Here is a 53,988-nt window from a genome sequence, read left to right as displayed (position 1 = left end):
AGGCCCTGCCGCCAGCAGGGCCACCAGCGAAAGCGCCTTACGCATCCGCAGCAACCTTGACGGAGATCATCCGGTCCGGGTTCGCAGGCGGCTCGCCGCGGGTGATCGCGTCCACATGCTCCATGCCTTCGATGACACGGCCGTAAACGGTGTACTGGCCGTTCAGGAAGTGGTTGTCCTTGAAGTTTATGAAGAACTGCGAGTTGGCGCTGTCCGGGTTCGCAGACCGCGCAGCACCCAGGGTGCCGCGGTCGTGCGGCAGCTTGGAAAACTCGGCCGGCAGGTTCGGCAGGTCAGAGCCGCCGGTGCCCGCCATGCGGATGTTGAACCCGTCTTCCATGTCGCCATTGGCCACGTCGCCGGTCTGCGCCATGAAACCGTCGATCACCCGGTGGAAGCAGACGTTGTCATACTCACCTGCGCGGGCCAGTTCCTTCATGCGCTCGGAATGCTTTGGCGCCACGTCGGGCAGCAGCTCGATAACAACATTGCCGTCTTTCAGTTCGATGATGACGGTGTTTTCGGGATCTTTAATCTCGGCCATGTGGCCCTCCTGTCGTCGAAATTTGCAACGATAGTTAAGGGCAGCGCCCGGAAATGCCAAGGGAGCATTGACTGATGCGCAAAAACCCCCGAAACAGCCCGCGGATTTACCTGCACTTTCACCATAGGGAGCTCGGCAGATGGGCTGGAAAACACTCGACGACATGGATCTGAACGGCAAGCGCGTGCTGGTGCGCGTGGATATCAACGTGCCGATCGTCGACGGCGTGGTGACCGACTCCACCCGCATCCGCCGCATCGCCCCCACCGTGCGCGACATTCTGGCCGCCGGCGGCAAGCCGATCCTGCTCGCCCACTTCGGCCGCCCCGGCGGCGAGCGCCGCGAGAACCTGTCGCTGAACCAGCTGGTGCCGACACTGGAGCGTGCCTTTGAAACCAAGGTCCTGTTCGCCGCTGATTGCGTCGGCGCCGGGGCCGAAGCCGCCGCGGACGCCCTGCAGCCCGGCGAAGTCCTCCTCTTGGAAAACACCCGCTTCCACGCGGCTGAGACCAAAAACGATCCCGACCTAGCCGCCGGCATGGCCCGCCTGGGCGAGGTCTACTGCAACGATGCCTTCTCTGCCGCCCACCGCGCGCACTCCTCGACTGAGGCCATCGCCCGCCTGCTGCCCGCCTGTGCCGGCCGTCTGATGCAGGCAGAGCTGGAAGCGCTGGAAAGCGCCCTGGGCCAGCCCAAGCGCCCGGTCACTGCCGTGGTCGGCGGCGCCAAGGTCTCCACCAAGCTGGAACTGCTGGGCAACCTGATCGAGAAGGTCGACCACCTGGTGATCGGCGGCGGCATGGCCAACACCTTCCTGGTCGCCAAGGGCCTGCCGGTCGGCATTTCCCTGGCTGAACGCATCATGAAGGACACCGCCGCCGAAATCCTCGCCAAGGCCGAGGCCGCGGGCTGCGAGATCATCCTGCCCTCCGACATCGTGGTCGCCAAGAAGTTCGAATCCAACGCCCCGCATGACGTGCTGCCCGCCGACCAGTGCCCCGAGGACGGCATGATCCTGGACGCAGGCCCCGAAAGCGTCGCCCGCATCATCGAAGTCTTTGCCAACAGCAAGACCCTGATCTGGAACGGCCCGCTGGGCGCGTTTGAGCTGGAACCGTTCGACGCCGCCACCAACGCCGCAGCGCTGAAGGCCGCCGCGATGACCCGCTCCGGCCAGCTGATCTCGGTTGCGGGCGGAGGCGACACCGTGGCGGCGCTGAACGCCTCCGGCGCAGCCGGCGACTTCACCTACATCTCCACCGCCGGCGGCGCCTTCCTGGAGTGGATGGAAGGCAAGACCCTGCCCGGCGTCGCGGCGCTGGATCAGTAAGCCCAGAACCCTGTCTGCCACAGTGTCATGCCCCGGCCGCCGCGCCGGGGCATTGCGTTTCACCGATAAAAAACACCCCTGTGGACAGTTTTGGGATTCCCAAGACGATTCGCCTGTGGCATAGTCCTCTCAGACGCCGGCAAACGGCGCAAAATACAACATAAGCAGTAACATACAGGCACCTCCAAAGTGACCCGAAGCACACGGCCGTCCCTCGGCGCCATTGCCTTTTTTGCCATCGCATTCGCGCTCAGCGCGTATTTCACCTTTGCGGCGGTGCAGGGCGACTTCGGGTTGTTCAGACGGGTTGAGATCCAGGCCGAAGCAGAAGAACTTCAGCAGGATCTCAGCCGCCTCCAAGCACGGATCGGGGAAATGGAAAACCTGACCCGCCGCCTGTCCGACGACTACCTCGACCTTGACCTCCTCGACGAACAGGCACGCACGGTTCTCGGTCTCGTCCGCGCGGACGAGATCGTGATCCGCTGATCTGTCCTGCAACATTTGCCGCCGGCCGCACAGCGGCCGGCAGCAGGACGCTTACAGCAACCGGGCCGAAATACCCCCATCAACCGACACCGGCGCCCCGGTCATAAAGCTTGCCCTGTCCGACAGCAGGAACATGGCAGACTGGGCAATCTCCTTCGGCTCCGCCATCCGTTTGAGCGGATGCAGGCCCGCGATGAACTCATGCACTGCCGGATCATCGCCCGCCATATCCGTTTTGGTGCCTCCCGGCAGGATCGTATTCACCCGGACGCCCTCCGCCGCATGCTCTGAGGCCAGCGATTGGGTCAGCCCCAGCAGCCCGGCTTTCGACGCGGCATAGGCCGCCATGCCCGGCATGCCGCCATTGCTGACGCCGACAAAGGTCCCGGTAAAGACAATGGACCCGCCGCCCCGCCGCTGCAGCGCTGGAATCTGCGCCCGGGCTGACAGAAAAGCGCTGGTGAGGTTGGTCGTCAGGACAGATTGCCAATTGCCCGGCTCCATCTCCGCAATGGGGCCTATATCCCCCATCATGCCAGCATTGTTAAACGCGCCGTCCAGACCGCCAAAGCGTTCCTCCGCCAATTCAACAAGCGCCTTGGCATAGGCCGCGTCGCAAACATCCCCGGCCAGGAAAACTGCGCGCCCATTGCTTTGCTCAATCTGCCCGGTAATGGCGCGCAGCCGTTCCTCCCGGCGCGCACCCAGCACCACATTCGCCCCCTCAGCGGCAAACAGCAGCGCCGCGGCCGCGCCGATCCCGCTGCTGGCTCCGGTAATGATGATCGTCTTGTCTTTCAGTTCCATGGTCATGCCTTTCAGTTTTTGCACGCCATTCAGGAAAGGAGGAAAGACACGGCAGGGCGACCCGGATCTTGCGCTTGCCGCGCGGCCCAGTCCGTAACCGCAAGATCCGGGCCGGCGTGTGCCGCCAAACAGGTCCGCGCCGCTCCTGCGCCAGCCGCCAATTGTTGCATTTCTGCGCAGCCATCGGCGGATCTTTACCCTGGGTCCGGCCCGCGGCAGAATAGCACTATTCAGCCGGTCCAAAACCCGCTATGAATTTGTTTAACACTAAACTATCTAGCCTTCAGGGGGAGCTGACCACCATGGCCGCTAGAAAAAGCGCAAAGAAACCAAACGTTTCTGCCGAAGAACTGACGAAACACTACCGCGAGATGCTGCTGATCCGCCGATTCGAGGAAAAGTCGGGCCAGCTCTACGGCATGGGCCTGATCGGCGGCTTCTGCCACCTCTACATCGGCCAGGAAGCGGTTGTTGTGGGGCTTGAGGCCGCAGCCGAGGAAGGCGACAAACGCGTCACCTCCTACCGCGACCACGGCCACATGCTGGCCTGCGGCATGGACCCCGATGGCGTCATGGCCGAGCTCACGGGCCGCGAGGGCGGCTACTCCAAGGGCAAGGGCGGCTCCATGCATATGTTCTCCAAGGAGAAGCATTTCTACGGCGGCCACGGCATCGTCGGCGCCCAGGTGCCGATCGGCGCAGGCCTGGCCTTTGCCGACAAATACAAGGGCAACGGCCGCGTGACCTTCGCCTATTTCGGTGACGGCGCCGCCAACCAGGGCCAGGTCTACGAGACCTTCAACATGGCTGCCCTGTGGAAACTGCCGGTGGTCTTCGTGATCGAAAACAACCAGTACGCCATGGGCACCTCGCAGCAGCGCTCCACCTCCAGCGCCGAGATCTGGGAACGCGGCAAGGCGTTCGGCATCCCGGGCGAAGCGGTGGACGGCATGAACGTGCTGTCCGTCAAGGAAGCCGGCGAGCGTGCCGTGGCCCACTGCCGCAGCGGCGACGGCCCCTATATCCTTGAGGTGAAGACCTACCGCTACCGCGGCCACTCGATGTCGGACCCGGCCAAGTACCGCACCCGCGAAGAGGTCCAGAAAATGCGCGAGGAGCGCGACCCGATCGAGCAGGTCCGCGAGATGCTGCTGACCGGCAAGCACGCGACCGAGGAAGACCTCAAGGCGATCGACAAAGAGATCAAGGAGATCGTCAACAAATCCGCAGAATTCGCCAAGGAAAGCCCCGAGCCGGCCCTGGACGAACTCTGGACCGACATCTACGCCTGAGAGGGAAGAACAAGACATGGCAACTGAAATTCTGATGCCCGCCCTGTCGCCGACCATGGAGGAAGGCACCCTGGCCAAATGGCTGGTCAAGGAAGGCGATACCGTAAGCTCCGGCGACATTCTGGCCGAGATCGAAACCGACAAGGCGACGATGGAGTTCGAAGCGGTCGACGAAGGCACCGTCGGCAAGATCCTGATCGGCGAAGGCACCGAGGGCGTGAAAGTGAACACCCCTATCGCGGTCCTGCTGGAAGACGGCGAAAGCTACGACGCCTCCGCCGCCCCTGCCCCGGCTGCTGAAGCTCCGGCACCGGCAGCTGAGGCGCCCGCAGCCCCCGCTGCTGCCGCCGCCGCGCCCGCACCGGTCGAAAGCCGCGTTCTGGAACCGGACTACCCGGAAGGCACCGAAATGGTGCAGACCACCGTGCGCGAAGCCCTGCGCGACGCCATGGCCGAGGAAATGCGCCGCGACGAGGACGTGTTCCTGATGGGCGAGGAAGTCGCCGAGTATCAGGGCGCCTACAAGGTCTCCCAGGGCCTGCTGGATGAGTTCGGTGCCAAGCGCGTGATCGACACCCCGATCACCGAACACGGCTTTGCCGGCATCGCCACCGGCGCCGCCTTCGGCGGCCTGCGCCCGATTGTCGAGTTCATGACCTTCAACTTCGCCATGCAGGCGATTGACCACATCATCAACTCTGCCGCCAAGACGCTCTATATGTCCGGCGGCCAGATGGGCGCCCCGATGGTGTTCCGCGGCCCCAACGGCGCCGCCGCCCGCGTCGGTGCCCAGCATAGCCAGGACTACGCCGCCTGGTACATGCAGATCCCCGGCCTCAAGGTGGCGATGCCCTACTCCGCCGCCGACGCCAAAGGCCTGATGAAGACCGCGATCCGCGACAACAACCCGGTGATCTTCCTCGAGAACGAAATCCTCTACGGGCAAAGCTTTGAAGTGCCCAAGATGGACGATTTCACCGTGCCGTTTGGCAAGGCCCGTATCTGGCGCGAAGGTTCTGACGCCACCATCGTCTCCTTCGGCATCGGCATGAAGTACGCGCTGGAGGCAGCAGACAAGCTGGCCCAGGACGGTATCTCGGCTGAGGTCATCGACCTGCGGACGCTCCGGCCCATGGACCTGCCCACGGTGATCGAGTCGGTCAAGAAGACCAACCGCCTGGTCACCGTCGAGGAAGGCTGGCCGCAGGGCTCCGTCGGCAGCTACATCGCCTCCGAGGTGATGCAGCAGGCGTTCGACTATCTGGACGCGCCGGTTGTGACCTGCACCGGCAAGGACGTCCCGATGCCCTATGCCGCCAACCTGGAACGCCACGCGCTGATCACCACGGATGAGGTGGTCGAAGCGGTGAAGCAAGTGACCTACCGGTAAAACTTCATGGGCTTGTCATTGCTGAAAAACACAATTGAGGGCGCTGTTCTCGAGTTTACGGACCAAAACTTGGTCCGTCACTTGGCCTTTGTTCCGCGTGCCTTCTTCTGTGAGCAGATCAGCGATGAATGCAAGACACCTGAGGTGGACGCTTGGCTCAAAGCTCACCGTACTGAGGTGAGCTTTGCAGTCTTGAACTGCAATACCTTCAACGCGGTAGCGCCACCCTACGACGTTTTCCGAGCGCTAGGCTCTTTCACTTAAATTAACTCCTGCCGGGAGAACAAAATCATGCCCACCGAAATCCTGATGCCCGCGCTTTCTCCCACCATGGAGGAAGGCACCCTTGCCAAATGGCTGGTCAAGGAGGGCGACACCGTCTCCTCCGGCGACCTGATCGCCGAGATCGAAACCGACAAGGCCACCATGGAATTTGAAGCCGTGGACGAAGGCGTGGTCGGCAAGATCCTGATCGCCGAAGGCTCCGAGGGCGTGAAGGTCAACACTCCGATCGCGGTGCTGCTGGAAGACGGCGAAAGCGCCGATGACATCCAGTCCTCCGGCGGCGGCGCTGCTGCCCCGGCCAAGGAAGAAGCCCCTGCGGCGCAAGCTGAGGCCCCCGCAGCCGCGCCCAAGGAAGAGGCCAAAGCCGCGCCCGCCGCGCCGCAGGGCGCGGACGGCAACCGCATCTTCGCCTCCCCGCTGGCCCGCCGCATCGCTGCCGACAAGGGCCTGGACCTGAGCGCCATCAAGGGCACCGGCCCCAAGGGCCGCATCGTCAAGGCCGACGTCATGGACGCCAAGCCGCAGGCCGCAGCCGCCGCTGCCCCGGCAGCTTCCGCTCCGGCCGCCGCGCCTGCTGCTGCTGCTGCCCCTGCCGGCCCCTCCGCTGACATGGTTGCCCGCATGTACGAGGGCCGCGCCTTCGAAGAGGTCAAGCTGGACGGCATGCGCAAGACCATCGCCGCCCGCCTGACCGAGGCCAAGCAGACCATCCCGCACTTCTACCTGCGCCGCGACATCCAGCTGGATGCGCTGCTGGCGTTCCGCGCCCAGCTGAACAAGCAGCTCGAAGGCCGCGGTGTGAAGCTCTCGGTCAACGACTTCATCATCAAGGCAGTGGCGCTGGCACTGCAGGCGGTGCCGGACGCCAACGCGGTCTGGGCCGGCGACCGGGTGCTCAAGATGAAAGCCTCCGACGTGGCCGTTGCCGTCGCCATCGAGGGCGGGTTGTTCACCCCGGTCCTGCAGGACAGCGACACCAAATCCCTGTCGGCGCTTTCGGCAGAGATGAAAGACCTCGCCTCCCGCGCCCGCGAGCGCAAGCTGGCACCGCATGAATACCAGGGCGGCAGCTTTGCGATCTCCAACCTCGGCATGTTCGGCATCGACAACTTTGACGCCATCGTGAACCCGCCGCACGCGGGCATCCTGGCGGTCGGCTCCGGCGTCAAGAAACCGGTTGTCGGTTCGGACGGCGAGCTGAAGGTCGCCACCGTGATGAGCGTCACCATGTCGGTCGACCACCGCGTCATCGACGGCGCCCTCGGCGCGGACCTCTTGAAAGCGATCGTCGACAACCTGGAAAACCCGATGGTGATGCTGGCCTAATCCGCCACCGCCAGTGTAAACAGCAGAGCCCCGGCCAAAGCGCCGGGGCTTTTCATTTGCGTATTCTCCTCCCGCCAGATTGCCCGTTCAACACCCAGGCAGGCCACGGCTCAAGAGGAGGATGGCTGGACAGCCGCGTCCTCCGCCGGCGGCACCGCCCGCCGGTACAGATGCCACGTCGTGTGTCCCAGAACAGGCAGTGTGACAATCAGGCCCAGAAACGCCGGAACCAGCGACACCAGCATGGCGGCGGTGATGATCGCCGCCCAGCCCAGCATGATCACCGGATTTTCCGCAACCACGCGGATCGACGTCAGCATGGCCGTCACGAAATTGGTGTCCCGGTCCAGCAGCATGGGCATTGCAACAACAGTCACCGTGAACAGGACGGCCGACAGAAACGCGCCGGCACAGGTGCCAATCGCAAGAAAGGCCCAGCCCTGCGGCGTAAAGAAGACCGCGTGCAGGAACCCATCGAAATCCGAGAAGGACGCATTCTGCAGGGTGATCGCCAGCCAAAGCCGGACCTGATACATCCACACCCAGAAAATGAACAGCGTCACAAAGGCCATCCAGCCCATTTCACGGTTGCGCTGGCTGGCCATGACGCCGAGGATTTCGGACCAGCCGAAACTCTCGCCCGCCTGCATCCGCCGCGACATCTCATAAAGCCCGGCCGCAGCAAAAGGCGCCACCAGCGGAAAGCCAACGGCAGCGGGAATGATCATCCAGATCTTGCCCAGCCAGACCAGGCACCAGACAAACAGGATGCCGAAAACCGCATAGAACAGGCCGAAGAAGCCGCTCATGACAGGGCGTTCCAGAAAATCGGCAAACCCGGCCTTCAGCGACGCGCTGATATCACCTGCAGTCAGCCTATTGACCTCGGGAACGCTTGGCTGCCGCGGCTTCAGGTTTTCCGGTGACAGGGAACGGTCAGTATCGGATGTCATGGCACACTCCTTCCAAAGCAGGACCTTGGGCTGGCCCCCGTGCAAACGGGCCAGGCATTGAAACAGACATCCCTCCTGTAAAGGGAAGTGTGCATCAGCCCCGGCACAAGGGCAAGAGGCGAGCAAAGCGGCAAAGCCTGCACAGGGACCGCACTTGCAGGCAGCCCGCGTCATTCGGGCGCAAAACTCTCAATAAAAAAAGGGAGCGCGCCCGCCCCCTTTTCATCTTTCCCAAAATACTCATTTACGCAAAGGCCGCCACCAGCTCCGCGCCGGCGGCAGCCCACGGGCTCAGTACTGATACCCGGGGGTCGAGGCCGACAGCGCCTGCTCCGCCTCATCCATATCCGCCGGGATGTCCTCAAACAGCGGTGTCGACAGGTAGCGCTCGCCGGTATCCGGCAGCACCGCCAGCAGCACAGAACCCTCGGGCGCGGTCTCGGCCACCTTCATCGCCGCCGCCAGGCTGCCGCCGCTGGAAATTCCGGCGAGGATACCTTCCTCCGCCGCCAGCCGCTTCGACCACTTGATGCTCTCGTCACCGCTCACCGGCTCCAGCGCATCAAAGTAACCCTTGTCCAGTGCCTCCTGCAGCACCAGCGGGATGAAATCCGGGGTCCAGCCCTGAATGGGGTGCGGGTTGAAGGCCGGATGGGTCGCCGCAGGCTCGCCTTCGTCGTTGCGCGCCTGCGCCTCACCGGACTGCACCAGCGCCGCATTCGACGGCTCGCTGAGGGTGATCTTCAGATCAGGCCGCGCGCCTTTCAGCACCCGCCCAAGGCCCGACACCGTGCCGCCGGTGCCATAGCCCAGCACCACGTGGTCCAGCCGTTCGCCCTCAAAATCGCCCAGGATCTCCTGCGCCGTGGTGCTCTCGTGAATGTCGGCGTTGTCCTTGGTCTCAAACTGATGCGCCAGGAACCAGCCGTTGGCCTCCGCCAGCTCCTTGGCCTTCACAACCATGCCAACCGCCTTGTCCTCCTTGCGGGTCAGCACCACTTTGGCGCCCAGCATCCGCATCAGCCGCCGCCGCTCGACCGAGAACCCGTCGTGCATGGTGATCACCAGCGGATAGCCCTTGGCAGCGCAAACCATTGCTAGGCCGATCCCGGTATTGCCGCTGGTCGCCTCCACCACGGTCTGGCCCGGCTTCAGCCTGCCTTCGCGCTCAGCCGCCTCGATGATGTTCAGCGCCAGCCGGTCCTTCACCGATCCCGCCGGGTTGAACGCCTCGAACTTCACATAGATGGTGACATGCTCCGGCGCGATATTGTTCAGCCGGATCGCAGGCGTGTTGCCCACCGTTTCCAGGATCGAGCCAAACAGACGGCCGCGGCCTTCTGTTGTGTAAATCATGATCTGTCCCCCAAATCGAAACTGCGAAAATTAGAAGCTGTTGGTCAGGAATATGCGCCCCGCCGCCGCCGGGTTCAAGCCAGCCGGCACCCGCAGACTGCGATTAAGACCAGCCTCCGCTTGAACCCGGCATTTGCAGAACCGCAGGCCGGACGGTCTGCGCTCAGAAGATCAGCTGCCGCCTGCAACCCGTTCCCGCAAAACAAAATTCACCGCACAATCAAACATCAAAAAAGGGGCGGAACCCGCCCCTTCTTCTTTGCAAAAATACTCAATTTCCCAAGCCGCAGCCAGGCGCCTCACTCCGCTGAGGGAGATCCCGCCGGCACCACCTGGTCCATGTTGATCGACGGCTGGTCACAGCCTGCTTCGCCCACGATCTTGGCAGGCACGCCAGCAACCGTGGTGCAAGGCGGAACCTCCGACAGCACCACAGACCCGGCAGCAATGCGGCTGCAATGGCCAACCTTGATGTTGCCCAGGACCTTGGCGCCGGCGCCGATCAGCACACCGTCACCGATCTTGGGATGGCGGTCCTGCTCTTCCTTGCCGGTGCCGCCCAGGGTCACCGAATGCAGCATCGACACATTGTCGCCCACCACCGCGGTTTCGCCAATCACGATGGAATGGGCATGGTCGATCATGATCCCCTTGCCGATCCGGGCACCAGGGTGGATGTCGATCCCGAAAATCTCCGACGTGCGCATCTGGAAGAAATAGGCCAGATCCTTCTGCCCCTTGTCCCACAGGTAATGGCTGACCCGGTAGGCCTGCACCGCCTGGAACCCCTTGAAGTAGAGGATCGGCTGCAGCAGCCGGTGGCTCGCCGGGTCGCGCTCGTTGATCGCCATCAGGTCGGCGCGCGCGGCTTCCAGCAGTTCCGGGCAGGTTTCATAGGCCTCGTCAACGATCTCGCGCAGCACCATCATCGACATTTCGTTCGAGCAGAGCTTGGCGGCAATCCGGTACGACAGCGCCTTTTCCAGCGTCTTGTGGTGCAGGATACAGGCGTGAATCAGCCCGCCCATCAGCGGCTGGGCGGCAATGGCCTCCTCAGCTTCGCGGGTGATGCGGTCCCATACGGGATCCACCGGAGTAACGGCTTGCTGTGTTTTTGCCATGGGTCAAGGTCCTTTCTCCGCTCAGACTACCCATCTAAGGTGGTTTGCAGCAAACGCAAACCCGTGATGAGGCATATTTTCAAAATGAATGAGTCCGATCAGGCGGGGCTGAAGCAGCAGATCACCATCCGGCTTGCGGAACTGGCGGCAGAGGATGCCCGCGGTGCGGACGCCCAAGAGGTGGTTGAACTGGACCAGCAAATGGTCGGCCGCCTTTCGCGCATGGATGCTTTGCAGATGCAGGCAATGGCCAAGGCGCAAGGTGCCCGCCGCCAGCTGGAAACCCAGCGCCTGCAGGCTGCGCTGGCCCGCATGGACGAGGGCGAATACGGGTTTTGCGAGGACTGCGGAGAGGACATCGCCCTGAAGCGGCTGCAACTGGATCCGGCCGCGCTCATGTGCATTTCCTGTGCTTCGGGATAAACCCGCCTGGAGGTCTTTCGCTTCGGGCTGCGCCCGAAACGACCGGCGCCGCGCACCGCAGGTGCGCGGCGCTGCCGCCTGGCATCAGCCTTTGCAGTCAATTTGTGCGCCGGAAGACTCGCAGTTACTGATGCAGAAAAGACTTTGCTGAGAAGCGCTTGAGGGCGCAATCTGCGTCCTCAAGACGCTTGTGCAAGTTTATAGCCAGTCCGGCAGCCTCAAGGACAAGCCGCGCCAGGGCGCGGGGGCCTGCGGCCCTCCTTGACCCCGCCAGCCTGCCGGGCGTGAGCCTCCCGGTCCGTTTCGAGCACCGCTGCCAGCTCCCGCAGCACCAGCCGCGTGCAGCTGAGATACTCGGGATCGTCCAGAAACGGCTCATCTGCCAGCGCAAACCGCCGGGAAACAGCACTCAAGCTGCCGTCGCCCCAGCGCGGATGAAGCCGGCCCAGCAAGGTGCAATGCGCCGCGGCCTCTGCAGCGTCCCCGAATATCCGGCGGCACAGGGCAAGGCGCTCACTTTCGGGCACCAGCAACAGCACCCGCGCCACCGCGGACACATCGCCGGGGAGCACCGGGCGTATCATCCCAGCACCACCTCTGCCGCCGCCCCGGCGCCAAACCGCGCCGAGCGCTGCGCCACTTCCAGCACGTCGCCCGCCTGCACCCCGTCCAGCGCCTGCGCCCCGGCCGGATAGGCCCAGGACGGCGTGGCAGAGATCTCCTCCCGCAGCACAGTTGCGCCGCGCATCACCCGGATGCGGTAGGATTCGATCTCCTCGCCCAGCGGCACCTCATCCAGCTCCCAGCTGTCGCCCTCGATCCGGGTGCGGCGGATCCAGTTCGCTGAAACATCCTGCCCTAAAGCGCCGCTCAGCCGCAGATGCACCGGCGCATAGGGCCGCAGGCCGACGCCCTCGAAACTCTCCTGCAGATGCAGATAGGATGGATCCTCCAGCGCGCGCCGCGCCGGGCCGATCCGGTAATGGCGCACCCTGCGGCGCTGTTCCGGCGCCAGTTCCATCTGCACCGGCGCGCCGTCCAGCAGCACCACATAAGATCCCGCAGGCCAGACCTCCGGAATCAGCGCATCACTGCCAAGCTGGCCGCGCAACCGGCCTCGCAGCAGGTAGGTCTGCGGCGCAATCAGCTCTGCCTCGCGGAACTGGAACAGCTCCCAATTGCCCGCGGTGCCATCGCCGATGGCAGCCGCATTGGCGCCGTTCAACACCGCCTCAACCGTACGGCTTTCCAAGCTGCCGGAGATCAGCTTCACCTGCAAATCCGCCCCCAGATCCCAGCGCCCGGCCCCGGCGGCAAACAGCGGCGCTTCCGTGACGCCGATCACCTGCCGTGCCGCAACCACTTGTTCCAGCGCGTAATTCTCATCCGCCTCCGAACCATAAACCGCCACGCTGCCGGGCCAGGCCCGCGCCGTCAGCGCCAGATGCGGCGCGTGCGGCACCTCATCGCCGCGCATCAGCGGCAGGTCCATGAACAACGGCAGCACCGGGCCGGGTGCGGCAAAGGCGTTGACGCCCGGCAGCTCCTCTGCCACCGCGGCCAAATCATAGGTGCCGGGTTCTATCCGCACCGCCTCAATCACCTGCGCCTCCGCCTGCTCCACCCGATCGATACGGTAAAGCTGGTCCTTACCCTCCACCGGCAAAGAGACCACGTCGCCGGCCCCCAGATGCAGCAGCGAGGGTGGCAGGGTGAACCGCGCCATATCGCGGGAAATCCGCGCCTCTGCCAGCCAGCGGGCAACAGTCTGGCGCGCCTCGGCCCGGGTGAGCGACAAGGGCAGCTCATTCTGGCTGACACTATGCGTCTCCTCATCGGGCAGGACTGCCTCAACCGAGCCGGCGGCATGGTCGCCGCCCCATTCGGTGAACCGCAGCCGCACCCGGCCCGCCAGTTCCGCTTCGCTGGCGCGGGCCAATTCCAGGCTGCCGTCCGTCTCGTCGCTGTCAGCCAGATGCTCCAGCGTCAGCGCCTCAGTCACGCTGCCCTTGCGCATCCGGAACCGCAGCACCCCGTCGCGCTCCACCGCGTCAAACCCGTGCCGCAGCATCAGCGGCTGCAGCACCGCGCGGGCGTCTGCCACATCCGGGTTCACGAAACCATGCACCACGCCGTAAAGACCGGTTGTATCAATGTCATAAAGGCCCGCGCTGCGGCAGATCTCCTCCACCACAGAGGCCAGCGTCCGCTGTCCGGCGCGCCCGTTCAGCCAATGGCCGCGCAGGTAGTTTTCGCCGTCGTTCCAGATCTCCATGCGGCTCGGGAAGGCCGGAAACGAGCGCGCATCCCAGGCCCAGACATAGGCGTTGGACATATCCAGCATTGGCCCGCCGTAATCCTCGGACACGGGATTATTGGCGGCCTCGCCCCAATAACCCAGAAAGGCGCGCAGGTACTGGATCTGCATCAGATCGTCCCGCAACCCGTTGGAATAACGCGGCAGTTTCGATTCAGAACTTTTCGGATCCAGGAACTTGTTGGGCTGATTGGTGCCCTTGTCGATCGCCGCGCAGCCCAGTTCGGTGAACCAGATCGGCTTTGATTGCGGCACCCAGTCTGTCGGCGCAGCCTGCCGCACCCCGCCGATGCGCTCATGATGCGTCTCAGTCCACCAGCTGCGGATATCCTTGTAGCGCCACACCCAGGGCTCATCATGGGCGCCATCGGTGATCGGGGTGCGGATCTGCGCCTCCCGCGCCTGGGGGGAGTGGTAATACCAGTCAAACCCCTCGCCACCCTCCACGTTGCCGCGCAGGTAATCGAGGTCATAGACCGACGGCACGCCCGCCTGCGCGTCCAGATGGTCGCTGCGCTCGCGCCAGTCGGACAGCGGCATGTAATTATCGATGCCGACAAAGTCGATATTGGCATCCGCCCACAGCGGGTCGAGGTGAAAGTAGCGGTCGCCCTCCGGCGATTGATAGCCCCAGTACTCCGACCAGTCGGCGGCATAGCCGATCCTGGTGCCCGGACCCAGCAGGCTGCGCACTTCTGCCGCCAGCGCCTTCAGCCGCTGAACCGCCGGGAAGCCATTGGCACCGCGGATCTGGGTCAGGCTGCGCATCTCGGAGCTGATGCAGAACGCCTCCACCCCGCCTGCCGCCGCACACAGCGCCGCATTGTGCAGGATGAAGCGGCTGAGGCTCCATTCGTCAGGCCCGCTGTAGGTGACGGTGCCGTCCCCCACGGTGAAATGCGCCGCCGTAACAGTGCCAAAAAACTCCGCCACTTCCGCATCCGCCGCCGCGGTGCCATCGGGGGACCCGGCCTGGCCTGGTGCCACCGACAAGGTGATCCGGCCGCGCCACGGCAGATGCGGCTGGCCGTCCTCGCCGGTCCAGGGGTCGGGCAGCGTGTTGCCCGCGGCCTGATCCATCAGGATAAAGGGATAGAACATCACCCGAAGGCCCCGCGCCTGCATCTCGCGGATGGCCTGCACCACCGCGGCATCGGCCGGCGTGCCGCCATAAAGCGGCGTACCGTTTTCCCGCAGCACCTGTTCGGCAGACGCCCGGTTCAGCCCCCCTGCGGACCACGGCAGGCTGCCCTCTGTATACTTATGCTCGACCTTCGGCTTTATTGAACAGGCGCCGCAGCGCAGATCATTACCGAACCAGGACACGATCAGGGACGCCGCACCGCAGGAGGGCAATTCCGCGTTCAAGGCGTTAAGAGAGGTCTTGAGGTCGCTCATCCCCGAGGGCGTGTGCTGATTGGCGGGTTTCATATCCCCCGGCCCGCCGGAATACATCACCGTGTCAGGCGCCAGCGCATACTCGCCCGTGCCCGGCATCAGCGCCACCCCCTGCACCAGCTGCCCCAGATCCTGCTCATAGGTGCTGCTGGCAGGCTGCTCAGGACGCAGCACATCAAAGGAGAACTGCGGCACCCGGTTGCCGAACCGCGCCAGCTGCACATTCTCCATCACCACATAAGCCGTGCCGCGGTAGGCGGGCACCTGGCCTGCGCCCTCGACCGCCTCCATCACCGGGTCCGGCAGCTGGTCCGCAGTGCCGCGGTAGACGGTCATGTTCAGATCCTTCGGTGCCACTTCCTCGCCATCGGCCCAAACACGGGAGATGCTGGCGACCTCACCCTCGCAGAGCGCAACCGCCAGCGACACCGAATAACTGTAGCTGGTCACCTGCGGCTGCGGCGGCCGGGGGCTGCCCTTGCCGCCGCCACCGCTGCCGGGAGTGACAGTGACTGTCTCCAGAAAGCGGGAGGACCAGATCACCTGACCGCCCAGCCGCATCCGGCCATAGACCTGCGCCACCGGCACGCCCTCGCTGGCCTGGGTCAGGCGGAAACGGTCCACTTTGCCTGTCTCCACCGGCTCCGCGCCTGAACCCATCAGGCGCTGGTCAATCAGCCGTCCTAATGTGGCGCCGACCGCTCTGCCGATGACGGCTGAGGACAGCCCCGCGACCGAGCCGCCAATTGCGCCGCCAATCGCCGCGCCGGCGGCAGAGAGAAGAATGGTTGCCATCAGATCAGCTCCTTTGTCAGGACGTGCCAGGGAAGTGAAACCGCGCCACGATGCGGCGCTGCCAGGGCGGGCTCAGCGGGCTTTCGACAACCCCGTGGCCGGCATAGGCGTGGATGAAGGAGGGGACACTGCATACCTGTTTCGCCCGGCGGCACCGCCGGGCTGCGCCTGCCTGCCCCCCAGCAGGCGCATTCGCGCCCGCCCAGGCAGACGCAGCCCTCATTTCTTTGGTACAAACGACAGCCTGCACCCCCAGATGCTTGGCCACCGATCCCTCCCGCATCCGGAACAGGATCACATCGCCGGGGGCCGCCGCATCCAGCGGCTTCGCCGCTAGATGCCGTGCCGCGGCCTGCCACAGCGCCTCGGCGCCCTGAGGTTCGGACCAGTCCATCGTGTAGGCGGGCGGCAGCTCCGGCTCAGCGCCCAGCAGTTCGCGCCACAGCCCCCGGATCAGCCCCAGGCAATCGCAGCCCGCCCCTTTGCAGGACGCCTGATGCACATAGGGCGTGCCGATCCAGCCGCGCGCGGCCTCCACCACCCGGCTCATCTGCGGCTGCCCCCGGTGTTGGTGCCGGACTGGCGCGGCACCGCCATCACCCAGTCTTCGCCCGGAATGTCGGGAAACCCCTGAAAGTTCAGAAGGTTGTTGAACTTCAGCCGGCAGGTCTCCATGCGTTTATCGCAGCCGGCCTGCAGCCGGACCATGTCACCCGGCTGCACCGCGGCGCGCACCGGCTCCCACAGGGTAATCCTGCGGCCCTCGGCATCGCTGCGGTCCGCCTTGATGGCAGCCCACAGCCCCTCTGCCGCACCGCTGAGGACCGTCAGCCGACCATCGGCAAACCAGCCGGGCTCAAACCCCGGCAAGGCGTCCCAGCGGAATGCCTCGCTGCGGTTGGTCTCCGCCACCGCAACGTCAGTGGCATATCCGGGCGTTTCCAGATCGAAACCGCAGGTGCTGCTGCCCAGCACAGCCGTGCAGGGCTTCTGGTAAATCCGCCCCAGCGGCTGGTTCAGCGCTTCGGTCAGCCCGCGCAGCTCTGCCTCAAAGGCACCGCCTGCCCGGCGGATCTCGCCGATGGAGCCTCGGAACTGCAGCCACCGCATGCTGACGTCCTGCCAATTGACCAGCCAGCAGCGCACCTGCGCGCCGTCAAACCGGCCTGCCTCGATGTCCTCCTCGCGCACCGCAGCGTCGCTCAGCACTCCCAGCGCCTCGGTGTTGTCGACCGACAGGCCGGTGGCCTGCTGCACCGCCCGCGCGGTCAGCCCGCTGCCGGGCTGGAACGTGATGCCGTCAAAGGACAGCACGCAGTCATGGTCGGTAAATCCCAGCACCGTTCCGTCGCGCCGCTCCAGCGCCCAGGCACGGCACACAGTTGTGATTCCGGATTGAAGGTGGTCGCGCAAGTCACTGGAAAGGCTTGTCATACCCGCACCTCCACAACCGGAACTGCAGGCGCCTCGCCGGCTTGAAAGGAGGACACGCTGGTCTGAATGCTGGCGGTGTCGAACCGCACCGGCACATCAAACTCAAAGCCTGCATTGATGCTGAGGCCGACCTCCGGCGGGTGCGCCAGGGTGATGAGGCCGGTGGCAGTGTCCAGCGCGTAATCGACGCCTTCGCGCAGCTCGTCCTGCTCGATCCCGACCCGCACGGTGCCCGCAACCGGCTTGGCAATCGGGCGCTGATAGGTGAATTCACCCGACCGGTAAGTCTTGGTGAGTTGGAACGTCATGCTGCTGCCGTCACCGGTGGCAATCACCTGATCGTCAAAGGCGGCCTCCGCACTGGGCCGGCCGGATTTGTAATCGCTCCAATCCTTCCAGCGGAACCCGTAGAGCTGCCCCTGGCGCGCCTCGAAAAAGGCGATCAGCACCTCGATATCCTCCAGCGCGCGCAGGCCAAGGCCCGCGTCATAGCGGCGGCGTGAGTGCGCCCAGGGGGTGTTGCGTTCCTCAAACCCGTTGGCCAGCGTCACCACATCGGTGCGCCGCTCGGGGCCCCCGACGGAACCAAAGCTGAGCGAGGCGGGAAAGCGGACTTCGTGGAAATTCATGGTGTTACCCTCCATCCTTAACGGTTGCGTCCGCTGCGGCTCAGCGCGCGCGACAGCTGTGCGGCAATCTGGCTGCGGCTGCGTTCAAAGCCTTTGACGTCGGGAGTGGAGACATTCATCACCACGCTGACCGCGCCTCCGCCCTGGCTGCGCACGCCCAGCGAGCCATCGGCACCGCGTGTGAGCGGCAGGATCGCCTCTGGCCCCGCTTCCCCCATCAGTCCGGTGGCACCCCGCATCGGGAAGGTTGTGGGGCTGGTGACAACGCCGCCCTTGGCAAAGGGCATCACCTTGCCCTGGCTGAAGGCGGCGCCATTGGCGAAGGGAAGGATGTTTCCGATCAGACTGCCGAACCCGTCGGAAATCAGCCCGCCCACATGGTTGGTGACCGGCTTCATCGCCGCGTTATAGGTGGTGCGGATCATGCTGTTCCTCAGCGTCTCCATCGCCTCGGAAAGGCTGTCGCCGTCGAACACAAGACCGTCAAAGGCGCGGCGCAAGCCCTTGGAAAGGCTGCGGTCCAGGATCTGGGCGTCACGGCCGGTCTCAGAGAATCCTTCCTTGACCCGCCCCAGCACTTCTGCAAAGGCGGCGGCCATTCCTGAGGCACCGTCCAGGGCTTCGCCCAAAGCCTCGCCCTGCAATTCCAGTTCTGCCATCGAAGATGAGTCAGTCATCCGTTGTCTCCTTGTTCTTCAGGCCGGCGGTGTCCGGGAAGGCCTCCATTAAGGCTGCCAGCCGGTCGCGGCCCAGCGGCTGCGGCGCCGTCGGATCGCCCAGCATCAGCCGCAGCTCGGCAGGGGTCAGCTGCCAGAAGTCGCGCGGCAGCAGTTTCAGCCCCGCCATCCCTGCGCGCATCAGCGCGGGCCAGTCGAGCGCGCTCATGGGCTCTCGGGCACGGAAAAGCTGCGCACCAGCAGTTCCGCCGCCACCCGTGCCGCCTGCATCGGGCCGCCGCCAATGGTGGCCGCGGCAAGGTCCTCGCGGCTGAGATCATGGCCGCCGCCCTGCAGGCCTGCGGCCAGCAGCGCCAGCACGTCGCGGGCGGAAAACCGGCCCTGTTCGAACCGCTGCACCAGATCCACCAGCGTGCCTTCCTCCAGCGCGGCCTCGAGCCCTGCCAGCGCGCCCAGCGTCAATTTCAGCGCGTAAGGCGTTCCATTCACGAGCAATTCCGCCTCGCCTGCATGAGGGTTCACCATCGGTCAGACCGCCGCAAAGCTGAGCTGGCCGGCGCTGGCGAGCGACAGTTCATAGGTCGCCTCGCCATTGTGGCTGCCGGCATATTCCAGCGCGGTGACCTGGAACGGCCCCTGCACGATGCCGAAGTCGGGGATGATCACTTGGAACTCCGGCGTCAGCCCGTCAAAGAACAGCTGCCGGGCGCGTTCGTCCGTCGCCTCATCCCGGAAAATGCCGGAGCCGGAGATGCTGGCGGAGCGCACACCGGCGCCGGCCAGCAGCTCGCGCCAGCCGCCCTGGCTTTCGAGGCTGGTCACATCGACGCTTTCAGCGTTGAAGCTAATGCGCGTGGCGCGCAGGCCGGCGATGGTTTCGAACAGGCCAGCGCCGTTCATGTCCACTTTGACCAAGAGGTCCTTGCCGTTTTGAACTGTCATGGGGTTTCTCCATGTATTTCAATTGGTTTCGGGAAGCAGTTGTGGGTCAAACGTCATCCACCCGCGCACGGAACCGCAGGGTGATCTGCCTGCCGCCGGTGCTGAGCCGTTCTGCCTTGGCGCGGTCGAACCACAGGCCGGTCAATTGCCCGCGCGGCAGCGGCACCTGGGCCCCGACCAGCGCGTCGCAGACGGCGGCGGCGGCGGATTTGGCGGTGGCAAAGCCAGCCATGTCAGTGGTGACGGTGACAAAGAACCGATGTTCGGCCCCGCCTGCGGTCTTGTCGGATCGGTCCAGCACCTCCTCTGATCCCAAGGCCACATAGGTCTGTGGCAAGGGGCCTGCGGGGATGGCGTCGTAGATTGCGCTGCCGACCAGCGCGGTGAGGTCCGCATCGCCGGTCAGATGGGTGTAGACGGCGGATTGCAGCCCGCCTGCGATGGCATAGGTCATGTGCTCACCTCCGCAACCGCGAAGCAGGTGAGATAGCGGGCGTCCGGTCCATTTTCCGCAACTGCATCAATACGGTAGAGGCGGTCCTCGTCCCGGAACCGCTGGTCCGGACGCGGGCGGGATGCAAAGCCATCCGGGCTTGCACGCAGGGTGATACGGTATTTCTGCAAAGACAGGCTGTCGCTGTTGAGGCGCCCGCTGAGAGATTTCACCTCAGCCCAGAGGGTGCCAAGCGCCACCCAGGTCTCCACATAGCCGCCGGCGCCGTCGGGGGCGCGCTGGGGGTCTTCCAGCACCAGTTTGCGGGTCAGGTTCGGGGGGTGCTTCATGCCAGGCCTCCCAATGTCAGCCGCAGGGTGCGGTAACGTTCAATCAGGCTGGTGACGCCAAAGGGCATGCAGCCGCCATGGAGGCCGGTGTCGGCCCGGTATTCGTAGTAATGCGCGGCCAGCAGCATCACCGCCTGACCCAGATCGGCGGGCAAGCCGCCCCAGTCCGCGGCCATGCCGGCCTGAAGGGTGATCCGGGCCAGACCGCCGGCCGGTATCGGCGGCAGCAGGCTGCCCGCGGGACACAGCGCCGGGCGCTGGCTGTCGCGCTCCAGTTGGTAGGCGGCAGGGTCCAGCACCGTCTCAGCGCCAGCGGCGCCGCGGATCATCACCTCTGTCACGGCCTGCACCGGGGCGATGGGAAACACCATCCGGCCACGGTCGCGCCAGTGGCGGATCTCGATCTCAAATTCACGTGTTATCAGTGCCTTGCCGGTTCTTCCTTCCACCGCGGCCACGGCGGCGCGCAGGAAGCCGATCAGCACCTCGTCCTGCAGGCTGTCCTCGCCAAAGCCGGTGCCCAGGCGGAGGTGCGCCTTGAAGGGGGCCAGCGGCAGGGCGGCCTCGGGCACGGGGGTCACTTCGCTCAGCATCATCATCTCACTCCTGCGGGCCTCCCCCTTGTGCCGGCCCTGATCTGCTGTCCGGTTTTTAAGGTTCGGCCGGCACGCACCGTTCCCTGCCGCTCGGACGGAGGGGGAGCAGCTAGACGGCAGGGAAATATGGGGTGCGTACCAGCCGGCGGACCGGGCTGCCGGTCCGCCATCAGCGCTGAGCGGTCAGCTCAGGCCGAATTTCATCAGCTTGATCGCGGCAAAGTCGCTGACGTCGCCGCCGACGCGTTTGGTCGCGTAGAACAGCACATGCGGCTTGGCGCTGAAGGGGTCGCGCATCACCCGCAGGTCCGGGCGTTCGGCAATGGTGTAGCCGGCGCGGAAGTCGCCGAAGGCGATGGGGAAACTGTTGGCGGCCGGGTCCGGCATGTCCTCGGCAATCAGCACCGGGTAGCCCATCAGGCGCGCAGGCTCGCCCGCGGCCAGGCCGTCGGACCACAGGAAGCGGCCATCGGCGTCTTTCAATTTCCGCAGCATTCCCGCGGTCTTGGAGTTCAGAATGAAGGTGGCGTTGGCACGGTATTCCGCCCCCAGCGCATAGACCAGGTCGATGATCGCGTCGCCGTTGCCGATCTCGCCGTCGACGCCGGTGGCCTTGTAGCCGATGTTGCCCCAGGTCCAGCTGTCGTTTTCCTCGACGTTGTAGTTGAGGAAGCCGGTGGGTTTGTCGACGCCGTCGCCGTTGATGAAGGCGTCGGCCTCGGAGCGGGCGAATTTGTCGGCGATGCGGCCGGCCAGCCAGCCCTCGATATCAAAGGCGCTGTCGTCCAGCAGCCGCTGCGACGCCTTGGGCAGCGCGCTGAGTTCGTGCAGCGGGATCGAGATGCGGTCGATGCTGCCGGTGGAGGTTTCCGTGGACGGGCCGGTTTCATTGGCCCAGCCGGCGCCCATTTCGCTGTGGTCGATCAGCACGTCATAAGACGACGCCTCTACATGCACCACGGAGGCCACGGCGCGGATCGAGGCGGAGGCGTTCAGCACCGCCTTGACGGTGTCGGAGGTCTGCGGGTCGACCAGATAGCCGCCGTCGCTGCCCACGGCGGTGGACATGGATTTGCCGTCCAGCTCAAGCCCGCGCAGGCCGTCGTCGTCGCCGTTGCGCAGGTAGGCGTTGAACGCCTTCTGGTGCGGGGCGCCCGCGTCCTGGCTGGCTGCCAGATGGGGGCGGTTCTGAGAGATTGTCTTACGGTCCAGCATGGTCACTCGCTCTTCTGCCTGTTTCAGCCTTGATTGCACGTCGTCCTGAAACCCCTTGAATTCATGAAGAAAGCCGGTCATGGCCTGTTTCACTTCATGCGCCAGGGGCGCTGCGTCCCCGGTTTGGGCCGGGAGGTCTTGGTTGCTCATGTTTGGTGTCCTGTTCTGAGGTCACGGGTGATCTGGCGCAGGCCGTCGGCCAGGGCGCGCAGCGCTTGTGCTTCCGCATCGGCGGAGGATTTGGCTGCCACCCGGGCGGCGGGCAGCATCGGGAAGGTGACCAGCGACACCTCCCACAGTTCCACCTGCGTGAGCTGGCGGGTGCCGTCGGGGGCGCGGGTGGCTTTCTGGGTGCGGTAGCCGATCGAGAGTCCGTCGATGGCGCCAGCCTCGATCAAGGCTGCTGCTTCAGCGCCTTTGGGTGTGGCGGTGAGGATGCGGCCCTTGACGTAAAGCCCGCGGGTGTCCTCGCGCACCTCGTCCCAGACGCCGATGGGCTGGTGCGGATCGTGCTGCCACAGCATCTTGACGGTGCGGCCCTGATCGCGAAGCGCCTTGAGCGAGGCCGCATAGGCGCCGCGCTGCACAACGTCGCCGCCCTGGTCGGTTTGGCCGAACAGGCTGGCGTAGCCCTTGATTTCGGTTGCGTCCTTCAGCGAGAGATCCTCGCCGAAGCGTGCGAATTTATGTTCCAGCTGGGGGGATCCCTGCATCATCTGAACCTCGCAAGTCGTTGGGTTTACGGCAATTGAACCGTCAGGAAGGATTGGAAGGCCTGCGCCAGGATGACGGCGGCAACGCCGTAGACGGTGAGCCAGAGGCGTTTCTCCAGCCGCTCCATCATCTGCTCGATCCGGTCGAGGCGGCGGTTCACGGCGTCGTTCTGGATCTGGGCCACCCGCTCATGGGCGGACAGGCGCAATCCCGGTGAACAATCAAATGCGTGCATCGGGTGCTCAGTCATCCTGTCCGCCCTCCGTCTGCTCTGTGGGCAGGGTTTCTGTGGGCAACCCCAGCAGACGCCGCTTCTCCGCGGGTGTGAGGAAATCCGCGGAGGTGATGCGCCGCCACTGCGCCTCGCGCTCTGCCGCGAGCGCTGGCAGCTGGTCGAGGTCGGGCTTCAACGTCAGCGCCTCGCCGGTCCAGGCGGTGAGCCAGCCGGACAGCGCAGCGGTGACCTTGGAGACCAGCGGCAGCACGGTCAGCCGGTAGAAGGCGCGGTTGGCCTCCTGGTAGTTGGCATAGGTCGCATCGCCGGGGATGCCGATCAGCATCGGCGGCACCCCGAAGGCCAGCGCAATTTCGCGGGCGGCGGTGTCCTTGGTTTTCTGGAATTCCATGTCCGAGGGGGAGAAGCCCATCGGTTTCCAGTCCAATCCGCCCTCCAGCACCATCGGACGGCCGGCATTCTGGGCACCCTGGAAATTTGTTTGGATCTGGTCACTTAGGTTACGGAATTGATCGTCGGACATCTGCCCCTGGCCGTCGGATCCGGTCCAGACCAGCGCGCCGGAGGGGCGGGCTGCGTTGTCCAGCAGCGCCTTGGACCAGCGGGAGGCGGCGTTGTGGACATCAATGGCCATCGCCGCCGACTGCAGGGGTGAGAGGCCGTAGTGGTCGTCCTGCGGGTGGAAGCTTTTGATATGGCAGACCGGGGAATTGCCGGGCTCGTTGGCGAAGCGGTGCTTGCGCCCGCCCACCACATAGTCAAAACCCGCAGGCCAGCCGTCCGGCCCCGGCACCACGTTCATCCGGTCGGAGCGCAGCACGTGCAGTTCTGCAGGGGTTGCGTCTTCTGCCGTGACCATCTCGATATAGGCGTTGCCGGAGAGGAGCAGGTGGCCATAGAGCGCCTCCAGCATCTCGGCCTGGGTCTGGGCCGGATTGGGACGGGCCAGCAGCGCCAGCCAGGGGTGGGTGTCAAAGCGCTGGCGGCTGTCCTGCAGGACCAGCGGCACCGCGGCTGCGGCCTCGGCAATGAGGCGGATCACCCGGTGGGTGACCGGATTGCCGGCAAAGCCGCTGCGGGTCAGCGAGACGGTGTCGCGCGGGCTCCAGGCGATGCGGCCGGCGCCGTGCCAGGAGACCACGCGGGCGGTCTGGCTGGTCTTCTGTTCCAGGCCCGGAGTATTGGGGCCCGGTTTCAGGGGGCCTGATTTCTGGGGGTCTGGCGTTTTGCGCCGCAGCAGGTCAAAGACCATGGTCCGCTCCTCAGGTTGTTCGTAGGTGGCGCTGCCGGCCCTTGGGACTGGTGCGCCTTTGCTGAGGATTATTAGTGCCCCAAAGGCCTGAAGATTTGGCAAGCGGTGCGTACGGTGGGTACGCAACACCTGAATATAAACTATTGAAATTAAACGAATACAAAGGAAACAATACAGTGTTGCATCACACTGAGGGCAGCGCCCGTCCCGGCGGGGTGGACGCGAAGCGCCCGCCCGGTGTGGGGCGGGACGGGCGCTGCCCGGCGTGCCGCCGGGCGGTTGGTTGGTTGAGAGGTTCTACAGCACCCTGACCTGCGGCCTGCGCAGGTTGGCGGCGGGCTGGATGATCAGCTCATGCAGCGCCCAGACCAGCGCATCGACCCGGTCGGGCGAGCCGCTGCCGCGGTAGCCCTGCGGGGTCATCTGGCACATCTGGTCCTCCAGCTCTCCCAGCCCCGGCAGGTGATGCACCCGGCCCTGCTCATAGAGCGCGGCCACCGGTTCGGCGCGGGCGGATTTGCCCTTGCGGGCGTGGAGCGCGCGGAACGGCACCAGCGGGTCGGCCTGGCGCAGCACGGTTTCGACCAGCGCGCCGCCCTGGTTGACCTCTGCCACCACCCGTTCGGCGCCAAAGCGGTCGCGGGTGGCGATCACCGCCTGCGCCCAGGCGAGCGGGCCGGCGCCCTGCACGGTGCAATCCGCCAGCACATAGGCCTGCCAGTCCTGCGGCGGGCCCTGGGTGACGGCGCCCGCCACGACGATGCCGCAGGCGTCTGAGTTCTTGCCGGCGCTGACGGCCGGATCGACGGCAACCACAATCCGGTCCAGAGGCGGTGCCTCAGCCACCTGTGCATCCACCAGCGCTGCGGTGGTCCAGAGCGCGCCCTGGATGTCCGAGAGCATCACCCCGTCCAGTTCCTGCCGGCCCAGCCGGGTGCCCGCATAGCGCGCGCGCACTTCTGTCAGGAAGGACGGCGCGAGGTTGGCGCGGTTGGCCTCAGTCGCAGCGTGGGTGGTGACGGTGCTGGGCGAGGCCAGCAGCCGTTTCAGGACGGGCGCGTTGCGGGGCGTGGTGGTGACGCAGACGCGGGGGTCCTGCCCCAGCCGCAGCGCAAACTGCAGCATGTCCCAGCTCTCCTGGCCTTTGCGCCACTTGGCCAGCTCATCCGCCCAGGCGGCGTCGAACTGGGGGCCGCGCAGGGCCTCGGGGTCGTGGGCGGAAAACGCCTGTGCTTCGGCGCCGTTGGGCCAGATCAGCTTGCGCTCTGACGCTTTCCACTTGGGGCGGCGGTCCGGCGGCGAGCAGGCCAGGATTCCGCTGTCGCCGTGGATCATCACGTCGCGCACCTGGTCATAGGTTTCGGCCACCAGTGCGATGCGCCGCGCGGTACCGGGATCATAGGGGCTGGCCCCTTCGGCCAGGGAACGGACCCATTCGGCCCCTGCCCGCGTCTTGCCGGCACCGCGGCCACCCAGGATCACCCAGGCGCGCCAATCGCCGGGCGGCGGGCGCTGGTGGTCCAGCGCCCAGATGTCGAACAGATGCGGCAGCGCACAGAGGGTTTTGCGGTCCAGCTCATTCAAGAACAAGCTCAGGATCGAGGGCGGCACGCAGGCGAGAAAGTCCGAGCTCGACAGCTGCGCGCGCCGCGACGGGATCGAGTTCGTGTTCGGATTTGAGCATGCGGGCGAATTCGGTGCTTTGTTCTGCAAGGAGTCTCTCCACTTTCTGGCATTCGCGGATCAGCTGATCCAGACGGCTGACCTGCCCCTTGGTGCCGGTTGTTTCATCGGCCCCGTTGGTTTCGAGCTGCTCCCGTAGCTCCTCCGCCTCATTTCGCAGGCGGTATATGCTCTCCTGCAGGGATTGCAGAAGATTGGCGGTGTAATGCACCTGCCGCTTCAGGAGGGCGCCCCCGTCCTGAAGGGGTGTCTGGCCCGGTTCCGGGCCTGGCGATTGGTCTGTCATGATTTGCTCTACCTCATGCGCTTTTGTCCGCACGAGAGAAAGACAGGACGGCCGCCGGCGGAGGGGTCCGGGGCCGTCCATGTTTCTTCCAGCTGCACCACTACCTATACGTGTTTTCCGTGGAAAAGTCAAGGTTCCTGGGCAGGGGTGCGTACGGTGGGTGCGCAACGGGCATCCATTGGGGAACGCTGCAGGCGGGCCTGAAAAAGCCTGAACACACCTGTAAACAATTACTTTTAGTGGATTTCCAATTCAAAAGCTGAATCAAATGGTGCGGATCTTTCAAGAAACCCATCTTCCGAATCCACAATTATGAGTTGTACGTTCAGCCTTGCACCACGCTGTGCGTCACTGTTTCAATCAATAGCGAGGATCACCAGATGGGTTGGAAAAACTACCAGATCGCCACTGCTCAAGAGTCGACACCTGTTCCGGGCGACAAGGGAAAGATCTTTTATGATGCCACGCTGCACTATGTGTCCATTCCAGAGGGCGCGACGATCGTGATGTCCGGCGGCCCCAGCGGTGAAGGCGAAACCTCGGTTGACGACGTGGTGACCCTGACCCTGACCGACCAGAATGACAAAACCAACACTGCCACCTACACGCATGACTACAGCAACGGCTGCTCCGGCGTGGTGACACCAATGCAGCCGCAGGACCTGACATCGCAGTTCAGCGCGCTGTCAGGCAAGACTGTGAAGGCGACGATTGAGTTCTACGACAAATGCGGCGGCTATCAGAGCGGTTCGAATTTCTACATCTGCATCTATACCTGACTGTGGCACACACCGCGGAGGAAGTACCCAGACAAAAAAAGGGCGCCCAATGGCGCCCTTTCCTGTTTTTGCCCTGCCCTCGCAGCCTCAGTTGTTCTGCTGCTGTTGGGCTTCGATCTCGCGCCATTTGGCGACGTTGGCGTTGTGCTCGTCCAGCGTCTTTGCGAACGCATGGCCGCCGGTGCCGTCGGCGACGAAGAACACGTAATCCGTGGTCTCCGGGTTCACCGCGGCCTCAAGGCTCGCCATACCGGGGTTGGCGATGGGCGTGGGCGGCAGGCCCTCGATCACATAGGTGTTCCAAGGGGTGGCCTTGCGCAGCTCGCTTTGGCGCAACCCGCGGCCCAGGACGCCCTCGCCCTTGGTGACGCCGTAAATCACCGTCGGGTCGGTCTGCAGGCGCATGCCGCGGTTGAGGCGGTTGGTGAACACAGAAGCAACCAGACCGCGTTCCTGAGCCACACCGGTTTCCTTCTCGATGATCGAGGCGAGGATCAGCATTTCCTCAGGACTGGAGACAGCGGCATCGCTCGCGCGGCCTTCCCAGGCGGCGTTGATGCGCAGCTGCTGGCGCTCCTGCATTTCTGCCAGGACCGCGGTGCGCTGGGTGCCGGGGGTGACCTCATAGCTGTCAGGAGCCAACAGGCCCTCGGCAGGGCGCTCGCCCGGGTCGCCGTCCAGCACATCCATGGCCTTGAGCGCTTCGACCACCTGCCAACTGGTGACGCCTTCGGCCAGCGCGATGCGATAGCGGGTGTCGGCGTCCTGGCGGGTCTCGGTGTACTGGGCCGGGACCTCATCCTCGCCGAGAACGAAGTCTGCGATTTCCTCAAACTTGCTGGTCGCCGGATCCAGCTCACGCACCAGAGCCTGGGTGCGGGTCACGCCGACACGGTAGACGATTTCGGTGCCGCAGGTGGAGGCGCCGGAATGGGTGATCTCGTCGACGATGCGCTCCATAGACGACCCCGGCTCCACCAGGAAGCTGCCGGCCTTCAGCTGGCCGGTTTTTTCGCTGTATTTGGCGCCGATGCGGAAGATGGTGCCGGAAGAAACCGCGCCCTGCGCTTCCAGATCGCGGCTGACGCGTGCCATGTTGGAGCCGCGCTCCACCCGGAGGCAGATGGCGGTGTCCAGCGGGCCTTCGGATTTATACTGCGACTGCCCCCACAGGATGAGGCCGCCCAGCAGGAACAGGGCGGCGATCAGGACCGTCAGCATGTTGGAGGCGAGGCTGCGCCACATCAGTCAGGTTTCCCGAACAGGACCGATGCGTTGGTGCCGCCGAAGCCGAAGGAGTTCGACAGGGCCACATTGATCTTGCGTTCGCGCTTGGCGTTGGGGGCCAGGTCGACCGGGGTTTCAACCGCGGGGTTGTCGAGGTTGATGGTCGGCGGGGCCACCTGGTCGCGGATCGCCAGGATCGAGAAGATCGCCTCAATCGCGCCGGCGGCACCCAGGAGGTGGCCAGTGGCGGATTTGGTCGAGGACATGGTGACATTGCCCGCGTGGTCGCCCAGCAGGCGCTCAACCGCGCCCAGTTCGATGGTGTCGGCCATGGTCGAGGTGCCGTGGGCGTTGATGTAGTCGATGGCGGAGGCGTCCAGCCCGGCGTTGGCCAGGGCAGCCTTCATCGAGCGCTCGCCGCCCTCTCCGTCCTCGGAGGGTGCGGTGATGTGGTAGGCGTCGCCAGAGAGGCCGTAGCCCAGCACTTCGGCATAGATCTTGGCGCCGCGGGCCTTGGCGTGCTCGTAGTCTTCCAGCACCACGATGCCGGCGCCCTCGCCCATCACGAACCCGTCGCGGTCGGCGTCATAGGGGCGCGAGGCCTTGGTCGGGTCGTCGGCGCGTTTGGTCGACAGAGCCTTGCAAGCGTTGAAGCCGGCGATGCCGATTTCGCAGATCGCGGCTTCGGCGCCGCCGGCGATCATCACATCGGCGTCGCCGGATTTGATCAGCCGGGCCGCGTCGCCGATGGCGTGGGCGCCGGTCGAACAGGCGGTCACGACAGAGTGGTTCGGGCCCTTGAAGCCGAAGCGGATCGAGACCTGGCCGGAGATCAGGTTGATCAGCGCGCCGGGGATGAAGAACGGCGACACCCGGCGGGGGCCCTTCTCCTTGATCATCACCGCGGTGTCGGCGATCGAGCTGAGGCCGCCAATGCCGGAGCCGATCATCACGCCGGTGCGCAGGCGGCTTTCCTCGTCCTCGGGCGTCCAGCCGGCGTCACGCACGGCCATGTCGGCGGCGGCGATGCCATAGAGGATGAAGTCGTCGATCTTTTTCTGCTCTTTCTTGATGACCCAGCCATCGGGGTTGAAGGTGCCCTCGGAGCCATCGCCGCGCGGGACCTCGCAGGCATAGGTCGTGGTGACGCCGCTTGCCTCGGCATCAAACAGGGTGATTGGGCCGGCACCCGACTGTCCATCCAGCAACCGGGACCAGGTTTCTTCGACTCCGCTGGCCAGCGGGGTGACCAGGCCCAGTCCGGTGACTACTACTCGGCGCATTCCTTGCTCTCCTATGCCTCGGCAATCCGTCCGTTCAAATAGCTTGGAATGGCAACCGGGTGCAAGAGCGGGCTGGCTGCCGGTGTGACGTAGCGGAAAAAGCCCCGTGACGCTATTTTTGCGTCACGAGAACGATTGATTAACGACTCAGTCGTAGGTTGATTTTATCAAAACGCGAAACTCGGCATCCGTCCTCTTGGATTGCCAGAACGGGCTGGAGCTCTGGGCCATTATGTCTCCAGCCCGTCTTTTTGCGTGCAGCCCGCGGCTGCACCCGATCTCCGGGGCAAGGACGCCGCACCAAGAGCCGCCAACCGACAATTATCAGTAGCGGATGCCTCTGCGTTAACCTCAAATTCGCAACTTTGCGCCAAACTCACCACCGGAAATACGTGAGGAACACACTGCCATGCGCAAATGGCTTCCGACAGTTGCTGTTTTGCTGACCCTGTCCCTGCTGCCCGGACGGGCGGACGCGTCCTGCCCTGTGCATCAGGATCTTTCCGACCTGAACCGGGCCTCAGCCGGGTTTCTGGGGTATCTTGAGACCGGACAGAGCTCTTATTACGTGCAGCAGTTGAACAGCTGGATCGGCGCAAATCCGCCTGCACCGCTGAAGCAGCGGATGCGGGCCGTCGGGATTCAGCAGGTTGAGGCAGGAACGCTCAAGCTGATGCAGCAAAACAAGGTTCTGCTGCAGATTCTGTCCAGCCAGGGCCGCCAGGCGGCGCTGGAAGGCGCGCGCCACATGGGGATCTACGAGTTGCAGTCGCAGTACGCCACCCTGGTGGAGGCGCTGCCGTGCGATCAGATCAAGGAAGACGGGTTCGGCAGCAAGCTGGTGGCAATCAACGCCAATGACGCCCGCCAGCGCCAGCAGATCATCAACGCGGGCATTGCCTGGGTCTCGTTTCTGGTTCTGGGCGGAAGCGTTTTGTATTTCCTGGACCGGATCGGCATCCGCAAGATCCGCCGCACCAAACGCTACCCCTGCGCCGTTCCTTGCGTGCTGCAGACGGGCGGCCGGACCGTGCAGGGATATCTTGTCGACCTCAGCAGGGCCGGTGCCAAGGTGCATCCGAACACCCAATGCGACCCCTCCGGACGCGTGACGCTGCGCTTTGGCGGGCACATTGTGGAAGCGCAAGTGCGCTGGAAGACGGCGGATTACGTTGGCGTTCAATTCGTCAGCGAATTCAACTTCATACAGCTTCACCGGCTGCTCGAGGAATTCCCGATGGAGGATGGCGGCATTCGGGAAGAAGCCCGGCTGGGGCTGTAAGGCCGGCCCCGCAATCTCCACAGCCCTGGAGCCAAAACCGCAAAATTTCAGCTGTCCGGCACGCGCGGGGAATGGCGGCGGTCCGCCAGCACATCGAACCGATGGCAGCGCAGGCTCTCTTCGAAGCGGGCCAGTCCGGCGAAAACCAGCCGTTCTGGCGTCCTGCGGGTTTGGCGGATTTCCGGCCTGACAAGGGATGGGGAATTATTGGATCCTGATTCCAGGTGCCCTCCTGGTTCCCCTTCACAGCCGAAGGATTGGGGCTGCGTGCACAGGGACGGTCCCTGCACCGCGCCTCCCAACCGGCGGCTTTTGCCTCAGTCGGCCTGCTAACACTGCTTTCCTTCAGATTTTGTTCAACCCGTCCCATCTCTATTGCCGCGCTCCGAGCGCGGCTTTCGCTTTTATGGCGAATTAACTCCCCCATAGGGTGAAGTTAATCAATGATACCACCCTCATTGGTAGTCTTTCTGCATATGTTTCCACGCCGGCCCGGCCCCAGCTGTAGAGCGAGCCCCTTTCATGAAACACTGGCCCTTGATCCTGGCAGCACTCGCCGCGTCTGTTGCAGCCTGGACCGGTGCACGCCCGGCTGCGGCGTCCAGGGCAACCTGCTTGCTGCAGTCTGACCTGGTGATGTTTCAGCATGAGGCGCGCGGGTTCCTTGAGCATCTGCAAACCGGCAACAATCCGGTCAAGGCCAGGCTGCTGCAGCATTGGCTGGAGGACCATCCGGTGGTGACGCTGCGTATGCAGATGCGGCGGTCCGGGATGGAGGTGTATGAGCCGCTGGCCATTCGGCTGATCACGCAGCAGAAGGGGCTGCTGCAGGTCTACAACCGGCACGGCATTGCCAAGGCCGGAACCAGCGCCGAACGGCTTGGCACGGCGACGCTGCTGGAAGAATTTGCGGCCCGGATCATTCCGCTGCCATGTGATTTCGCTCCGCAACAGAAGAATGAGGCGGATACCCCTGCCGGCATAGGGCGGATCAGGGGCATTTCGCAGGAAACTGCCATTGCCAGCTCCCTGTCGGTTCTGCTTCTGGCTGGCGGCGGCCTGTTTCTGGCGGAGCGGATTGCCCGGCGCCACCGGCGCAGACGCAGGCGGCACCCCTGCTTGCTGAACTGCGACCTGAAGAGAAACCGGCAGACGCTGCGTGCGAAACTGGTTGATATCAGCCGCATGGGCGCCAAGGTCCGGGTCTGGCAGCTGCCTGGCATCCCGGCTCTCTCTCCCAAGGATGAGGTCATGGCCGTGTTTCCCGGTCTGGAGGACATCCGCGCCCAGGTGACCTGGCAGAACGCCGACTACGTCGGTATGAAGTTCAGCAAGCCGATGACAGCGGAAGAGTTGCAGTTGCTGCTCAGCCTGTCGAAACAGACCGCAGCCCCGGCAGCGGAAGCAGAATCCGGGGCGCATGCCAATCCGGTCAGTGCACAGGCCTGAGAGCGGCTGGCGCCTTGCCGGCATCCGGCCAGCGCAGAAAGGGCGCCTGAATGCAGGCGCCCTTGGCTGAATTTCCCAAGCTGGTTTTTCCCGGGCTGTTTTTAGCCCTGCCGGATGGTTACTGGAATTCGGCCACCGGTTCCGATTCCGGGCGGGCAACGGCCAGCGCCTCCTCGACCGAGAGCGTCTTGCGGAACAGCGCCCGGCCGACCTGTGCGCCGGCAATGTTGGAAATGTACTTGAGCCGTGAGATGTCATCGGTGTTACGCACCACGCCGCTGGCGATCACCGGCAGTTTCACCAGCGAGGCGAGATGCGAGATCAGACCCATCTGCGCCTCGGTATCGGCCACATCGGAATCGATATCGGTGATGAGGATGCCTGCAAAGGGCGCGCCCGCGAAGGCTTCGAGGTAAGCTTCCGGGGTGAAGGCACCGGATTTGCGCCAGCCGTCGGTCATCACCTGGCCCTGCCAGATGTCCACCGCCAGAACGATCTGGTCCGGGTGGTGTTTCGCCAGTTCCTGAACAAGATGCGGGTCACGGGCTGCCAGGGTACCGATCACAACGCGCCCTGCCCCCTTGTCGATCCAATGCTCGACCTGCTCGCGGGAGCGCATGCCGCCGCCCAGCTGCACCGGGATGCCGGCGCTGCGGATGATCTGCTGAACCAGCTCCTCGTTGCTGCTGTCGCCCTCCAGCGCGTTGAAATCGGTGAGGTGCATCCATTCAGCCCCCGCCGCGGCAAAACCCTTGGCGGTTTCGACCGGGTCCACATGCCAGACCTGCGGCTCATCCAGACGCCCTTTTTCAAGCGTCACGCAGCGGCCGTTCTGAAGTTGCATCGTGGGGTAGATGATCATAGTGCCAGTCTCCTCATGTAATGCCTCATGAGGCCAGAGTAGCACGGAATTTTCCTGCAGGTGCGCCGTTTCATGACCATTTATGGAACAATTGCGGCGCGGAATCCAGGGATGTCCGCTAGCGCAAACATAGAACGGTGGCGCAAGGCGCCGGATTGCCGCAGGAGAAGATTCGGAGCCGCAGCCGCCAAAAGAAAACGGCGCCCTCCGTGCAGGAGAGCGCCGTGAAATCCGGTCATCTGGAAGCGTGGCTTAGGACGCTTCGGAGATGAACTTGACCGCGTCGCCGAAGGTCTGGATGGTTTCGGCTGCGTCGTCCGGGATCTCGATGCCGAACTCTTCTTCAAACGCCATCACCAGTTCCACGGTGTCCAGGCTGTCTGCGCCCAGATCGTCGATGAAGGAGGCGTTTTCGGTGACCTTGTCTTCTTCAACACCCAGGTGCTCAACAACGATCTTTTTTACGCGATCTGCGACGTCGCTCATGTCTCTTCCTCGTTTTACAGGGCACTCTGCCCGGTTCTGCCCTGCCCTAGCCGGGCGGCGTGGTTATTGCCCGGAGCGGGCGGTGTGATCCCCGCGGGACGGGGACAGTGCGGCGTTTCCCAAGGGAAATGCCGGCGGATACGGGCCGCCTATAGCATAGACCGCAGCCAAGGCAAACGGTTTCGCGCGGTCACGGACCTGCGGCGCAGTTTGCCTGTGGCCGCTATGAAGCGTGCAGATGGCCTTGTAATCAAGTGGTTGCAAGGCCTGCATGGCATCTTTTTTGCTTTTTCACCGGATTTCAACCATTTGGCGGCTGAGGCTCGCCCGCACTGAGGCTCTTGTCCGGGGCTGCCGGAACGAAAAAACCCCGCAGACAGGCTGCGGGGTTTTCGAAATCCGGGTGCGGAGGGGCGATCAGATCATCGCCATGCCGCCGTTCACATGCAGGGTGGTGCCGGTGACATAGCCCGCTTCCTGGCTGGCCAGATAAAGCACGGCAGAGGCGATTTCCTTCGAATCCCCCATGCGGCCGGCCGGGATCTGGGTGAGGATCGCGTCTTTCTGGTTGTCGTTCAGCTTGTCGGTCATCGCGGTGGCAATGAAGCCCGGCGCAACGGCATTCACTGTGATGCCGCGGTTGGCGACCTCATAGGCGAGCGACTTGGACATGCCCACCATGCCGGCCTTGGAGGCGGCATAGTTGCCCTGGCCGGGGTTGCCGGTGGCGCCCACCACGGAGGAGATGTTGATGATGCGGCCCCAGCGTGCCTTCATCATGCCGCGCAGCACGCCGCGGCACAGGCGCATGGTGGAGGTGAGGTTCACGTCCAGAACGCTCTGCCATTCTTCGTCCTTCATGCGCATGAAGAGGTTGTCGCGGGTGATGCCTGCGTTGTTGACCAGGATATCGACGGAGCCCATCGCCTCGGCCGCCTGTTTCGGCAGGGCTTCAACGGCCTCGGCATCAGACAGGTTGCAGGGCAGCACATGGGCGCGCTCGCCCAGTTCGGCGGCCAGCGCCTGCAGCGGCTCTTCGCGGGTGCCGGAAAGCGCGACGGTGGCGCCCGCAGCGTGCAGGGCGCGGGCGATGTCGCCGCCGATACCGCCGGAGGCGCCGGTGATGAGGGCGGTCTTGCCAGTCAGATCAAACATGTTCTTGTCCTTTATATACGGTGCCGGCGCGCACCGGGGGGGGGCAGGCGCCGGTAAATCTGTTTCAGGCCTCAGCGGCGGCTTTGGCGTCGTCCGGGGCGCCGACCTGGCGGCAGGCGAGGTTGCGGTCGATCTTGCGGATCATGCCCGACAGCGCCTTGCCTGCGCCGATTTCCCAGAATTCGGTGACGCCCTTGGCAGCCATCGCCTGCACGCTTTCGCGCCAGCGCACGGAGCCGGTGACCTGCTCGACCAGCAATGCGCGGATTTCGTCCGGGCTGGTGACAGCATCAGCGCGCACGTTGGCGATCAGCGGCACTGCCGGGGATTTGATATCGACACCTGCCAGCGCTTCGGCCATGGCGTCGGCGGCGGGCTGCATCAGGGCGCAGTGGAACGGGGCGGACACCGGCAGCATCACCGCGCGCTTGGCGCCCTTTTCCTTGGCGATTTCGGCAGCGCGTTCCACCGCGGCCTTGGCGCCGGAGACCACCACCTGGGTGGGGTCGTTGTCGTTGGCGGCCTGGCAGACTTCGCCTTGTGCGGCTTCCTCAGCCACCGCACGCACCGCATCGAGGTCGAGACCCAGGATCGCAGCCATGGCGCCCTCGCCCACCGGCACCGCGCTTTGCATCGCGAGGCCGCGGGTGCGCAGCAGGCGGGCGGTATCGGCGACCGAAATCGCGCCGGCTGCGGCCAGTGCAGAATACTCGCCCAGCGAATGGCCCGCCACAAAGGCGGCCTTGCCGATGGTGACGCCTTCGGCCTCCAGCGCGCGCATGGCAGCCATCGAGGTGGCCATCAGGGCGGGCTGGGCGTTCTGGGTCAGGGTCAGGGTTTCAATGTCACCCTCCCAGATCAGCTGGCTCAGGCTTTCGCCCAGAGCGCTGTCCACCTCGTCAAAGATGGCCTTGGCGGCCGGATAGGCCTCAGCCAGTGCCTTTCCCATGCCGATGGTCTGGGCGCCCTGCCCGGGGAACACAAATGCGATCGTCATTGATGACCTCGTCTGTTTTAGCGTTTTGCCTGATGTACCCGCCCTTTCCCTAACGCACAAGCAAAGCCGCACCTGACGCACGAAACCTGTGCATGGGCGGACAGCCCCGTGCGTTGCATCGGGCGCGCGCGCGGTTAGGTTAAGGTCAACCGGACCCTGACCAGGAAATGCGCTTTATGTCCCGCTCCAATACATTTTCGTCTTATGGCTCTGTTGCCAAGGGCTTTCACTGGCTGACGGCCCTTCTGATCTTCTCGGCCTTTCCGCTGGGCTATTTCGCCAATGAACTGGCGCATGAGATCCTGAGCCCCGGGTTTGACGGAAGCCAGGCGGTGATCGAGCGGGCAACGCTGCTGTTCTCCCTGCACAAGACCGTTGGGGTGGCGGTGTTCTTTACTGCGCTGCTGCGGATCCTGTGGGCGCTGAGCCAGCCGAAGCCCGGCCTGCTGCACCCTGACCGCAAGGCAGAGGCGCTGGCGGCGGAGGTGGTGCATTGGCTCTTGTACGGCTCGCTGGTGGCGGTACCGCTGTCGGGGTGGATCCACCATGCGGCAACCACAGGCTTTGCGCCGATCTGGTGGCCGTTCGGGCAGAACCTGCCGTTTGTGCCGAAGTCCGACGCGGTGGCGGGGGTCTTTGGCGGGCTGCACTGGCTGCTGGTCTGGACGCTGGCGGCGGCGCTGGGGCTGCATATTGCCGGCGCGCTGAAGCACCATGTGATCGACCGCGACGCCACCCTGCGGCGGATACTGCCGGGCAGCGGCACCCTGCCCAAGCCGCCTGCGCAGGCGCACAGCCTGGCACCGCTGCTGGCAGCGCTGGCTGTCTGGGGCAGCGTGCTGGGCGGCGGTGCGGCGCTGGGCATTCTGGGCGGACATGACCACAGCCTCGATCATGGCACAGAAGGCACCGTTGCCCCGGTTGTGGCCGCGGCACCTGAAGGGGCTGGCGGCTGGGCGGTGCAGTCCGGCACGTTGGGCATTTCCGTCACCCAGATGGGCAGCGTGATCAATGGCAGCTTTGGCGAGTGGACCGCGGTGATCAATTTCGAGGAGCCGGCCGCCCCCGGCCCGGCGGGCGACGTGGAGGTGACCATTTCGATCCCCTCGCTGGAGCTGGGCTCCGTCGCAAGCCAAGCGATGGGTGCGGATTACTTCGACAGCGCCAATTTCCCCACCGCGCAGTTCACGGCGGAGATCGAGAAGCTGGCAGAGGACTATCAGGCCGTGGGCACCCTGACCATCAAGGGGGAGACAGTTCCGGCCACCCTGCCCTTTGATCTGGAGCTGGACGGGGATACTGCGAAGATGACCGGCGGGCTGACGCTGAACCGGCTGGATTTCGGGGTTGGCAAGAGCCTGCCGGATGAAAGCTCGCTGGCGTTTGCCGTGGATGTCGCGGTGGAACTGGAAGCGAAGCGCTGAGTAAACTCTAGCCAGCTCTCGCGCCTGGCGCCGCGCTGTCGCGCGGCGCTTTGCTGTTTCAAGGCCTTTGCGGCCCGCTGTATTTAATGCCGGTGGTAGTAATAGCCGCCGTGGCGTGAGCGGTGCCGGTGGCCGCCGTGGCGGCGGAAATGGTACCGGTTGCGGGTGGTGTGGTGCCGGCGGGCGCCGTGGTAGCCGTTGTATTGCCGAGGCTTGTGAAAGTTGACGCGGCCGCGGTGGCGGTCGTTGTCGTTGTCCAGGCTCTTGACGATGATGCCAAGCGCAACCAGCCCGGCGATGGCACGGGCGGCGTCACTGCCAGAATCATGGGCTGCGGCGGGTGCTGTAAAGGCAATGCTGGCAGCAAGGGCCAACGCCGCGCAGGCTGAAGTGAGAAAGCCGAAGCGGTACATGGTGCCTCCTTTCCGAAGCGGCCGGAGGGGCCGGCTTCAGCCTGCGCCCGGCGCGGCGCAAAAGCCAGTGAACTTGGGTCACGGTTTGGGGAGGTCCGCTTGAGGCGGCGCAAAGGAAAACCGCCGGCCCCAGGGGAGCCGGCAGCTGCAATTTCAACGGTACGGCGGCTGGATCAGCCGTCGGCCTTCATTGCCTCGACGGAGATCTTGATGTTGACCTCATCGCTTACGAAGGGCGCGAACTGGCCCAGGTTGTAGTCGGTGCGCAGGATCTGGGTGGTGGCGTCAAAGCCGGCCCAGGGCTTCTTGGCCATCGGATGCTCGCCCGCCTGGTTCAGCTTGGCATCCAGCACCACGGATTTGGTCACGCCGTTCAGGGTCAGGTCGCCGGTGATCTTGGCGGTGTTGTCGCCAGTGACTTCGATGCCGGTAGAAGTGAAGCTGATGGTTTCATCCTCGGTCGCGTCAAAGAAATCCTTGGTCATGAAATGGTCAAAACGCGCCTGCCAGCCGGTGAACATGCTGCTGAGCGGCATCGACACGGACACGGAGGAAGCCGCCGGGTCTTCCTGGTCGAACATGATTTCACCTTCGAAGCCGGAGAACAGGCCGTAGGTGGTCGAATAACCGAGGTGGTTGTAGTCGAACAGGACCTGGCTGTGGCTTGCGTCCAGCACGTATTTCTCTGGTGCGGCGGCAGCGCCGGTTGCAGCAGCAGCGGCCAGAGCGGCGGCAAGCAGTGTCTTTTTCATGTCAAAGGCTCCGAGTTGAAGAATTTTCATAGCAACAGATGTGGCGTTTTCGGCCTCAAAAGGAAGACCGCAAAAACCAACATTATCTGTGAACCTTTGAACACTGAACCCGGCTGCAGGCAGCCGGGCGGAGTCTCGCGCAAACGTGATCTTGTCTCAGGTGAGGATCTTCACCGCACCGCTGAGCTGGTCGCGCAGCTGGCCGCGGGTGGCGGCGGAGTCCAGCGGCAGTTCAATCAGCAGGCTGCCGTCATCCTCGAACAGCTGCACGGAATTGCCGGTAAGACGCGCGGCACCCAGCGAGTCATAACCACGGCGCAAGACTGTGCGCGGGCTGCCCTGGGCATCATGCTTCAGAACCCGCAGTTCGCGGCGGACAGGGTCGAAGCAGGCCTCCGGCCGGGCCGCAGGCTCATGCGCGGTCATCAGCACCACACCGGCCAGCAGGAAGGCAATGGAGACACCAAAGCGGATCAGGTTCATTTCCGGGTCGGCCCCGGCCCCTTGCACCAGCCACAAACCGGCAGAGCTGAGGATCATCGCCGCACCCAGCAGGCGAAACATCATCACCCGGACCTTCCAGTTTGCCTGAAACCGCAGGCGCAGCGGCTCTTGACCGGAAATCGCACCCAGCGCGCGGGCGCCTGGCATTGCTGAAATCTGCGGCGGGGTTTGGTCTGTCACGGCCATTTGACTGCCCTTCTGCTGCGGTCTTGATTTTGCTGCCCTGCTTACGCTCCCTTCCCGGAAAGCTGGCGCCGCGTGTTTCACCGCGTTAAGGCTTCGTTAAGCAGTGAAGACCTGCATTGGGGCAGCAATGGGGCGGGCTTGCGGTTTTGCCGCGGCGGACCGTGGAAGCCAGCGCAAAAAGCCCTTTTGCCTTGCTCTTTCGGCCGCAGCCTGTATAGGAGGCCCTGCTTCCGCGACTTCTTCGATCCGCGCAGCCTCTCGTGACCGGGCAGCGGAAGTGTTACATGCCCCGTCTATGAAATGCGCCTAGACACAAACAGGAGTTCGCATGCCACTCTATGAGCATGTCATGATTGCGCGTCAGGACCTGTCCAACTCGCAAGCTGAAGGCCTCATCGAACATTTCGGTGCTGTTCTGTCCGACAACGGCGGCAAGCTGGTCGAGCAGGAGTACTGGGGCGTCAAGACCATGGCCTACAAGATCAACAAGAACCGCAAGGGCCACTATGCCTTCCTGAAGACCGACGCACCGTCGGCCGCCGTTCAGGAAATGGAGCGCCTGATGCGTCTGCATGATGACGTGATGCGCGTCCTGACCATCAAGGTCGACGAGCACGCCGAGGGCCCTTCGGTCCAGATGCAGAAGCGCGACGAACGCGGCGATCGCCGTGAGCGCCGCTGATCAACGCTTGAGAAAAGGACGCTAAATCATGGCAGCCAAACCGTTTTTCCGCCGCCGCAAGGTTTGCCCGTTCTCGGGTGAAAATGCGCCGAAGATCGACTACAAAGACACCCGTCTGCTGCAGCGCTACATCTCTGAGCGCGGCAAGATCGTGCCTTCGCGCATCACCGCCGTTTCGGCAAAGAAGCAGCGTGAGCTGGCCCGTGCTATCAAGCGCGCCCGCTTCCTCGCCCTGCTGCCCTACGCCGTGAAGTAAGGAGATAAGCAGATGCAAGTTATCCTTCTTGAGCGCGTTGCAAAGCTGGGCCAGATGGGCGACGTCGTTGACGTGAAGCCCGGGTTCGCCCGCAACTTCCTGCTGCCGCAGGGCAAGGCAAAGACCGCTTCCGAAGCCAACATCGCCTCTTTTGAAGCCCAGAAAGCGCAGCTGGAAGCGCGCAACCTGGAGACCAAGAAAGAAGCCGAGGCTCTGGCAGAGAAGCTGGACGGCCAGCAGTTCATCGTGATTCGCTCCGCTTCGGACGCGGGCGCGCTGTACGGCTCCGTCACCCCGCGCGACGCGGCTGATGCTGCAACCGAAGCCGGTTTCTCGGTCGACAAGAAACAGGTCGCCCTGATCGCTCCGATCAAGGACCTTGGCCTGCACTCGGTCTCCGTGAAACTGCACCCGGAAGTCGAAGCAACCATCGAACTGAACGTCGCACGTTCGGCAGAAGAAGCCGAACTGCAGGCATCGGGCAAATCGATCCAGGAGCTGGCCGCCGAAGAGGAAGCCGCTGCGGAATACGAGATCTCGGAGCTGTTCGACGACATCGGCTCTGCTGCGTCCGACGATGACGACGCACCGGTTGCTGACGCTGGCGAAGAAACCAACTGATCCTCACCGGGACAGTGAGACATGGGAAAGGCCGCCTGATGGGCGGCCTTTTTCATTGCTTGCGCGGAGTTTGAAAAGACGCGCCAAATTGCACGGAAATCCCCGCCCCCAAATAACCATCTGTTTGCCGTATTCCGCAAGAATACTGCCTGCGTGGAGTGAGAAAGGGGGATGCGCCATGCTGGACGCATTGGAAAGTGAGGAGCTGGCGCTGCGCCGGCGGCTGTTGTTCCGACTGCTGCGGGGCCACCGGTTCGACCGGCCGGACTTCAGGACCGAAGCGGTGTCAGAGCTGGTGCCTGCAGGGCTGCTTGCACCGGAAAAGAACCTGTTCAAGACACCGGTAGAAGCCCTGCAGAAATCTGTCTGAGCGTCCGTGATTGCGGCCGCCAAGCGGGCATATCTGGCCTGGCTGGCCTGCGCAATCCGCGGGTCTCTGGGGCTGCGCGGGCGTTGTAGGGACCGCGAAATTTTGGGAAACAGCCGCGGTCCCTTTCTGCCCGAAGTGGTCAGCTGCCCCCCAGGCGTGAGGGGCATACTGCCCTGAGGGTTGTTTCTGCCTCAATGCGCACCCCCAATATGTAGTGGGCGGCCATATTTAACAAATGACTAATGATTAAAGTTTGACCGACTTCCAGGACACCGGATTCCAGGCCGGAAAACAGGCGGTTTCCCCCTCTCTGAATGGCGGTTCCTTGCCGCTGCATGCCTTGACGGCGCAGGCAGGATTGCAGCCCGCGCCGGGGCGGGTAATCTGCCCATCGTGAGAAACCGCCTTCGGAGGCCGCATGACGCGCCGGACCCCTTTGATCTTGTTTATCGCGGCCGCAGTGCTGTCTGCCTGCGCCAGCACCGCCTCCCCCCCGGAGGTGGCCCGAGCCGCCCCGCCGCTCTATCCGAATGAGACCCCGGAACTGCGCCGGAAGATCAACTACTGGGCGGACCACTATGAGGTGCCGCGCAGCCTGGTGCACCGGCTGGCGGTGCGCGAAAGCACCCACCGGCCCAAGGCGGTGAACCGCCCTTACTATGGGCTGCTGCAGATCCTTCCCGCGACGGCGCGGTCGATGGGCTTCAAAGGCGAGCCCAAGGAACTGCTGGATGCAGACACCAATCTGCAGTTTTCCGTGAAGTACCTGCGCGGCGCCTGGCTGCTGGCTGACGGCAGCCAGGACATGGCGGTAAAACATTACTCGCGCGGCTACTACTACGAGGCCAAGCGCCGCGGCATGCTGGTGGAAACCGGCCTGCGCCCGGCCCCCTCTGACGGCTGACGCCTCCCCTCTGCAGCGCCCCGGAAGGGCGCTGCCCGGACCATTGGCCGCGGCGCTGTCCGCAGGACGGCGCCAAGGACGGGCGGGAGCGCTTGTTTTCACGGCCTCTGAATTCCTGACCGGTACCACCTGCCCGCAAGGCCAAACCCTTCGCTCTGCAGCGAACGGTCAATTCCCGCGGCCTATGCTGCGTGGGGTATCCAGTTCATGTGTTTACTGGAGTCCCACATGAAAATGCCCGAGTTGAAGACCGGCAGGTTTATCCCCGAAGACGGTTTGCGGATCACCGTTCAGGTTCCCGAAACCCGCGTGCAAAGGATCGTTGAGGCGGTTCTGGCCGTCACTGCCCTGAAATACGGTGACTATGATCGCGTGACCTTTCAGTCCGCGGCGGGTGTTCAGAGCTTCCGCTCGCTGGGGAGCGGGCGGAACGCGGCGACCGAGGCTGCCGTTCAGGTGCCTTGCATGGAGCTAACATTTTTCCTGGCCCGCGATGACGCCGGGGCCGAGCAGGTTCTGGAAGCCATCTACGCCTCACACCCTTACGAGGAGCCGGTGATCTATGTGGCCCCGTGCCTGCGGACGCTCCACATCCGGGGTATGGATGAGGACAATCCCAACAGGTTTTGGAACAGCGCACCTGAGGATTGGGTGCCGGACGCGCACCGCTAGAAACCGATGAACCGGATGGCCGGAGCCGTCCCATCCAACGAAAAAGGCCGCCCAAGCAGGCGGCCTTTCCGTAAGTCGATGCGGAAGGAGGATTATTCCTCTTCCAGCTCCTCAACGGCCTTCTGCAGGTCGTCCTTGGAGATCTCTTTCTCGGTGACTTTGGCCTGGCCGACGATGTGGTCGACAACCTTGTCTTCGAAGATCGGCGCGCGCAGCTGCTGCTGCATCTGGGCGTTCTGCTGGATGAACTCGAAGAACTGACGCTCCTGGCCCGGGTACTGGCGGGCTTGCGCCATGATCGCCTGGGTCATCTCGGCGTCGGTCACTTCGACCTCTGCTTTCTGGCCCAGCTCGGCCAGCAGCAGGCCCAGACGGACGCGGCGCTCAGCCAGTTTGGTGTGCTCTTCGGTGGTTTCGATTTCACCGTGGTCGTGGCCCTGCACTTCCGGGTTGTCCTCGTGCCACAGCTGGTGTGCGATCTGCTTGGCTTCGGCGTCGACCAGCGACGGCGGCAGGTCGAAGGAAACCAGCGTGTCCAGCTTGTCCAGCAGCGCGCGCTTCAGCACTGCGCGGGCGGCACCGGCGTATTCGGCTTCCAGGCGCTCGGTGATCTGGCCTTTCAGCGCGTCCAGGTCCTCGGCGCCGAATTTCTTGGCCAGCTCGTCGTCGATCTCAGCCGCTTTCGGGGCTTTGACTTCCTTGACGGTGCAGGAGAACACGGCCTCTTTGCCGGCCAGGTGCTCTGCGCCGTATTCCTCGGGGAAGGACACGGTCACGTCTTTTTCTTCACCGGCTTTGGTGCCGACCAGCTGCTCTTCGAAGCCGGGGATGAAAGAGTTGGAGCCCAGGGTCAGCGGGTAGTCGTCGCCTGCGCCGCCGTCAAAGGCTTCGCCGTCGATACGGCCGACGAAGTCGATCACGACCTGGTCGCCGTCTTCGGCTGCTGCGCCCTCTTCGCGGGCTTCGAATTCCTTGGCGGTTTCGGCCAGGTTGGCCAGCGCTTCGTTGACGGCTTCGTCTTCAGCCTTCACAACCAGCTTTTCCAGCTCGACGCCGGAGAAATCGACTTCGGGGATTTCCGGCAGAGCCTCGTAGGACATCTCGACGTTGACGTCGTCGCCTTCTTTCCAGTCTTCGTTGGTCATCTTGACGTCGGGCTGCAGCGCCGGACGGTCACCGCTGTCCTCGAAGTGCTTGTTCATGGCGCCGTCGACGGCTTCCTGCATCGCTTCGCCCATCAGGCGCTGGCCGAACTGCTTTTTCAGCAGTGCCATCGGCACCTTGCCCTTGCGGAAACCTTTCATTTCGACTTCCGGCTGGGCTTCGACCAGCTTTTCGTTGACCTTCTCGTCCAGCTCGGCGGCGGTGACGGTGATGGCGTAGCCGCGTTTCAGACCTTCGTTCAGCGTCTCGGTGACCTGCATCCTATTCCCCATAGAGATTCGGGGCCCCTGTGCGAGGTGCCCCCAGACAATTTGCGGTCTTCTATTTCCCCCGGCGCGGCGGCGCAAGGGGGATTGCCCCTTTCCTGCGCAATCGCGCGGATTTCCGGAGCCTCAATACGAAAAAACACGCCCGCAAAGGGGCGTGTTTCCTGATCTGAAACCGAGGGAGTTGCGGTTCAGAACTTCCAGCGGGCACCGGCCAGGATGACGTTTGCGTCCTGGTAGGTGGTGGCGCTGGTGTCAGCGTAGGAGTAGTCGCGGTAGGCTAGGTAGGTCTCGACCTTGTAGGCATCGATTTTCTGGACCGCGGCGACGCCCCAGGATTCAGCGCTGTCGCCGCTGCTCACCATGTCGGAGCCGTCATAGTAGTCGACCGAGAAGGAGGTCGAGCCGGCCGCGATCAGGTCCGCGGTGTAGCCCAGTTTGGCATAGGCATAGCTGCCTGCGATGTCGCGTTCGCCCGCGGCGACGTTCAGCGACAGGCCGGTGGCCTTGTGCAGCACTGCGAAGGAGCCGGAGATGTCGCGGTAGTCGGCCTCGCCGGTTTCCTCGGTCCAGGAGGCGCCGATGCCGGTGTCGATGGCAAAGCCCGCGGCATCGTCATTGGCCCAGCGGATCGCAACGTCATAGCTTTCGCGGTCGTTGGCGTCCTTCAGGATATCAGTGCCCCAGGAGGTCGACAGGGTGAAGCCCGCCAGTTCCGGCGAATCGTAGCGGACGCGGCCCAGGCGGCTGCCGTCGAAGTCGGAGAACACATCGCCGATGTCGATGCTGCTGAGGGTGCCTGCGCCGGTGCGGAAGGCATAGCCGCCCGCGGAGTCGGCGACTGCGTTGGAGGCGCCCAGGCCGGTGCCGGAGAAGTCAGCACCGGTGATGCCGTCAGTTGCCATCGAGCCCTGACCAGCCGAGAACCGGCCATAACGTGCAGTGTCAAACTGGAAATCAACGTGGCGGATGTTGGTGCGGTCCCAGCTCAGGTTGTCGCCGGTCGAGGTTTGGCTGACCCCGTCCGAGGAGCGGAAGCCGAAGGCGGTTTCAAAGTTGAACCGCAGGGTGTTTTCTCCATAGGTCTGCTCCAGCCAGAAGCCGATACGGGAGTTGGAGGCCGCGTTGTCGGTCAGACGGTTGAAGTCCTGCTCACCGTCATCAAAGGATTGGTAGGCGGGGTTGAACTGGCCGTACCAGCGGAAGCTGCCGCCGGTGTCGTTGGTGTAAGTGGGGCCTGCAAATGCCGGGGCCGCGAGAACGGCTGCCAGGGAGGCAGCGCCTGCGCGGGCTGTGAATTTGATGCTCATTACTTTTGAGTCTCCTGTTCCGCAGCACCCGTCTCTCTCCATCCCTGAGAGCGGGGTCTGCCGGACAGGGCGTATCACGCGGTTTTTGCAGCCTTCAGGGTTGAAAAATCGCGCAGCGATCCAGTCAGCATGGATAGGCGAAAAGTCGCCGACGGCAAGTTTTCGCCTGCGAAATCCCGCTTACAGTCAGAGAGTTACGTGAAACGCATCACATTCGCCACAGCGCAACTGTCAGAGGTGCCATGCAGTTTCCGCAACCCTGCGCCGGCGCGGAAACCTCTGATTGTTTTTGCACAGAAAAGAACAGGCCACCGAATGCGCCCCGGCAGTCCGGAGCGCATTCCCAGTACAGATTCCGCTGCCTTCAGAACCGCCAGCGGGCCCCCAGCACCCAGGTTGTCAGATCCTGGTAGGTCGCGGCGGCATCCTCATACTCATACTCCTGGTAGGTCAGGTAGATGTCGGTGTTGATGCTGTCGACCTTCTGCACCGCCCCGATGCCCCAGCCCTTGGTGCTGGAGCCGGTGACGTTGAAATCATCGCCGTCATAATAATGCACCCCAAGCCCGGTCTTGCCCCAGGGCAGCCAGCGATCGGTCTCATAACCGATCTTGGCGTAGTAATAGCTGGGATCGCTGGCACCGGCCGCGTCGTTGTCCCGGCTGCCGCCCGCAACAGTAAAGCTGATGCCGCTGTCCAGCAGCACCGAGGCCGAGCCGATCACATCCGAGCGTTCCACCCCGGCGTCATCACGCACCTGATAGGCCAGAGAGGCGGCAAAATTGGTGGAGCCGAATTCCTGCCCGTAGCGCAGGCCGATGTCGTAGTAATCGGCATCGTCGCCGGACGACAGGATGTTCTGCCCCCAGGCGATACCGGCGGTGAACCCGTTCAGATCCGGCGTGTCATAACGGATCCGGCCGCGGCGGGAGCCGTCCAGATTGTCAAAGGCAGAGGCCACGGCAGGCCCGCTCAGCGCGCCTGCGGTGTCCCGGAACAGGAAACCTGCATTTGCATCGGCTGTATAGGAATAGAGCGCAGTGCCGACATAGGAGAGGTCGGTCTCAGCGGCGCCGTCAGCCACCATGCTGCCCTGCCCGGCCGAGAACCTGCCCCAGCTGCCTTCCAGCCAGAAGTCCACGTGGCGCAGGTCTGCGCGGGTCCAGCCGCTGTAGTCGGAGCCGAACTGGTTCACTTCGGTCGAGTTCGGAAAGCCCAGCCCGGTCTCGAACCGGAAGCCGAACGTATTGGCCCCGATCGGCTGCATCAGGCGCAGTCCGACCCGGGAGCGGGACAAATCGTTGTCGAGCAGGTTGGTTTCGGTCTGCTGGCCGTCATCGACGGAGATGATGGCCGGATTGAACTGACCGTAGATTTCAACATAGCCGCCGGATTTATTGTCATACCGCAGCTCGGCTGACGCCGGGGCCGCAATAGCGCACAGCCCCGCAGCAGCAGTGGAGATTTGCAGAAGACGTTTCATGGCCATCCCCCTTTTAACAATGTACTGGTAAACGCTTGGGCCGGCCGCTGGCCGCAGGCCGGCCGGTGTTAGTATAGCATACCGGAGGCAGGGCCGGGAAACTTATCGAACAGAACGGCCAGACCGGCCATCAGCCGCCGCACCTGCATGATTGCGCCCCGTTGGTATCAGTGAATGGTGCGGGTGAAGGGACTCGAACCCCCACGCCAAAGGCGCCAGAACCTAAATCTGGTGCGTCTACCAATTCCGCCACACCCGCACTGCGCGCCGGGTCAAGCCGGCCGCGTGACGCGCTGAATAGCAAAGCTTGGCGGCGGATGCGAGGGGAAATCGTGCCCAAAATGGTGATGTGCAAAACGGCAACAATCCGTGTGGAATATCGCAACAATCGGCGGGTTTTCGCGCAAAAAGCTGGGCGCGGAATCCGCTTGTGCGGTAGTTTGGCAAAAAAAGTCTGAGGCAGACAAAGCGAGCAACAATATGAAACCGTTTGGAAATGCGGCCCTGCGCGCGCAATTGGCGATGCGCGTCCAGGCACAGCCCCGGCGGCTGTTTCAAGGCAGCCAGAACATCAGCCTTTTGCGTGGCACCATCGTCCTAACCCGTGAGGGCGAGCGCACGGCTGAAGAAATCAAACCCGGCGACAGCCTGATCACCCGCACCCAAGGGATGGCGCAGGTCGAAGATGTTCGCAGCCGCCGCGCGATGCTGCAGGCGGTATGCATCACGGCCGGTTCGCTGGGTGACACCCGTGCCGACAGCGATCTGGTGGTGTCCTGGGACCAGCGCATTCTGGTGCGCGACTGGCGCGCCAAGGCGATGTTCGGCCAGCCGCAGGCGGTGGTTCCGGCCTATGAGCTGGTAGACGGCGAATTCATCCGCGATCTGGGCCTGCAAATGATGGATCTGACGGTGCTGGAGTTCTCCCGCCCGCATGTGATCTATGCAGGCGGATTGGAACTGGCCGCAGCCGCCGCGCCGCAGGAAAATCTGCGCCCGGCGGCCTGAGCCTGCTTACATCCCCAGCTTGCGGAACACCGCGGGGATCTGCTCCGGCAGGTCCTCGGCGATCAGGCCGGGGCCGAAGTTTAGCGCGCATTCGACGTGGATATAGGCGGCGGTCTCCGCTGCCTGCATCGGATCGAAACCGCGCGCCATCAGCCCCGTGATGAACCCTGCCAGCACATCGCCCGATCCGGCGGTGGCGAGCCAGGGCGCGGAGCGCTCGTAATGGGCGGAATTGACCGAGCAGCGCCCGTCCGGTGCGGCGATCACCGTGTCCGGCCCCTTGAACAGCACCACGCAGCCCGCGCGTTTGGCGGCCTCGCGGGTGGCGTCGACCTTGGAATAGGCAGGGCCGGTTGTTGCGGGCGCGTTCAGTTTTTCTGCCAGATCCGGGAACAGCCTGGCAAATTCGCCGCCATGCGGGGTGAGGACGCAGTTTTCGTGCAGGAGTTCGAACAACGCTTCCGGCTTCAGTTCAAACCTTGTGAGCGCATCGGCGTCCAGCACGGTGGCGCGGTTTTCCTTCAGCACAGCCATGACCACAGCCTGGGTATCGGCACCGCGCCCAAGGCCGGGGCCAAGGCAGACCGCGTTGAAGCGTTCGTCCTCCAAAAGCTCGCTGACCCCATGCGCACCGTCGATCTGCTGCAGCATGATGGCGGTCAGGTTGGCGGCATTTTCAAACATCGCTGAGCGCGGCGAGCCGACAGTGACCAGCCCTGCCCCAATCCGCAGGGCGCCGCGGGCTGCCAGCCGGGCAGCGCCGGTCTTGCCATGGCCGCCGGAGAGGACAAGGGCGTGTCCGTGGGAGTATTTGTGTTCAAATTGAAACTTCCGGGCCTCAGGCCCCTCAGCCTCTTGAGTAAGCCGGACAAAACTCTTCCAGTCGTACTCTGCCAAAGGACCTACGGACGGCAGTCCGATTGCGCTGATGACTGTGCGTCCGCTACGTTGAGCACCTTCTGCCAAGTGATGGCCTAGCTTCATTCTGTGAAAACTAACAGTCAAATGAGCAGTCCCAGCAAAATCGTTGTGTTCATGTTCGTGTGGCAACTCCCTTCCACTGTCAGCGCAAACTCCACTTGGAATATCTATAGCGACGATCGCAGGCATACCCCGCTTATGCCCGAACTCAATATCGCGACACTCGACCATATTGCGCATGTTCCAAAACAAGTCTCCAAGTTCAGGCAGCGGACGGGCAGTTCCAGTGCCAAACAGCGCATCTATCAACACATCGCATTGCAAACCGTCTTCCCGAGCGTAAATATCCAAAGGTAAACAGGCCCCCCACTCCCGCCACCGCTCATAATTCACCTTCGCATCCGGCGGCAGCGTGTTCGGGTCTCCGTAAAGGAACACCTCCACCTCCCAGCCGCGCTCTCTCAACAGACGCGCCACCACAAAACCGTCGCCGCCATTGTTGCCCGGCCCGCACAGGACCACGGCCCGGCGCGGGCTTTCATCTTTCTCCAAATACTCCGGGGAGCGCGAGGGGCTGGCCCCTCGCCCGTCATCCACAGGCTCTGCCAGCTCCGGCCATTCCTCAAAAATGGCCTCTACTACCCCCTGCCCGGCCCGCTCCATCAGCTCCAGCCCGGTGACTTCACCGGACTCGATGGCGGCCTGTTCGATGGCCCGCATCTGCGCTGCGGTCAGCAGTTCGGTCATGTTTTGCCCTTCCCCGATTCAATTCTGCGCAATTTCCGGGCGCAGTGCTTAATTTTTAGGCACACGAGTTCAAATCCTGCCCACAATTGCCGCAGCCGCAGCCTCCTGCATTGCTGCGTTCATTTAGAAGTGAAATGACACCTCCAACAAGCTTGCGAGGAGCCCAGGCATGAAAAAGATCGAAGCCATCATCAAGCCTTTTAAACTGGATGAGGTGAAGGAAGCGTTGCAGGACGTCGGCGTCCAGGGTCTTTCCGTCATCGAGGTCAAGGGTTTCGGCCGCCAGAAGGGCCACACCGAGCTCTACCGCGGCGCCGAATATGTGGTCGACTTCCTGCCCAAGGTGAAGGTCGAGGTTGTGCTGGACGACGATCAGGTCGACCAGGCGATCGAGGCCATTGTCGACGCTGCCAAGACCGACAAGATCGGCGACGGCAAGATCTTTGTCTCGCCCGTCGAGCAAGCGATCCGCATCCGTACCGGCGAGACCGGCCCGGACGCGCTGTAAACGAATTCAACAAACATCCTGACATCTAAATCAGAAGGACCGAGGGAATGAGCGTAGACGCAGTTCTCAAGACACTCAAAGAAGAAGACGTCGCCTATGTCGACATCCGTTTCACCGACGTGCGCGGCAAGCTGCAGCATGTGACCGTGGACGTGGACCTGGTTGACGAAGACTTTCTGGAAGAAGGCTTCATGTTCGACGGCTCTTCGATCGCCGGCTGGAAGTCGATCGAAAACTCCGACATGAAACTGATGGCGGACACCACCTCTGCCTACATCGATCCGTTTTATGCCGAGAAAACCCTCTGCATCCATTGCTCCATCGTAGAGCCCGACACCGGCGAAGCCTATGAGCGCGATCCGCGCGGCACCGCCCAGAAGGCCGAGGCGTATCTGAAGTCCTCCGGCATCGGCGACGTGGCCTACATGGGCCCGGAAGCGGAATTCTTCCTGTTCGACGACGTGCGCTACTCCAACACCATCAACAAGGTGTCTTATGAGGTTGACGCAACCGACGGCTCCTGGAACACCGACGCCGAGTTCGAAATGGGCAACATGGGCCACCGCCCGGGCCTGAAGGGCGGCTACTTCCCGGTCAACCCGACCGACGAAGCGCAGGACCTGCGTTCCGAGATGCTGTCCACCATGAAGCGCCTCGGCATGAAGGTCGACAAGCACCACCACGAGGTTGCCTCCTGCCAGCACGAGCTGGGCCTGATCTTCGACAGCCTGACCAAACAGGCCGACGAACTGCAGAAGTACAAATACGTGATCCACAACGTGGCGCACGCCTATGGCAAGTCGGCAACCTTCATGCCGAAGCCGATCTATGGCGACAACGGCTCCGGCATGCACGTCAACATGTCGATCTGGAAAGACGGCAAGCCGCTGTTTGCAGGCGACAAGTATGCGGACCTGTCCCAGGAAGCCCTGTACTTCATCGGCGGCATCCTGAAGCATTCCAAGACCCTGAATGCCTTCACCAACCCGTCCACCAACTCCTACAAGCGCCTGATCCCGGGCTTTGAAGCTCCGGTTCTGCGCGCCTACTCCGCCCGCAACCGTTCCGGCTGCGTGCGTATTCCGTGGACCGAAAGCCCGAAAGCCAAGCGCGTCGAGGCCCGCTTCCCCGATCCGGCGGCGAACCCCTACCTGTGCTTTGCCGCGCTGCTGATGGCCGGCCTGGACGGCATCAAGAACAAGATCGATCCGGGCGAAGCCATGGACAAGAACCTGTACGATCTGCCGGCCGAAGAGCTGGAAGGCATCCCGACCGTCTGCGGCTCCCTGCGTGAAGCCATGGACGCGCTGGCGGCCGACCACGACTTCCTGCTGCAGGGCGATGTGTTCACCAAGGACCAGATCGACGGCTACATCGAGCTGAAGATGGAAGAAGTCCACAAGTACGAGCACACCCCGCACCCGGTTGAGTTCGGCATGTACTACAGCTGCTAAGCTGCTGCAGACCAGACACGGAAAGGGCGTCCCACAGGGGCGCCCTTTTCAATTGCCGGCCTTGCTCTTGGGGCAGGCATTCCGTATTCAGCGCGGCTCAGCTTGGCAGACAGGAGCCTGCGCAATGACCGCCCCCAACACCCTTGGCATCGACTTCGGCACCTCCAATTCGGCGGCTGGGATCGCAGTTGCAGGCCGGCCGTGGCTGGTGGAGATGGAGCCGGGCGAGCAGACCCTGCCCACCGCGGTGTTCTTTGAGGAAGGCAGCCGCACCATGCGGATCGGCCACAGCGCCACGCGGGCGCTGATCAATGGCGATGAAGGGCGGTTCATGCGGGCCTTGAAAAGCCTGCTGGGCACGCCGCTCTTGCAGGAGGAACGGCGGCTGGGCGGTGAGCGGATCAGTTTTGCTACTCTTATTGCGCGGTTCCTGGCTGAGATGAAGCGGCGGGCCGAGACGGCGACGCATATGGAGTTTTCCCATGCGCTGTCAGGCCGTCCGGTGCGGTTTCATTCGAAAGACGCCGAGCGCAACGCGCAGGCAGAAAAGGATCTGCGCGCCTGCTATCTGGAGGCCGGGTTTCAAGACGTGATGTTCATGCATGAGCCCGAGGCCGCCCTGCGGGCAACGGCGCCTGTGCCGGGTTTGGGACTGATTGTCGATATCGGCGGCGGCACCTCCGACTTCACCGCTTTTGAACAAGGGGAAGATGGCGCGGCCCGCATTCTGGCCTCGCATGGTGTCCGGCTGGGCGGGACCGATTTCGACCGGCAGCTAAGCATTCATCACGTGATGCCGCTGTTGGGCCGGGGCAGCCACATCCGCAATGCATTCGGCGGCGGCACATTGCCCGCGCCGAACCGGCTGTTCAACGATCTGGCGACCTGGCAGATGATCCCTTTTCTTTACGCCCCGGAAACCCGGCGGGCTGCCAAGGACTTGGCTGACAATGCGGTGGAGCCGGAGAAACTTGCGCGGCTGGTCGCAGTGCTGGAGGACGAACTCGGCCACGAGCTGGCATTTACGGTGGAACACGGCAAGATCCGCGCCAATAGCACCGATGCCCAGGCCCTGATCGACCTGAAACTGCTGGAGCGCGGCCTGTCGGTGCCGCTGTCGACCGCAGCCATGACACAGACCCTTGCAGAGCAGACCACGGTCATCGGCGCCTGCGCGGCAGAAACACTGGCACAGGCGGAAATTGAGCCCGGCAGGGTGGAACGAGTGGTTCTTGTCGGCGGCTCTTCGCTGCTGGTGGCGGTGCAGGCCGAAATGCGCGGCTTATGCCCAAATGCCCGGCTCGAAACGGGAAATGCAATGACGGCGGTTGCTGACGGGCTGGCGCTGGCTGCCGGCAGCGCTTTTGCCTGATGAAATGGGAAGCAATGATGGCTTTTCCCGTTAGACAAGGGCCGCCAGCGCGTTAGGCTGCAAGTCACGAGTCACATTTTGAGAGTTTTCTTCATGCGCCGGCTGATTGCCCCTGCCCTGATTTCCGCCCTGCTTGCTTCCCCTGCCCTCGCCGCGACCTGCGGCAATACCTCCGCCGGCTTCGAGACCTGGAAACAGGAATTCCAGCGCGAGGCCAAGCGCGCAGGCGTGCGCAAGGCGGGGCTTCAGGCGCTGGCCAATGCACAATACGCCCGCCGCACCATCTCCGCTGATCGCAACCAGAAGAGCTTCAAATACTCGCTGGAGAAGTTCATGCAGATCCGCGGCTCTGCCACCATCGTGGCGCAAGGCCGCAAGCGGAAGGCGCGCAACCCGGATTTCTATGCAGCGCTTGAACGCAAATACGGTGTGCCCGCAGGTATCCTGATTGCGATCCACGGGATGGAGACAGCCTTCGGCAATTACATGGGCGACAGCCAGGTGGTCTCCGCCATCGTGACGCTGACCTTTGACTGCCGCCGCTCGGATTTCTTCCGGCCGCACGCATTGGGGGCGCTGAAGCTGGTCGATCAGGGCGCTATCACACCTGCAACCCTGGGCGCCAAGCACGGCGAACTTGGCCACACCCAGTTCCTTCCCGGCAACGCATTGGAGTATGGCGTCGACTGGGACGGCAACGGCAGGGTCGATTTCTACAACATGGGCGATGCCTTGGCCTCCACCGCCAATTACTTGCGCCAGAAAGGCTGGAAGCCAGGCAAGGGGTACCAGCAGGGAGAGCCGAATTACCGCGTGCTGAAGGAATGGAACGCCGCCACAGTATACCAGCAGTCGCTGGCGATCATGGGACGCCAGATCGACGGCTGAGCGGCACTGCAATCGTGTCAGGATCGAAGAGAATCGCGCCCGCCGCATGGCGGGCGTTTTCGTTGCTGGCAGGCCTGACAAACAGTGCGTGCACTTCCGGCGCCATTGTAGGCCTTTGGGCATCAATGTGACCGCTGCCCGTCACAGTTGGGACATATTCTCGGCTCCGGATTCTGGAGCCCCCACGCAAACTGCTTAAATTTCAGCACCTTGGAGGATGCCCCATTTCACAACCCTGAGCAGGTGCCATCTGTCTGAATTCAGCCTGAAGCGCCCCACTTTCAACTATTT

At 63.7% G+C, this 53,988-nt stretch carries 58 protein-coding genes and 1 tRNA gene (1 of these 59 running past the window's edge); 21 read left to right on the top strand and 38 right to left on the bottom strand.

The window, feature by feature from the left end:
- Nucleotides 1-45, bottom strand: the start of a protein-coding gene (locus RA26_RS08785; RefSeq protein ID WP_039182740.1) for a peptidylprolyl isomerase. 504 nt of this gene lie to the left of the window's left edge; only the first 45 of its 549 coding nucleotides appear in the window; the start codon lies at nt 43-45; its stop codon lies beyond the left edge, outside the window.
- Nucleotides 38-544, bottom strand: coding sequence for a peptidylprolyl isomerase (locus RA26_RS08780; protein ID WP_039123978.1), 507 nt, complete (start codon nt 542-544; stop codon nt 38-40). The genes RA26_RS08785 and RA26_RS08780 overlap by 8 nt, the downstream gene beginning before the upstream one ends.
- A 139-nt stretch (nt 545-683) precedes the next feature.
- Between RA26_RS08780 and RA26_RS08775 the strand changes: the two genes are divergently transcribed.
- Both RA26_RS08775 and RA26_RS08770 read left to right on the top strand, forming a co-directional pair.
- On the top strand, nt 684-1,874 hold the full coding sequence (locus RA26_RS08775; protein WP_039182738.1) for a phosphoglycerate kinase: 1,191 nt from the start codon (nt 684-686) through the stop codon (nt 1,872-1,874).
- A gap of 189 nt (nt 1,875-2,063) precedes the next feature.
- A complete protein-coding gene (locus RA26_RS08770) occupies nt 2,064-2,363 on the top strand; it encodes an FtsB family cell division protein (protein WP_039182735.1) in 300 nt (99 codons plus the stop codon).
- A gap of 51 nt (nt 2,364-2,414) precedes the next feature.
- On the opposite strand, the gene RA26_RS08765 is transcribed toward RA26_RS08770, so the two are convergent.
- Nucleotides 2,415-3,170, bottom strand: a complete 756-nt coding sequence (locus RA26_RS08765) for an SDR family oxidoreductase (protein WP_039183412.1) — start codon at nt 3,168-3,170, stop codon at nt 2,415-2,417.
- Nucleotides 3,171-3,472: 302 nt separating this feature from the next.
- On the opposite strand from RA26_RS08765, the gene pdhA reads away from it, so the two are divergent.
- The 3 genes from pdhA (at nt 3,473) to RA26_RS08745 (ending at nt 7,463) form a co-directional block, all read left to right on the top strand.
- Nucleotides 3,473-4,462: a pyruvate dehydrogenase (acetyl-transferring) E1 component subunit alpha gene (pdhA, locus tag RA26_RS08760; protein WP_039146169.1), complete on the top strand. Its 990-nt coding sequence runs from the start codon at nt 3,473-3,475 to the stop codon at nt 4,460-4,462.
- A gap of 16 nt (nt 4,463-4,478) precedes the next feature.
- The gene (locus tag RA26_RS08755) at nt 4,479-5,852 is read left to right on the top strand and encodes a pyruvate dehydrogenase complex E1 component subunit beta (protein WP_039182733.1); all 1,374 of its coding nucleotides are present in this window, start codon (nt 4,479-4,481) and stop codon (nt 5,850-5,852) included.
- Nucleotides 5,853-6,143: 291 nt separating this feature from the next.
- Nucleotides 6,144-7,463, top strand: coding sequence for a pyruvate dehydrogenase complex dihydrolipoamide acetyltransferase (locus tag RA26_RS08745; RefSeq protein WP_039182728.1), 1,320 nt, complete (start codon nt 6,144-6,146; stop codon nt 7,461-7,463).
- Nucleotides 7,464-7,573: 110 nt separating this feature from the next.
- On the opposite strand, the gene RA26_RS08740 is transcribed toward RA26_RS08745, so the two are convergent.
- The 3 genes from RA26_RS08740 to cysE all read right to left on the bottom strand — a co-directional run bounded on the left by RA26_RS08740 (nt 7,574) and on the right by cysE (nt 10,893).
- Nucleotides 7,574-8,416 (bottom strand): DUF2189 domain-containing protein, encoded by an 843-nt coding sequence (locus tag RA26_RS08740; protein ID WP_039182726.1) that lies wholly within the window; start codon nt 8,414-8,416, stop codon nt 7,574-7,576.
- 291 nt (nt 8,417-8,707) lie between these two features.
- Nucleotides 8,708-9,772 carry a cysteine synthase A gene (cysK, locus tag RA26_RS08735; protein ID WP_039182725.1) on the bottom strand — a complete coding sequence of 355 codons (1,065 nt, stop codon included), beginning with the start codon at nt 9,770-9,772 and terminating at the stop codon, nt 8,708-8,710.
- A gap of 299 nt (nt 9,773-10,071) precedes the next feature.
- Nucleotides 10,072-10,893, bottom strand: a complete 822-nt coding sequence (gene cysE, locus RA26_RS08730) for a serine O-acetyltransferase (protein WP_039182723.1) — start codon at nt 10,891-10,893, stop codon at nt 10,072-10,074.
- Nucleotides 10,894-10,977: 84 nt separating this feature from the next.
- Here cysE and RA26_RS08725 point away from each other — a divergent pair, with 84 nt between their 5' ends.
- Entirely contained in the window at nt 10,978-11,316 is a 339-nt protein-coding gene (locus RA26_RS08725; protein ID WP_039183408.1) for a TraR/DksA family transcriptional regulator, read from the top strand.
- A gap of 218 nt (nt 11,317-11,534) precedes the next feature.
- Here RA26_RS08725 and RA26_RS08720 read toward each other — a convergent pair whose 3' ends face one another.
- The 18 genes from RA26_RS08720 to RA26_RS08635 form a co-directional block, all read right to left on the bottom strand.
- Nucleotides 11,535-11,900: a DUF7742 family protein gene (locus RA26_RS08720; protein WP_052272356.1), complete on the bottom strand. Its 366-nt coding sequence runs from the start codon at nt 11,898-11,900 to the stop codon at nt 11,535-11,537.
- Complete coding sequence (locus RA26_RS08715) at nt 11,897-15,826, bottom strand: baseplate multidomain protein megatron (RefSeq protein ID WP_039182721.1); 3,930 nt, start codon at nt 15,824-15,826, stop codon at nt 11,897-11,899. Before RA26_RS08715 ends, RA26_RS08720 begins: the two co-directional genes overlap by 4 nt.
- A gap of 16 nt (nt 15,827-15,842) precedes the next feature.
- Complete coding sequence (locus RA26_RS08710; protein WP_039182719.1) at nt 15,843-16,376, bottom strand: peptidase; 534 nt, start codon at nt 16,374-16,376, stop codon at nt 15,843-15,845.
- Nucleotides 16,373-17,260: a DUF2163 domain-containing protein gene (locus RA26_RS08705; RefSeq protein ID WP_039182717.1), complete on the bottom strand. Its 888-nt coding sequence runs from the start codon at nt 17,258-17,260 to the stop codon at nt 16,373-16,375. Before RA26_RS08705 ends, RA26_RS08710 begins: the two co-directional genes overlap by 4 nt.
- Nucleotides 17,257-17,889 carry a DUF2460 domain-containing protein gene (locus tag RA26_RS08700; protein WP_039183402.1) on the bottom strand — a complete coding sequence of 211 codons (633 nt, stop codon included), beginning with the start codon at nt 17,887-17,889 and terminating at the stop codon, nt 17,257-17,259. The genes RA26_RS08705 and RA26_RS08700 overlap by 4 nt, the downstream gene beginning before the upstream one ends.
- A 17-nt stretch (nt 17,890-17,906) precedes the next feature.
- Nucleotides 17,907-18,566: a phage tail tape measure protein gene (locus RA26_RS08695; RefSeq protein WP_039182715.1), complete on the bottom strand. Its 660-nt coding sequence runs from the start codon at nt 18,564-18,566 to the stop codon at nt 17,907-17,909.
- Nucleotides 18,559-18,774 (bottom strand): rcc01693 family protein, encoded by a 216-nt coding sequence (locus RA26_RS08690; RefSeq protein WP_039182713.1) that lies wholly within the window; start codon nt 18,772-18,774, stop codon nt 18,559-18,561. Before RA26_RS08690 ends, RA26_RS08695 begins: the two co-directional genes overlap by 8 nt.
- A complete protein-coding gene (locus RA26_RS08685; protein WP_039182711.1) occupies nt 18,771-19,091 on the bottom strand; it encodes a gene transfer agent family protein in 321 nt (106 codons plus the stop codon). Before RA26_RS08685 ends, RA26_RS08690 begins: the two co-directional genes overlap by 4 nt.
- Before the next feature lie 3 nt (nt 19,092-19,094).
- Nucleotides 19,095-19,508, bottom strand: coding sequence for a phage major tail protein, TP901-1 family (locus RA26_RS08680; protein WP_039170035.1), 414 nt, complete (start codon nt 19,506-19,508; stop codon nt 19,095-19,097).
- A gap of 46 nt (nt 19,509-19,554) precedes the next feature.
- Entirely contained in the window at nt 19,555-19,962 is a 408-nt protein-coding gene (locus RA26_RS08675; protein WP_039182708.1) for a DUF3168 domain-containing protein, read from the bottom strand.
- The gene (locus RA26_RS08670; RefSeq protein WP_039182705.1) at nt 19,959-20,291 is read right to left on the bottom strand and encodes a head-tail adaptor protein; all 333 of its coding nucleotides are present in this window, start codon (nt 20,289-20,291) and stop codon (nt 19,959-19,961) included. Before RA26_RS08670 ends, RA26_RS08675 begins: the two co-directional genes overlap by 4 nt.
- On the bottom strand, nt 20,288-20,887 hold the full coding sequence (locus RA26_RS08665; RefSeq protein ID WP_039183400.1) for a head-tail connector protein: 600 nt from the start codon (nt 20,885-20,887) through the stop codon (nt 20,288-20,290). The genes RA26_RS08670 and RA26_RS08665 overlap by 4 nt, the downstream gene beginning before the upstream one ends.
- Nucleotides 20,888-21,070: 183 nt before the next feature.
- Nucleotides 21,071-22,252, bottom strand: coding sequence for a phage major capsid protein (locus RA26_RS08660; protein ID WP_039182703.1), 1,182 nt, complete (start codon nt 22,250-22,252; stop codon nt 21,071-21,073).
- Nucleotides 22,249-22,815, bottom strand: a complete 567-nt coding sequence (locus RA26_RS08655; RefSeq protein WP_446720173.1) for an HK97 family phage prohead protease — start codon at nt 22,813-22,815, stop codon at nt 22,249-22,251. Before RA26_RS08655 ends, RA26_RS08660 begins: the two co-directional genes overlap by 4 nt.
- A 26-nt stretch (nt 22,816-22,841) precedes the next feature.
- Nucleotides 22,842-23,066, bottom strand: a complete 225-nt coding sequence (locus RA26_RS08650; RefSeq protein ID WP_039182700.1) for a GTA head formation protein, RCAP_rcc01685 family — start codon at nt 23,064-23,066, stop codon at nt 22,842-22,844.
- Nucleotides 23,059-24,303 (bottom strand): phage portal protein, encoded by a 1,245-nt coding sequence (locus tag RA26_RS08645; RefSeq protein ID WP_039182697.1) that lies wholly within the window; start codon nt 24,301-24,303, stop codon nt 23,059-23,061. Before RA26_RS08645 ends, RA26_RS08650 begins: the two co-directional genes overlap by 8 nt.
- Nucleotides 24,304-24,600: 297 nt before the next feature.
- Complete coding sequence (locus RA26_RS08640; RefSeq protein WP_039182695.1) at nt 24,601-25,887, bottom strand: DNA-packaging protein; 1,287 nt, start codon at nt 25,885-25,887, stop codon at nt 24,601-24,603.
- Nucleotides 25,880-26,272 (bottom strand): hypothetical protein, encoded by a 393-nt coding sequence (locus RA26_RS08635; protein ID WP_193747603.1) that lies wholly within the window; start codon nt 26,270-26,272, stop codon nt 25,880-25,882. The genes RA26_RS08640 and RA26_RS08635 overlap by 8 nt, the downstream gene beginning before the upstream one ends.
- A gap of 380 nt (nt 26,273-26,652) precedes the next feature.
- Between RA26_RS08635 and RA26_RS08630 the strand changes: the two genes are divergently transcribed.
- Nucleotides 26,653-27,051, top strand: a complete 399-nt coding sequence (locus RA26_RS08630; RefSeq protein WP_039182693.1) for a hypothetical protein — start codon at nt 26,653-26,655, stop codon at nt 27,049-27,051.
- Nucleotides 27,052-27,138: 87 nt separating this feature from the next.
- Here the strand turns inward: RA26_RS08630 and mltG are convergent, their stop codons facing one another.
- On the bottom strand, nt 27,139-28,296 hold the full coding sequence (gene mltG / locus RA26_RS08625; RefSeq protein ID WP_039182691.1) for an endolytic transglycosylase MltG: 1,158 nt from the start codon (nt 28,294-28,296) through the stop codon (nt 27,139-27,141).
- Nucleotides 28,296-29,561 (bottom strand): beta-ketoacyl-ACP synthase II, encoded by a 1,266-nt coding sequence (gene fabF / locus RA26_RS08620; RefSeq protein WP_039182689.1) that lies wholly within the window; start codon nt 29,559-29,561, stop codon nt 28,296-28,298. The genes mltG and fabF overlap by 1 nt, the downstream gene beginning before the upstream one ends.
- Before the next feature lie 409 nt (nt 29,562-29,970).
- Here fabF and RA26_RS08615 point away from each other — a divergent pair, with 409 nt between their 5' ends.
- On the top strand, nt 29,971-30,843 hold the full coding sequence (locus tag RA26_RS08615; protein ID WP_039182687.1) for a PilZ domain-containing protein: 873 nt from the start codon (nt 29,971-29,973) through the stop codon (nt 30,841-30,843).
- Nucleotides 30,844-31,365: 522 nt separating this feature from the next.
- A complete protein-coding gene (locus tag RA26_RS08610; protein WP_082015788.1) occupies nt 31,366-32,292 on the top strand; it encodes a PilZ domain-containing protein in 927 nt (308 codons plus the stop codon).
- 118 nt (nt 32,293-32,410) lie between these two features.
- On the opposite strand, the gene RA26_RS08605 is transcribed toward RA26_RS08610, so the two are convergent.
- From RA26_RS08605 to fabD, 4 genes are all read right to left on the bottom strand, one after another.
- A complete protein-coding gene (locus tag RA26_RS08605; RefSeq protein ID WP_039182684.1) occupies nt 32,411-33,154 on the bottom strand; it encodes a 1-(5-phosphoribosyl)-5-[(5-phosphoribosylamino)methylideneamino]imidazole-4-carboxamide isomerase in 744 nt (247 codons plus the stop codon).
- 252 nt (nt 33,155-33,406) lie between these two features.
- Nucleotides 33,407-33,640 carry an acyl carrier protein gene (locus RA26_RS08600; RefSeq protein ID WP_005982462.1) on the bottom strand — a complete coding sequence of 78 codons (234 nt, stop codon included), beginning with the start codon at nt 33,638-33,640 and terminating at the stop codon, nt 33,407-33,409.
- Between the two features lie 417 nt (nt 33,641-34,057).
- Nucleotides 34,058-34,795 carry a 3-oxoacyl-ACP reductase FabG gene (gene fabG, locus RA26_RS08595; RefSeq protein WP_039182681.1) on the bottom strand — a complete coding sequence of 246 codons (738 nt, stop codon included), beginning with the start codon at nt 34,793-34,795 and terminating at the stop codon, nt 34,058-34,060.
- A 64-nt stretch (nt 34,796-34,859) separates the two neighbouring features.
- Nucleotides 34,860-35,792, bottom strand: a complete 933-nt coding sequence (fabD, locus tag RA26_RS08590; RefSeq protein ID WP_039182680.1) for an ACP S-malonyltransferase — start codon at nt 35,790-35,792, stop codon at nt 34,860-34,862.
- A 176-nt stretch (nt 35,793-35,968) separates the two neighbouring features.
- Here fabD and RA26_RS08585 point away from each other — a divergent pair, with 176 nt between their 5' ends.
- Nucleotides 35,969-37,216 (top strand): cytochrome b/b6 domain-containing protein, encoded by a 1,248-nt coding sequence (locus RA26_RS08585; RefSeq protein WP_039182678.1) that lies wholly within the window; start codon nt 35,969-35,971, stop codon nt 37,214-37,216.
- A gap of 83 nt (nt 37,217-37,299) precedes the next feature.
- Here the strand turns inward: RA26_RS08585 and RA26_RS08580 are convergent, their stop codons facing one another.
- The 3 genes from RA26_RS08580 to RA26_RS08570 form a co-directional block, all read right to left on the bottom strand.
- Complete coding sequence (locus RA26_RS08580) at nt 37,300-37,629, bottom strand: hypothetical protein (RefSeq protein WP_039182676.1); 330 nt, start codon at nt 37,627-37,629, stop codon at nt 37,300-37,302.
- 173 nt (nt 37,630-37,802) lie between these two features.
- Nucleotides 37,803-38,381, bottom strand: coding sequence for a YceI family protein (locus tag RA26_RS08575; protein WP_039182675.1), 579 nt, complete (start codon nt 38,379-38,381; stop codon nt 37,803-37,805).
- Between the two features lie 156 nt (nt 38,382-38,537).
- Complete coding sequence (locus RA26_RS08570) at nt 38,538-39,071, bottom strand: hypothetical protein (RefSeq protein ID WP_039182673.1); 534 nt, start codon at nt 39,069-39,071, stop codon at nt 38,538-38,540.
- Nucleotides 39,072-39,399: 328 nt separating this feature from the next.
- Between RA26_RS08570 and rpsF the strand changes: the two genes are divergently transcribed.
- The 6 genes from rpsF (at nt 39,400) to RA26_RS08540 (ending at nt 42,576) form a co-directional block, all read left to right on the top strand.
- Nucleotides 39,400-39,753 carry a 30S ribosomal protein S6 gene (rpsF, locus tag RA26_RS08565; RefSeq protein WP_019295532.1) on the top strand — a complete coding sequence of 118 codons (354 nt, stop codon included), beginning with the start codon at nt 39,400-39,402 and terminating at the stop codon, nt 39,751-39,753.
- A 28-nt stretch (nt 39,754-39,781) separates the two neighbouring features.
- Nucleotides 39,782-40,009: a 30S ribosomal protein S18 gene (gene rpsR / locus RA26_RS08560; protein WP_005608650.1), complete on the top strand. Its 228-nt coding sequence runs from the start codon at nt 39,782-39,784 to the stop codon at nt 40,007-40,009.
- Between the two features lie 12 nt (nt 40,010-40,021).
- Nucleotides 40,022-40,630 carry a 50S ribosomal protein L9 gene (rplI, locus tag RA26_RS08555; RefSeq protein WP_039182671.1) on the top strand — a complete coding sequence of 203 codons (609 nt, stop codon included), beginning with the start codon at nt 40,022-40,024 and terminating at the stop codon, nt 40,628-40,630.
- Nucleotides 40,631-40,808: 178 nt separating this feature from the next.
- Nucleotides 40,809-41,000, top strand: a complete 192-nt coding sequence (locus RA26_RS08550; RefSeq protein ID WP_039182669.1) for a hypothetical protein — start codon at nt 40,809-40,811, stop codon at nt 40,998-41,000.
- Nucleotides 41,001-41,418: 418 nt separating this feature from the next.
- Nucleotides 41,419-41,904 (top strand): lytic transglycosylase domain-containing protein, encoded by a 486-nt coding sequence (locus RA26_RS08545; protein ID WP_039182668.1) that lies wholly within the window; start codon nt 41,419-41,421, stop codon nt 41,902-41,904.
- A gap of 228 nt (nt 41,905-42,132) precedes the next feature.
- Nucleotides 42,133-42,576: a hypothetical protein gene (locus RA26_RS08540; RefSeq protein WP_241482611.1), complete on the top strand. Its 444-nt coding sequence runs from the start codon at nt 42,133-42,135 to the stop codon at nt 42,574-42,576.
- A 92-nt stretch (nt 42,577-42,668) separates the two neighbouring features.
- Here the strand turns inward: RA26_RS08540 and tig are convergent, their stop codons facing one another.
- From tig to RA26_RS08520, 4 genes are all read right to left on the bottom strand, one after another.
- On the bottom strand, nt 42,669-44,000 hold the full coding sequence (tig, locus tag RA26_RS08535) for a trigger factor (protein ID WP_039182664.1): 1,332 nt from the start codon (nt 43,998-44,000) through the stop codon (nt 42,669-42,671).
- 197 nt (nt 44,001-44,197) lie between these two features.
- The gene (locus RA26_RS08530) at nt 44,198-45,316 is read right to left on the bottom strand and encodes a porin (protein ID WP_039182660.1); all 1,119 of its coding nucleotides are present in this window, start codon (nt 45,314-45,316) and stop codon (nt 44,198-44,200) included.
- Nucleotides 45,317-45,680: 364 nt separating this feature from the next.
- Nucleotides 45,681-46,799, bottom strand: a complete 1,119-nt coding sequence (locus RA26_RS08525) for a porin (RefSeq protein ID WP_193747602.1) — start codon at nt 46,797-46,799, stop codon at nt 45,681-45,683.
- Between the two features lie 175 nt (nt 46,800-46,974).
- Nucleotides 46,975-47,058: transfer RNA gene (locus RA26_RS08520), tRNA-Leu, on the bottom strand.
- A gap of 221 nt (nt 47,059-47,279) precedes the next feature.
- Here RA26_RS08520 and RA26_RS08515 point away from each other — a divergent pair.
- Complete coding sequence (locus RA26_RS08515) at nt 47,280-47,807, top strand: Hint domain-containing protein (protein WP_039183394.1); 528 nt, start codon at nt 47,280-47,282, stop codon at nt 47,805-47,807.
- Nucleotides 47,808-47,813: 6 nt separating this feature from the next.
- Here the strand turns inward: RA26_RS08515 and RA26_RS08510 are convergent, their stop codons facing one another.
- The gene (locus RA26_RS08510; RefSeq protein ID WP_039182654.1) at nt 47,814-49,475 is read right to left on the bottom strand and encodes a bifunctional ADP-dependent NAD(P)H-hydrate dehydratase/NAD(P)H-hydrate epimerase; all 1,662 of its coding nucleotides are present in this window, start codon (nt 49,473-49,475) and stop codon (nt 47,814-47,816) included.
- Between the two features lie 169 nt (nt 49,476-49,644).
- Between RA26_RS08510 and RA26_RS08505 the strand changes: the two genes are divergently transcribed.
- From RA26_RS08505 to RA26_RS08490, 4 genes are all read left to right on the top strand, one after another.
- Entirely contained in the window at nt 49,645-49,983 is a 339-nt protein-coding gene (locus RA26_RS08505; RefSeq protein WP_008554830.1) for a P-II family nitrogen regulator, read from the top strand.
- Between the two features lie 47 nt (nt 49,984-50,030).
- Nucleotides 50,031-51,437, top strand: coding sequence for a type I glutamate--ammonia ligase (gene glnA / locus RA26_RS08500; RefSeq protein WP_039182651.1), 1,407 nt, complete (start codon nt 50,031-50,033; stop codon nt 51,435-51,437).
- A gap of 124 nt (nt 51,438-51,561) precedes the next feature.
- Complete coding sequence (locus RA26_RS08495) at nt 51,562-52,809, top strand: Hsp70 family protein (protein ID WP_039182649.1); 1,248 nt, start codon at nt 51,562-51,564, stop codon at nt 52,807-52,809.
- A 93-nt stretch (nt 52,810-52,902) separates the two neighbouring features.
- On the top strand, nt 52,903-53,697 hold the full coding sequence (locus RA26_RS08490; RefSeq protein ID WP_039182645.1) for a lytic murein transglycosylase: 795 nt from the start codon (nt 52,903-52,905) through the stop codon (nt 53,695-53,697).
- Nucleotides 53,698-53,988: the final 291 nt, after the last annotated feature.

The sequence above is a fragment of the Leisingera sp. ANG-M7 genome, assembly GCF_000813965.1.
Classification (GTDB): domain Bacteria; phylum Pseudomonadota; class Alphaproteobacteria; order Rhodobacterales; family Rhodobacteraceae; genus Leisingera.
This window is presented reverse-complemented; position numbering and strand designations above follow the sequence as displayed.

What these genes read in the sequence shown, in the direction of transcription:
- RA26_RS08780 (WP_039123978.1), bottom strand. Translation starts at nt 544, where the DNA reads ATGGCCGAGATTAAAGATCCCGAAAACACCGTCATCATCGAACTGAAA.
- RA26_RS08775 (WP_039182738.1), top strand. Translation starts at nt 684, where the DNA reads ATGGGCTGGAAAACACTCGACGACATGGATCTGAACGGCAAGCGCGTG.
- RA26_RS08765 (WP_039183412.1), bottom strand. Translation starts at nt 3,170, where the DNA reads ATGGAACTGAAAGACAAGACGATCATCATTACCGGAGCCAGCAGCGGG.
- pdhA (WP_039146169.1), top strand. Translation starts at nt 3,473, where the DNA reads ATGGCCGCTAGAAAAAGCGCAAAGAAACCAAACGTTTCTGCCGAAGAA.
- RA26_RS08755 (WP_039182733.1), top strand. Translation starts at nt 4,479, where the DNA reads ATGGCAACTGAAATTCTGATGCCCGCCCTGTCGCCGACCATGGAGGAA.
- RA26_RS08745 (WP_039182728.1), top strand. Translation starts at nt 6,144, where the DNA reads ATGCCCACCGAAATCCTGATGCCCGCGCTTTCTCCCACCATGGAGGAA.
- RA26_RS08740 (WP_039182726.1), bottom strand. Translation starts at nt 8,416, where the DNA reads ATGACATCCGATACTGACCGTTCCCTGTCACCGGAAAACCTGAAGCCG.
- cysK (WP_039182725.1), bottom strand. Translation starts at nt 9,772, where the DNA reads ATGATTTACACAACAGAAGGCCGCGGCCGTCTGTTTGGCTCGATCCTG.
- cysE (WP_039182723.1), bottom strand. Translation starts at nt 10,893, where the DNA reads ATGGCAAAAACACAGCAAGCCGTTACTCCGGTGGATCCCGTATGGGAC.
- RA26_RS08725 (WP_039183408.1), top strand. Translation starts at nt 10,978, where the DNA reads ATGAATGAGTCCGATCAGGCGGGGCTGAAGCAGCAGATCACCATCCGG.
- RA26_RS08720 (WP_052272356.1), bottom strand. Translation starts at nt 11,900, where the DNA reads ATGATACGCCCGGTGCTCCCCGGCGATGTGTCCGCGGTGGCGCGGGTG.
- RA26_RS08715 (WP_039182721.1), bottom strand. Translation starts at nt 15,826, where the DNA reads ATGGCAACCATTCTTCTCTCTGCCGCCGGCGCGGCGATTGGCGGCGCA.
- RA26_RS08710 (WP_039182719.1), bottom strand. Translation starts at nt 16,376, where the DNA reads ATGAGCCGGGTGGTGGAGGCCGCGCGCGGCTGGATCGGCACGCCCTAT.
- RA26_RS08705 (WP_039182717.1), bottom strand. Translation starts at nt 17,260, where the DNA reads ATGACAAGCCTTTCCAGTGACTTGCGCGACCACCTTCAATCCGGAATC.
- RA26_RS08700 (WP_039183402.1), bottom strand. Translation starts at nt 17,889, where the DNA reads ATGAATTTCCACGAAGTCCGCTTTCCCGCCTCGCTCAGCTTTGGTTCC.
- RA26_RS08695 (WP_039182715.1), bottom strand. Translation starts at nt 18,566, where the DNA reads ATGACTGACTCATCTTCGATGGCAGAACTGGAATTGCAGGGCGAGGCT.
- RA26_RS08690 (WP_039182713.1), bottom strand. Translation starts at nt 18,774, where the DNA reads ATGAGCGCGCTCGACTGGCCCGCGCTGATGCGCGCAGGGATGGCGGGG.
- RA26_RS08685 (WP_039182711.1), bottom strand. Translation starts at nt 19,091, where the DNA reads ATGGTGAACCCTCATGCAGGCGAGGCGGAATTGCTCGTGAATGGAACG.
- RA26_RS08680 (WP_039170035.1), bottom strand. Translation starts at nt 19,508, where the DNA reads ATGACAGTTCAAAACGGCAAGGACCTCTTGGTCAAAGTGGACATGAAC.
- RA26_RS08675 (WP_039182708.1), bottom strand. Translation starts at nt 19,962, where the DNA reads ATGACCTATGCCATCGCAGGCGGGCTGCAATCCGCCGTCTACACCCAT.
- RA26_RS08670 (WP_039182705.1), bottom strand. Translation starts at nt 20,291, where the DNA reads ATGAAGCACCCCCCGAACCTGACCCGCAAACTGGTGCTGGAAGACCCC.
- RA26_RS08665 (WP_039183400.1), bottom strand. Translation starts at nt 20,887, where the DNA reads ATGATGCTGAGCGAAGTGACCCCCGTGCCCGAGGCCGCCCTGCCGCTG.
- RA26_RS08660 (WP_039182703.1), bottom strand. Translation starts at nt 22,252, where the DNA reads ATGAGCAACCAAGACCTCCCGGCCCAAACCGGGGACGCAGCGCCCCTG.
- RA26_RS08655 (WP_446720173.1), bottom strand. Translation starts at nt 22,815, where the DNA reads ATGCAGGGATCCCCCCAGCTGGAACATAAATTCGCACGCTTCGGCGAG.
- RA26_RS08650 (WP_039182700.1), bottom strand. Translation starts at nt 23,066, where the DNA reads ATGACTGAGCACCCGATGCACGCATTTGATTGTTCACCGGGATTGCGC.
- RA26_RS08645 (WP_039182697.1), bottom strand. Translation starts at nt 24,303, where the DNA reads ATGGTCTTTGACCTGCTGCGGCGCAAAACGCCAGACCCCCAGAAATCA.
- RA26_RS08635 (WP_193747603.1), bottom strand. Translation starts at nt 26,272, where the DNA reads ATGACAGACCAATCGCCAGGCCCGGAACCGGGCCAGACACCCCTTCAG.
- RA26_RS08630 (WP_039182693.1), top strand. Translation starts at nt 26,653, where the DNA reads ATGGGTTGGAAAAACTACCAGATCGCCACTGCTCAAGAGTCGACACCT.
- mltG (WP_039182691.1), bottom strand. Translation starts at nt 28,296, where the DNA reads ATGTGGCGCAGCCTCGCCTCCAACATGCTGACGGTCCTGATCGCCGCC.
- fabF (WP_039182689.1), bottom strand. Translation starts at nt 29,561, where the DNA reads ATGCGCCGAGTAGTAGTCACCGGACTGGGCCTGGTCACCCCGCTGGCC.
- RA26_RS08615 (WP_039182687.1), top strand. Translation starts at nt 29,971, where the DNA reads ATGCGCAAATGGCTTCCGACAGTTGCTGTTTTGCTGACCCTGTCCCTG.
- RA26_RS08610 (WP_082015788.1), top strand. Translation starts at nt 31,366, where the DNA reads ATGAAACACTGGCCCTTGATCCTGGCAGCACTCGCCGCGTCTGTTGCA.
- RA26_RS08605 (WP_039182684.1), bottom strand. Translation starts at nt 33,154, where the DNA reads ATGATCATCTACCCCACGATGCAACTTCAGAACGGCCGCTGCGTGACG.
- RA26_RS08600 (WP_005982462.1), bottom strand. Translation starts at nt 33,640, where the DNA reads ATGAGCGACGTCGCAGATCGCGTAAAAAAGATCGTTGTTGAGCACCTG.
- fabG (WP_039182681.1), bottom strand. Translation starts at nt 34,795, where the DNA reads ATGTTTGATCTGACTGGCAAGACCGCCCTCATCACCGGCGCCTCCGGC.
- fabD (WP_039182680.1), bottom strand. Translation starts at nt 35,792, where the DNA reads ATGACGATCGCATTTGTGTTCCCCGGGCAGGGCGCCCAGACCATCGGC.
- RA26_RS08585 (WP_039182678.1), top strand. Translation starts at nt 35,969, where the DNA reads ATGTCCCGCTCCAATACATTTTCGTCTTATGGCTCTGTTGCCAAGGGC.
- RA26_RS08580 (WP_039182676.1), bottom strand. Translation starts at nt 37,629, where the DNA reads ATGTACCGCTTCGGCTTTCTCACTTCAGCCTGCGCGGCGTTGGCCCTT.
- RA26_RS08575 (WP_039182675.1), bottom strand. Translation starts at nt 38,381, where the DNA reads ATGAAAAAGACACTGCTTGCCGCCGCTCTGGCCGCTGCTGCTGCAACC.
- RA26_RS08570 (WP_039182673.1), bottom strand. Translation starts at nt 39,071, where the DNA reads ATGGCCGTGACAGACCAAACCCCGCCGCAGATTTCAGCAATGCCAGGC.
- rpsF (WP_019295532.1), top strand. Translation starts at nt 39,400, where the DNA reads ATGCCACTCTATGAGCATGTCATGATTGCGCGTCAGGACCTGTCCAAC.
- rpsR (WP_005608650.1), top strand. Translation starts at nt 39,782, where the DNA reads ATGGCAGCCAAACCGTTTTTCCGCCGCCGCAAGGTTTGCCCGTTCTCG.
- rplI (WP_039182671.1), top strand. Translation starts at nt 40,022, where the DNA reads ATGCAAGTTATCCTTCTTGAGCGCGTTGCAAAGCTGGGCCAGATGGGC.
- RA26_RS08550 (WP_039182669.1), top strand. Translation starts at nt 40,809, where the DNA reads ATGCTGGACGCATTGGAAAGTGAGGAGCTGGCGCTGCGCCGGCGGCTG.
- RA26_RS08545 (WP_039182668.1), top strand. Translation starts at nt 41,419, where the DNA reads ATGACGCGCCGGACCCCTTTGATCTTGTTTATCGCGGCCGCAGTGCTG.
- RA26_RS08540 (WP_241482611.1), top strand. Translation starts at nt 42,133, where the DNA reads ATGAAAATGCCCGAGTTGAAGACCGGCAGGTTTATCCCCGAAGACGGT.
- tig (WP_039182664.1), bottom strand. Translation starts at nt 44,000, where the DNA reads ATGCAGGTCACCGAGACGCTGAACGAAGGTCTGAAACGCGGCTACGCC.
- RA26_RS08530 (WP_039182660.1), bottom strand. Translation starts at nt 45,316, where the DNA reads ATGAGCATCAAATTCACAGCCCGCGCAGGCGCTGCCTCCCTGGCAGCC.
- RA26_RS08525 (WP_193747602.1), bottom strand. Translation starts at nt 46,799, where the DNA reads ATGAAACGTCTTCTGCAAATCTCCACTGCTGCTGCGGGGCTGTGCGCT.
- RA26_RS08515 (WP_039183394.1), top strand. Translation starts at nt 47,280, where the DNA reads ATGAAACCGTTTGGAAATGCGGCCCTGCGCGCGCAATTGGCGATGCGC.
- RA26_RS08510 (WP_039182654.1), bottom strand. Translation starts at nt 49,475, where the DNA reads ATGACCGAACTGCTGACCGCAGCGCAGATGCGGGCCATCGAACAGGCC.
- RA26_RS08505 (WP_008554830.1), top strand. Translation starts at nt 49,645, where the DNA reads ATGAAAAAGATCGAAGCCATCATCAAGCCTTTTAAACTGGATGAGGTG.
- glnA (WP_039182651.1), top strand. Translation starts at nt 50,031, where the DNA reads ATGAGCGTAGACGCAGTTCTCAAGACACTCAAAGAAGAAGACGTCGCC.
- RA26_RS08495 (WP_039182649.1), top strand. Translation starts at nt 51,562, where the DNA reads ATGACCGCCCCCAACACCCTTGGCATCGACTTCGGCACCTCCAATTCG.
- RA26_RS08490 (WP_039182645.1), top strand. Translation starts at nt 52,903, where the DNA reads ATGCGCCGGCTGATTGCCCCTGCCCTGATTTCCGCCCTGCTTGCTTCC.